Annotated in this window: 55 protein-coding genes and 1 tRNA gene (2 of these 56 running past the window's edge); 29 read left to right on the plus strand and 27 right to left on the minus strand. The window is 69.6% G+C overall.

Annotation, left to right across the window (positions count from 1 at the left end):
* On the plus strand, positions 1–903 hold the end of the coding sequence (locus ACZ404_RS04765; protein WP_468435954.1) for an immune inhibitor A domain-containing protein. 1,452 nt of this gene lie to the left of the window's left edge; the window shows 903 of its 2,355 coding nt (coding positions 1,453–2,355); its start codon lies beyond the left edge, outside the window; its stop codon occupies positions 901–903.
* 121 nt (positions 904–1,024) lie between these two features.
* Positions 1,025–1,357 (plus strand): hypothetical protein, encoded by a 333-nt coding sequence (locus tag ACZ404_RS04770; protein ID WP_468435956.1) that lies wholly within the window; start codon positions 1,025–1,027, stop codon positions 1,355–1,357.
* Between the two features lie 409 nt (positions 1,358–1,766).
* On the opposite strand, the gene ACZ404_RS04775 is transcribed toward ACZ404_RS04770, so the two are convergent.
* The gene (locus ACZ404_RS04775; RefSeq protein ID WP_468435958.1) at positions 1,767–2,360 is read right to left on the minus strand and encodes an isochorismatase family protein; all 594 of its coding nucleotides are present in this window, start codon (positions 2,358–2,360) and stop codon (positions 1,767–1,769) included.
* Positions 2,361–2,457: 97 nt separating this feature from the next.
* Complete coding sequence (locus tag ACZ404_RS04780; protein WP_468435960.1) at positions 2,458–3,804, minus strand: nicotinate phosphoribosyltransferase; 1,347 nt, start codon at positions 3,802–3,804, stop codon at positions 2,458–2,460.
* A 139-nt stretch (positions 3,805–3,943) separates the two neighbouring features.
* On the opposite strand from ACZ404_RS04780, the gene clpS reads away from it, so the two are divergent.
* The 9 genes from clpS to ACZ404_RS04825 all read left to right on the plus strand — a co-directional run bounded on the left by clpS (position 3,944) and on the right by ACZ404_RS04825 (position 11,657).
* Positions 3,944–4,261, plus strand: coding sequence for an ATP-dependent Clp protease adapter ClpS (gene clpS, locus ACZ404_RS04785; protein WP_468435962.1), 318 nt, complete (start codon positions 3,944–3,946; stop codon positions 4,259–4,261).
* 11 nt (positions 4,262–4,272) lie between these two features.
* Positions 4,273–4,884 (plus strand): DUF2017 domain-containing protein, encoded by a 612-nt coding sequence (locus ACZ404_RS04790; RefSeq protein ID WP_468435964.1) that lies wholly within the window; start codon positions 4,273–4,275, stop codon positions 4,882–4,884.
* A gap of 335 nt (positions 4,885–5,219) precedes the next feature.
* Positions 5,220–6,638, plus strand: coding sequence for an amino acid permease (locus ACZ404_RS04795; protein WP_468435966.1), 1,419 nt, complete (start codon positions 5,220–5,222; stop codon positions 6,636–6,638).
* Positions 6,639–6,772: 134 nt separating this feature from the next.
* Complete coding sequence (locus ACZ404_RS04800; RefSeq protein ID WP_468435968.1) at positions 6,773–7,195, plus strand: M67 family metallopeptidase; 423 nt, start codon at positions 6,773–6,775, stop codon at positions 7,193–7,195.
* A gap of 79 nt (positions 7,196–7,274) precedes the next feature.
* The gene (locus tag ACZ404_RS04805; RefSeq protein ID WP_309550412.1) at positions 7,275–7,370 is read left to right on the plus strand and encodes a putative leader peptide; all 96 of its coding nucleotides are present in this window, start codon (positions 7,275–7,277) and stop codon (positions 7,368–7,370) included.
* Positions 7,371–7,457: 87 nt separating this feature from the next.
* Positions 7,458–7,736, plus strand: coding sequence for a MoaD/ThiS family protein (locus tag ACZ404_RS04810; RefSeq protein WP_468435969.1), 279 nt, complete (start codon positions 7,458–7,460; stop codon positions 7,734–7,736).
* 8 nt (positions 7,737–7,744) lie between these two features.
* On the plus strand, positions 7,745–8,695 hold the full coding sequence (locus tag ACZ404_RS04815) for a PLP-dependent cysteine synthase family protein (RefSeq protein ID WP_468435970.1): 951 nt from the start codon (positions 7,745–7,747) through the stop codon (positions 8,693–8,695).
* Positions 8,696–8,986: 291 nt separating this feature from the next.
* The gene (locus ACZ404_RS04820) at positions 8,987–11,062 is read left to right on the plus strand and encodes a putative Ig domain-containing protein (protein ID WP_468435971.1); all 2,076 of its coding nucleotides are present in this window, start codon (positions 8,987–8,989) and stop codon (positions 11,060–11,062) included.
* 139 nt (positions 11,063–11,201) lie between these two features.
* Positions 11,202–11,657 carry a hypothetical protein gene (locus ACZ404_RS04825; RefSeq protein ID WP_468435972.1) on the plus strand — a complete coding sequence of 152 codons (456 nt, stop codon included), beginning with the start codon at positions 11,202–11,204 and terminating at the stop codon, positions 11,655–11,657.
* Between the two features lie 6 nt (positions 11,658–11,663).
* On the opposite strand, the gene ACZ404_RS04830 is transcribed toward ACZ404_RS04825, so the two are convergent.
* The gene (locus ACZ404_RS04830) at positions 11,664–12,128 is read right to left on the minus strand and encodes a type II toxin-antitoxin system PemK/MazF family toxin (RefSeq protein ID WP_468435973.1); all 465 of its coding nucleotides are present in this window, start codon (positions 12,126–12,128) and stop codon (positions 11,664–11,666) included.
* Between the two features lie 227 nt (positions 12,129–12,355).
* On the opposite strand from ACZ404_RS04830, the gene ACZ404_RS04835 reads away from it, so the two are divergent.
* Positions 12,356–13,108: an MBL fold metallo-hydrolase gene (locus tag ACZ404_RS04835; protein WP_468435974.1), complete on the plus strand. Its 753-nt coding sequence runs from the start codon at positions 12,356–12,358 to the stop codon at positions 13,106–13,108.
* Positions 13,109–13,177: 69 nt separating this feature from the next.
* On the opposite strand, the gene ACZ404_RS04840 is transcribed toward ACZ404_RS04835, so the two are convergent.
* Both ACZ404_RS04840 and ACZ404_RS04845 read right to left on the minus strand, forming a co-directional pair.
* Complete coding sequence (locus tag ACZ404_RS04840) at positions 13,178–14,428, minus strand: PTS transporter subunit EIIC (protein ID WP_468435975.1); 1,251 nt, start codon at positions 14,426–14,428, stop codon at positions 13,178–13,180.
* Positions 14,429–14,568: 140 nt separating this feature from the next.
* Positions 14,569–15,885 carry a PTS transporter subunit EIIC gene (locus tag ACZ404_RS04845; protein WP_468435976.1) on the minus strand — a complete coding sequence of 439 codons (1,317 nt, stop codon included), beginning with the start codon at positions 15,883–15,885 and terminating at the stop codon, positions 14,569–14,571.
* Positions 15,886–16,076: 191 nt separating this feature from the next.
* Between ACZ404_RS04845 and ACZ404_RS04850 the strand changes: the two genes are divergently transcribed.
* From ACZ404_RS04850 to ACZ404_RS04860, 3 genes are all read left to right on the plus strand, one after another.
* Complete coding sequence (locus ACZ404_RS04850) at positions 16,077–16,310, plus strand: PTS sugar transporter subunit IIB (RefSeq protein ID WP_468435977.1); 234 nt, start codon at positions 16,077–16,079, stop codon at positions 16,308–16,310.
* A gap of 91 nt (positions 16,311–16,401) precedes the next feature.
* Positions 16,402–17,139, plus strand: a complete 738-nt coding sequence (rph, locus tag ACZ404_RS04855; RefSeq protein WP_468435978.1) for a ribonuclease PH — start codon at positions 16,402–16,404, stop codon at positions 17,137–17,139.
* A gap of 168 nt (positions 17,140–17,307) precedes the next feature.
* A complete protein-coding gene (locus tag ACZ404_RS04860; RefSeq protein WP_468435979.1) occupies positions 17,308–17,706 on the plus strand; it encodes a prefoldin domain-containing protein in 399 nt (132 codons plus the stop codon).
* 108 nt (positions 17,707–17,814) lie between these two features.
* Here the strand turns inward: ACZ404_RS04860 and ACZ404_RS04865 are convergent, their stop codons facing one another.
* The 4 genes from ACZ404_RS04865 to ACZ404_RS04880 form a co-directional block, all read right to left on the minus strand.
* The gene (locus ACZ404_RS04865) at positions 17,815–18,579 is read right to left on the minus strand and encodes a DUF1707 SHOCT-like domain-containing protein (protein ID WP_468435980.1); all 765 of its coding nucleotides are present in this window, start codon (positions 18,577–18,579) and stop codon (positions 17,815–17,817) included.
* Positions 18,580–18,588: 9 nt separating this feature from the next.
* Complete coding sequence (locus ACZ404_RS04870) at positions 18,589–19,557, minus strand: ABC transporter ATP-binding protein (protein WP_468435981.1); 969 nt, start codon at positions 19,555–19,557, stop codon at positions 18,589–18,591.
* A complete protein-coding gene (locus tag ACZ404_RS04875; RefSeq protein ID WP_468435982.1) occupies positions 19,554–20,321 on the minus strand; it encodes an ABC transporter permease in 768 nt (255 codons plus the stop codon). The genes ACZ404_RS04870 and ACZ404_RS04875 overlap by 4 nt, the downstream gene beginning before the upstream one ends.
* Positions 20,322–20,388: 67 nt before the next feature.
* Positions 20,389–21,189 carry an ABC transporter permease gene (locus ACZ404_RS04880; RefSeq protein ID WP_468435983.1) on the minus strand — a complete coding sequence of 267 codons (801 nt, stop codon included), beginning with the start codon at positions 21,187–21,189 and terminating at the stop codon, positions 20,389–20,391.
* A gap of 660 nt (positions 21,190–21,849) precedes the next feature.
* Between ACZ404_RS04880 and ACZ404_RS04885 the strand changes: the two genes are divergently transcribed.
* Positions 21,850–24,570: a transglycosylase domain-containing protein gene (locus tag ACZ404_RS04885; RefSeq protein ID WP_468435985.1), complete on the plus strand. Its 2,721-nt coding sequence runs from the start codon at positions 21,850–21,852 to the stop codon at positions 24,568–24,570.
* 57 nt (positions 24,571–24,627) lie between these two features.
* Here the strand turns inward: ACZ404_RS04885 and ACZ404_RS04890 are convergent, their stop codons facing one another.
* Entirely contained in the window at positions 24,628–24,930 is a 303-nt protein-coding gene (locus tag ACZ404_RS04890) for a GroES family chaperonin (protein ID WP_468437130.1), read from the minus strand.
* 112 nt (positions 24,931–25,042) lie between these two features.
* Positions 25,043–25,372 carry a DUF3618 domain-containing protein gene (locus ACZ404_RS04895; RefSeq protein WP_468435987.1) on the minus strand — a complete coding sequence of 110 codons (330 nt, stop codon included), beginning with the start codon at positions 25,370–25,372 and terminating at the stop codon, positions 25,043–25,045.
* Positions 25,373–25,465: 93 nt separating this feature from the next.
* On the opposite strand from ACZ404_RS04895, the gene bcp reads away from it, so the two are divergent.
* The 4 genes from bcp to ACZ404_RS04915 all read left to right on the plus strand — a co-directional run bounded on the left by bcp (position 25,466) and on the right by ACZ404_RS04915 (position 27,522).
* Positions 25,466–25,933 carry a thioredoxin-dependent thiol peroxidase gene (bcp, locus tag ACZ404_RS04900; RefSeq protein WP_468435989.1) on the plus strand — a complete coding sequence of 156 codons (468 nt, stop codon included), beginning with the start codon at positions 25,466–25,468 and terminating at the stop codon, positions 25,931–25,933.
* A 147-nt stretch (positions 25,934–26,080) separates the two neighbouring features.
* The gene (locus ACZ404_RS04905) at positions 26,081–26,734 is read left to right on the plus strand and encodes an HNH endonuclease signature motif containing protein (protein ID WP_468435991.1); all 654 of its coding nucleotides are present in this window, start codon (positions 26,081–26,083) and stop codon (positions 26,732–26,734) included.
* Entirely contained in the window at positions 26,731–27,384 is a 654-nt protein-coding gene (locus ACZ404_RS04910) for an HNH endonuclease signature motif containing protein (RefSeq protein WP_468435993.1), read from the plus strand. Before ACZ404_RS04905 ends, ACZ404_RS04910 begins: the two co-directional genes overlap by 4 nt.
* A 53-nt stretch (positions 27,385–27,437) precedes the next feature.
* Positions 27,438–27,522: transfer RNA gene (locus tag ACZ404_RS04915), tRNA-Leu, on the plus strand.
* 41 nt (positions 27,523–27,563) lie between these two features.
* On the opposite strand, the gene rdgB is transcribed toward ACZ404_RS04915, so the two are convergent.
* A complete protein-coding gene (rdgB, locus tag ACZ404_RS04920; protein WP_468435995.1) occupies positions 27,564–28,166 on the minus strand; it encodes an RdgB/HAM1 family non-canonical purine NTP pyrophosphatase in 603 nt (200 codons plus the stop codon).
* Positions 28,167–28,208: 42 nt separating this feature from the next.
* Positions 28,209–29,543, minus strand: a complete 1,335-nt coding sequence (locus ACZ404_RS04925; RefSeq protein ID WP_468435997.1) for an SGNH/GDSL hydrolase family protein — start codon at positions 29,541–29,543, stop codon at positions 28,209–28,211.
* A 283-nt stretch (positions 29,544–29,826) separates the two neighbouring features.
* Here ACZ404_RS04925 and ACZ404_RS04930 point away from each other — a divergent pair, with 283 nt between their 5' ends.
* Complete coding sequence (locus ACZ404_RS04930) at positions 29,827–31,089, plus strand: DUF445 domain-containing protein (RefSeq protein ID WP_468435999.1); 1,263 nt, start codon at positions 29,827–29,829, stop codon at positions 31,087–31,089.
* Between the two features lie 51 nt (positions 31,090–31,140).
* Positions 31,141–32,706 carry an MFS transporter gene (locus tag ACZ404_RS04935; protein ID WP_468436001.1) on the plus strand — a complete coding sequence of 522 codons (1,566 nt, stop codon included), beginning with the start codon at positions 31,141–31,143 and terminating at the stop codon, positions 32,704–32,706.
* Positions 32,707–33,411: 705 nt separating this feature from the next.
* On the opposite strand, the gene ACZ404_RS04940 is transcribed toward ACZ404_RS04935, so the two are convergent.
* Positions 33,412–33,714, minus strand: coding sequence for a hypothetical protein (locus ACZ404_RS04940; RefSeq protein WP_468436003.1), 303 nt, complete (start codon positions 33,712–33,714; stop codon positions 33,412–33,414).
* A 158-nt stretch (positions 33,715–33,872) separates the two neighbouring features.
* Here ACZ404_RS04940 and ACZ404_RS04945 point away from each other — a divergent pair, with 158 nt between their 5' ends.
* Together ACZ404_RS04945 and ACZ404_RS04950 are read left to right on the plus strand one after the other, a co-directional pair.
* On the plus strand, positions 33,873–34,298 hold the full coding sequence (locus ACZ404_RS04945; protein ID WP_468437132.1) for an Hsp20/alpha crystallin family protein: 426 nt from the start codon (positions 33,873–33,875) through the stop codon (positions 34,296–34,298).
* 320 nt (positions 34,299–34,618) lie between these two features.
* On the plus strand, positions 34,619–35,110 hold the full coding sequence (locus ACZ404_RS04950) for a DUF2267 domain-containing protein (protein WP_468436005.1): 492 nt from the start codon (positions 34,619–34,621) through the stop codon (positions 35,108–35,110).
* 76 nt (positions 35,111–35,186) lie between these two features.
* On the opposite strand, the gene ACZ404_RS04955 is transcribed toward ACZ404_RS04950, so the two are convergent.
* Positions 35,187–35,729 carry an MOSC domain-containing protein gene (locus ACZ404_RS04955; RefSeq protein WP_468436007.1) on the minus strand — a complete coding sequence of 181 codons (543 nt, stop codon included), beginning with the start codon at positions 35,727–35,729 and terminating at the stop codon, positions 35,187–35,189.
* 251 nt (positions 35,730–35,980) lie between these two features.
* Between ACZ404_RS04955 and ACZ404_RS04960 the strand changes: the two genes are divergently transcribed.
* Entirely contained in the window at positions 35,981–36,598 is a 618-nt protein-coding gene (locus ACZ404_RS04960) for a DUF3291 domain-containing protein (RefSeq protein ID WP_468436009.1), read from the plus strand.
* A 90-nt stretch (positions 36,599–36,688) separates the two neighbouring features.
* On the opposite strand, the gene ACZ404_RS04965 is transcribed toward ACZ404_RS04960, so the two are convergent.
* Both ACZ404_RS04965 and ACZ404_RS04970 read right to left on the minus strand, forming a co-directional pair.
* Positions 36,689–37,336 carry a dihydrofolate reductase family protein gene (locus tag ACZ404_RS04965; protein WP_468436011.1) on the minus strand — a complete coding sequence of 216 codons (648 nt, stop codon included), beginning with the start codon at positions 37,334–37,336 and terminating at the stop codon, positions 36,689–36,691.
* 223 nt (positions 37,337–37,559) lie between these two features.
* On the minus strand, positions 37,560–38,228 hold the full coding sequence (locus ACZ404_RS04970) for a Type 1 glutamine amidotransferase-like domain-containing protein (RefSeq protein WP_468436013.1): 669 nt from the start codon (positions 38,226–38,228) through the stop codon (positions 37,560–37,562).
* Positions 38,229–38,382: 154 nt separating this feature from the next.
* On the opposite strand from ACZ404_RS04970, the gene ACZ404_RS04975 reads away from it, so the two are divergent.
* On the plus strand, positions 38,383–38,568 hold the full coding sequence (locus tag ACZ404_RS04975; RefSeq protein WP_468436015.1) for a hypothetical protein: 186 nt from the start codon (positions 38,383–38,385) through the stop codon (positions 38,566–38,568).
* A 40-nt stretch (positions 38,569–38,608) separates the two neighbouring features.
* Positions 38,609–39,052, plus strand: coding sequence for a hypothetical protein (locus ACZ404_RS04980; protein WP_468436017.1), 444 nt, complete (start codon positions 38,609–38,611; stop codon positions 39,050–39,052).
* Positions 39,053–39,133: 81 nt separating this feature from the next.
* On the opposite strand, the gene ACZ404_RS04985 is transcribed toward ACZ404_RS04980, so the two are convergent.
* The 9 genes from ACZ404_RS04985 to ACZ404_RS05025 form a co-directional block, all read right to left on the minus strand.
* Complete coding sequence (locus ACZ404_RS04985; protein WP_468436019.1) at positions 39,134–39,454, minus strand: DUF6191 domain-containing protein; 321 nt, start codon at positions 39,452–39,454, stop codon at positions 39,134–39,136.
* 299 nt (positions 39,455–39,753) lie between these two features.
* Complete coding sequence (locus ACZ404_RS04990) at positions 39,754–41,106, minus strand: DNA cytosine methyltransferase (protein ID WP_468436021.1); 1,353 nt, start codon at positions 41,104–41,106, stop codon at positions 39,754–39,756.
* 9 nt (positions 41,107–41,115) lie between these two features.
* A complete protein-coding gene (locus ACZ404_RS04995; protein WP_468436023.1) occupies positions 41,116–42,960 on the minus strand; it encodes a DUF6339 family protein in 1,845 nt (614 codons plus the stop codon).
* Positions 42,960–43,856 carry a hypothetical protein gene (locus tag ACZ404_RS05000; RefSeq protein ID WP_468436025.1) on the minus strand — a complete coding sequence of 299 codons (897 nt, stop codon included), beginning with the start codon at positions 43,854–43,856 and terminating at the stop codon, positions 42,960–42,962. Before ACZ404_RS05000 ends, ACZ404_RS04995 begins: the two co-directional genes overlap by 1 nt.
* The gene (locus tag ACZ404_RS05005; RefSeq protein ID WP_468436027.1) at positions 43,853–45,799 is read right to left on the minus strand and encodes a hypothetical protein; all 1,947 of its coding nucleotides are present in this window, start codon (positions 45,797–45,799) and stop codon (positions 43,853–43,855) included. Before ACZ404_RS05005 ends, ACZ404_RS05000 begins: the two co-directional genes overlap by 4 nt.
* Positions 45,796–46,821 carry a PD-(D/E)XK motif protein gene (locus tag ACZ404_RS05010; RefSeq protein ID WP_468436029.1) on the minus strand — a complete coding sequence of 342 codons (1,026 nt, stop codon included), beginning with the start codon at positions 46,819–46,821 and terminating at the stop codon, positions 45,796–45,798. The genes ACZ404_RS05005 and ACZ404_RS05010 overlap by 4 nt, the downstream gene beginning before the upstream one ends.
* Complete coding sequence (locus ACZ404_RS05015; RefSeq protein WP_468436031.1) at positions 46,818–49,373, minus strand: Z1 domain-containing protein; 2,556 nt, start codon at positions 49,371–49,373, stop codon at positions 46,818–46,820. The genes ACZ404_RS05010 and ACZ404_RS05015 overlap by 4 nt, the downstream gene beginning before the upstream one ends.
* A gap of 153 nt (positions 49,374–49,526) precedes the next feature.
* On the minus strand, positions 49,527–49,946 hold the full coding sequence (locus tag ACZ404_RS05020; protein ID WP_468436033.1) for a very short patch repair endonuclease: 420 nt from the start codon (positions 49,944–49,946) through the stop codon (positions 49,527–49,529).
* Between the two features lie 332 nt (positions 49,947–50,278).
* Entirely contained in the window at positions 50,279–51,289 is a 1,011-nt protein-coding gene (locus ACZ404_RS05025; RefSeq protein ID WP_468436035.1) for an SEC-C metal-binding domain-containing protein, read from the minus strand.
* Between the two features lie 365 nt (positions 51,290–51,654).
* Here ACZ404_RS05025 and ACZ404_RS05030 point away from each other — a divergent pair, with 365 nt between their 5' ends.
* Positions 51,655–53,211 (plus strand): IS200/IS605 family accessory protein TnpB-related protein, encoded by a 1,557-nt coding sequence (locus ACZ404_RS05030; RefSeq protein WP_468436037.1) that lies wholly within the window; start codon positions 51,655–51,657, stop codon positions 53,209–53,211.
* 8 nt (positions 53,212–53,219) lie between these two features.
* Here the strand turns inward: ACZ404_RS05030 and ACZ404_RS05035 are convergent, their stop codons facing one another.
* A complete protein-coding gene (locus ACZ404_RS05035) occupies positions 53,220–54,692 on the minus strand; it encodes a glycoside hydrolase (RefSeq protein WP_468436039.1) in 1,473 nt (490 codons plus the stop codon).
* A gap of 279 nt (positions 54,693–54,971) precedes the next feature.
* Here ACZ404_RS05035 and ACZ404_RS05040 point away from each other — a divergent pair, with 279 nt between their 5' ends.
* A protein-coding gene (locus ACZ404_RS05040) for a class E sortase (RefSeq protein WP_468437134.1) crosses the window boundary here: on the plus strand, positions 54,972–55,194 show its beginning. It continues 566 nt past the right edge of the window; 223 of the gene's 789 nt are visible here — the first part of the coding sequence; it begins with the start codon at positions 54,972–54,974; its stop codon lies off the right edge, out of view.

A 55,194-nucleotide genomic window follows, 5' to 3' on the forward strand; every position in this document is an offset into this window, starting at 1 on the left:
GACGGCTGGTACGACATCGAGAAGGACTACGACTACCTCTACACCGAGGTGTCGACCGACGGCGGCGCCAACTGGACCGCCCTCGACGGCACGGTGGACGGCCAGGCCATCCCGCGCGACGGCTCCGGCAAGCCGGCCCTGACCGGCACGGTCGACGGCTACAAGAAGCTGTCGTACTCGCTGGACGCCTACGCGGGCAAGAAGATCGACCTGCGCTTCCGCTACCAGAGCGACGGCGGTGTGGCCCTCAAGGGCTTCGCGGCGGACGAGATCACGCTCACCGCGGACGGTGCGCCGCTGTTCTCCGACAACGCCGAGAGCGCGGACCCCGCGTGGACCGCGAGCGGCTTCTCCCGCATCGGCGCGTCCTTCACCAAGCCCTACAAGCAGTACTACATCGCCGAGAACCGCCAGTACGTGTCGTACGACAAGACCCTCAAGGTCGGCCCGTACAACTTCGGCTTCGCGTCGCGCCCCGACTGGGTGGAGCACTACCCGTACCAGAACGGCCTGCTGATCTGGAAGTGGGACACCTCCCAGGCGGACAACAACACCAACGCCGACAGCCACCCGGGCACCGGTCTGATCCTGCCGGTGGACGCGCACTGGAAGGCGCTGAAGTGGTCCGACGGGACGCTGCTGCGCAACCGCATCCAGGCCTTCGACTCGCCGTTCGGCCTGGACAGCACGGACGCCTTCACGCTGCACAAGGCGGACAAGGCGCTGAAGATCAAGTCGCAGAAGGGCGTGTCGGTCTTCAACGACCACACCAGCTCCTACTACGACCCGGCGAACCCGACCGGTGGCGTCAAGATCACTGACACCAACACCAAGATCAAGATCCTGAAGCAGGGCAAGGGCGGCTCCACGATCGAGCTCGAGGTCGGTCCCGCGGTGAAGTAATCAGCATCACCGCAGGTCACAAGCGCATCGGCGGCAACCCTCTGGCGGGTTGCCGCCGATCGTGTTTAGGTGCGTCATGTGGCTCGCTTATTGACACCGACCGAAACGGGGATGTGACCGCATGGCCGCAGGAGGCTTCTGCAAGCTGCCGAACGGCACGGTGGTGGTGGCACTCAACCTGCCCAGCCCCGCCGACGCCGCCGCCGGCGTGCGCGTACTGGTCCACGCGCACAACCGCGCCCGGGCCCTGACCCGGCTGCGCAACCTGGGCCTGCGCGCGGTCTACCTCCGCGGCAACGCCGCCCCGCCGACCCCGGACGAGATCACGGCCGTCCTGCACCATCCCGACGGCCTGATATGGCGCACGGCGCCGGACAACGGTGTCACGGTCACAGAACTGTGGCACCCCATCCGCGCCCTGCTCCGCACCCCGCCGGTGGTACAGCAGACCTGAGACCCCCGCCCACGGGACGCCCTGCCCGGCCGCGCCCACCGGCCGGCCGGCTCCACGTCGGCCCGGCCCGGCGGACGGGCCGTTGCCCGCCGGGTTCCCGGGCGGGCCGGGTCACCGGGCGGGGGACGGGCTCGGCGGTGTGGTCCGCGCCGGCCTCGACCTGCGGCCGGGTGTGCCGCCCGCTGGGTTCCCGGGCGGGTCGGTCACCGGTCGGGGGACGGGCTCGGCGGTGTGGTCCGCGCCGGCCTCGACCTGCGGCCGGGGTGTGCCGCCCGCTGGGTTCCGGGGCGGGTCGTGCTCCCGGCCGGTGTGCGTTCTTCGCCGGCCCAGTCCTGCGGGCGGGTCGGCGGTGAGTTCTGCGCCGGCTCGGCCGGGGGCGACGGCGGTGCCGAGCCCCCGGAGGGCCCGGCTAGCCGCTGACCACCGGCTTGCCGGTGAGTTCCACGTTGGCCTGGCGCAGTTCCTCCAGGGCGCGCTCGGTGCTCTCCGGGGCCACGCCCGCCGTCAGGTCCAGCAGGACGTGGGTGCGGAAGCCCTCCTTGGCGGCGTCCAGGGCCGTGGCGCGGACGCAGTGGTCCGTGGCTATGCCCACCACGTCGACCTCCTCGATGTCCCGCGCGCGCAGCCAGTCGGCCAGGCGGACGCCGTTCTCGTCGGTGCCCTCGAAGCCGCTGTAGGCCGCCGAGTAGGCACCCTTGTCGAAGACGGCGTCCACCGCGCCGGAGGCGACCGCCGGGGCGAAGTTCGGGTGGAAGCCGACGCCCTCCGTGCCCGCGACGCAGTGCGCGGGCCAGGAGCGGACGTAGTCGGGGTTGTCGGCGAAGTGACCCCCGGGGGCGATGTGGTGGTCCCGGGTGGCGACCACGTGCCGGTAGCCGGAGCCGGCCGCCTGGCCGATCAGCTCGGTGATGGCGGCGGCCACGTCCGCACCGCCGGCCACCGCGAGGCTGCCCCCCTCGCAGAAGTCGTTCTGCACGTCTACGACGATCAAGGCGCGGCGCATGGTGGGTGTCCTTCGACTGTGGGTTAAGTAATAGAGCCTAGAGACTCGACGGCCCGTGCGGGAGGGGGCCGTTCGAGCGTGCGGACAGCGACCTGCATTAGCTACCCGACGGCCCGTGCACGTACTCCGTCGGAAGGACGGGTTCCCCTCGGGAGAGCTGTGTCGCGGACAGGGGCAGGTTCGCGCGGGCCGCGATGTGCCGCTCCCGGGGCACGTCCAGCGGCTCCCGGCCCACCACCTCGCCCGCCCTGACCAGCTCTACCAGCAGCTGCCGCTCGGCCAGCTCGGCCGGCACCGCCCCGGTGCCCACGACCTCGGCCTCCGCCACCCCGTCCCCGTCCAGCCGGCGTGCGGCCCACTTGCGGCCGCCGATCGACGTCTTGCCCCCGCTGGACTTCTTCGCGACCGGCACCAGCGGCGCCGCCGGGTCGGCGGACTCGGCGCGGGCGACGAGCTTGTAGACCATCGAGCAGGTCGGGTGCCCGGAGCCGGTCACCAGCTGGGTGCCGACACCGTAGGCGTCCACGGGCGCGGCGGCGAGGGACGCGATCGCGTACTCGTCCAGGTCGGAGGTGACCACGATCTTCGTGTCGCGGGCCCCCAGCTCGTCGAGCTGCTGTCGCACCCGGTGCGCCACCAGCAGCAGGTCACCCGAGTCGATGCGCACGGCGCCCAGCTCCGGGCCGGCCACCTCCACGGCCGTACGGACGGCCTCGGTGACGTCGTAGGTGTCCACCAGCAGCGTCGTGCCCCGGCCGAGGGCGTCCACCTGGGCGCGGAAGGCGTCCCGCTCCTGGTCGTGCAGCAGGGTGAAGGCGTGCGCGGAGGTGCCGACGGTCGGGATGCCGTAGCGGAAGCCGGCCGCCAGGTCGGAGGTGGTCGCGAAGCCGCCGACGTAGGCGGCCCGGGAGGCGGCCACGGCGGCCAGCTCGTGGGTGCGGCGGGCGCCCATCTCGATCAGCGGCCGGTCACCGGCGGCGGAGGCCATCCGGGAGGCGGCGGCCGCGATCGCCGAGTCGTGGTTGAGGATGGACAGGATCACGGTCTCCAGCAGCACGCACTCGGCGAAGGAGCCCTCGACCCGCACGATCGGCGAGCCCGGGAAGTACACCTCGCCCTCGGGGTAGCCCCAGATGTCCCCGCCGAAGCGGTAGTCGGCGAGCCACTTCAGGGTCCCCTCGTCGACGATCCCGCGCTCGGCCAGGAAGCCGAGGACGGCGTCGTCGAAGCGGAAGTTCGCCACCGCGTCCAGCACGCGTCCGGTGCCCGCCACCACGCCGTAGCGGCGTCCCTCGGGCAGCCGCCTGGTGAAGACCTCGAACACGCTGCGCCGCTCGGCCGTGCCCGCCTTCAGGGCGGCCTGCAGCATCGTCAGCTCGTACTGGTCCGTGAAGAGCGCCGTCGAGGGAACGTCCACCGGCAGCCCAAGGTCCGCCACGTCCACCAAAACCTCCGTCAGCTCGTGACTGCCCGGCCACCCCAGGCCCGGCCGGGGGTCCGGGGGTTGTCCCCCGGTGTGTGCAGCATGACGACGATGGTACCCCCATTTCGTCAGTGTGACGAATAATCAACATCGTGGCAGCATGGGCTGTGTGACGTCACCCGCGCCCGTAGAGATCGAACGCACCGAGACGGCGGAGGAGGTCTTCGCCGTACCCGAGCCCGACGTCCCCTGGGTCACGATCGTCCACAACGACCCGGTCAACCTCATGAGCTATGTGACGTACGTCTTCCAGACGTACTTCGGCTACACCAAGGACAAGGCCACCAAGCTCATGCTCGACGTCCACCACAAGGGCCGGGCCGTCGTCTCCAGCGGCACGCGCGAGGAGATGGAGCGCGACGTGCAGGCGATGCACGGCTACGGACTGTGGGCCACCCTCCAGCAGGACCGGAAGTAGCGATCCCTTTCATGCCCGGAATCTTCGAACCGCTTCCCGGCGGCGGCGCGGCCGTCGCGCTCGACGACGTCGAGATCTCCATCATCCGGTCGCTGGCCGTCCAGTTGCTGGAACTCATCGGCCCCGGCCCCGCCGAGGACGCGCCCGCGGACCCGCTCGCCGAGCTGTTCGCCGACGGGCCGAGCGAGCCGCCCGCCGACCCCGTCCTCAGAAGGCTCTTCCCGGATGCCTACAGCGACCCCGAGCAGCCGCCCGCCTCTCCGGCCGAGGCCGAGGAGCGGCAGGCGCACTCCGCCGAGTTCCGCCGCTACACCGAGAACGACCTCAGGGCCGGCAAGCGGGAGAACGCCCTCTCGGTGATCCGCACCCTCGACGCGCTCGCCCCGGTCGACGAGGGCGGCGCGGTCCTGAAGCTGTCCCCGCAGCAGTCCCGGGGCTGGCTCGGCGCGCTCAACGATCTGCGCCTGGCGATCGGCGCCCGCCTGGAGATCACCGACGAGGACGACACCGACCTGCTCTACCGGCTCCCGGACGACGACGAGCGCAAGCCGATGGTGATGGCCTACCTGTGGCTCGGCGGCCTGCAGGAGACCCTTGTCGCCACACTTATGCCCGGAAAGTGATGGTTTTGTGTTCGCTCAGCGGACGCTCAAATCCGGATAACGATCCCGTCACCGTTGCGGCCTGCTTTGCCGCATCCGGGCGCTCTTTGTCCGCTTTTCCCTGTGGTATGCGTCACAACCCGCCTCTGTGATCAATATTGCGGCCGTGATAAATCTTCACGACCGCCCGGCGAACACCACCCATGTTCGGCCGGGTGCGCCACCGAGCCGGCGACCGCCGGCCAGGCACGGGCGGGTTCCGCGAAACCCGCCCAGCTCCATCAATCCGGGGGGATCGAAACCCGATCCGAGGCCGACGAAAGGCCCGGTTCGGCATGGAGAAAGGCGCACCACACATGACCTCTGAGAAGGTCACCGAAGCCCCCGAGGAGGGGTACGAGCGCGGGCTCGGCAGCCGGCAGGTCCAGATGATCGCCATCGGCGGCGCGATCGGCGTCGGCCTGTTCCTGGGGGCCGGGGCGAACATCGCCAAGGCCGGTCCCAGCCTCATCCTGATGTACGCCCTCGCCGGCGTGATCATCTTCTTCATCATGCGGGCCCTGGGCGAGCTGCTGCTCTACCGCCCGGTCTCCGGCTCGTTCGCCGAGTACTCCCGCGAGTTCCTCGGCCCGTTCTTCGGCTACTTCACCGGCTGGACCTACTGGCTGATGTGGGTCGTGACCGGCATGGCCGAGCTGACGGCCGCCGCGATCTACGTCCACTACTGGTTCCCGCACATCCCGCAGTGGGTGACGGCCCTGGTCTTCCTGGTGGTCCTGTTCGTGGCCAACCTGATCTCGGTGAAGCTGTTCGGCGAGATCGAGTTCTGGTTCTCCATGGTCAAGGTCACCGCCCTGATCGGCATGATCGTGATCGGTCTCGGCGTGCTCACCTTCGGCTTCAGCGCCGCCGGTGACACCGCGCACGTGGCCAACCTGTGGCAGTTCGACGGCTTCTTCCCCAAGGGCATCGGCTCCTCGCTGATGACGCTGCAGGGCGTGATGTTCGCCTACCTCGCCGTCGAGCTGGTCGGCGTCACCGCCGGCGAGTCGGAGGACCCGGAGAAGACCCTCCCGAAGGCCATCAACACGCTGCCCTGGCGCATCGCCCTGTTCTACGTCGGTGCCCTCACCGTCATCCTGTGCGTGGTGAAGTGGACCGAGTTCGCGCCGGGCGTGAGCCCCTTCGTGAAGGCGTTCGCGGTCATCGGCATCCCGGCCGGCGCCGGCATCGTCAACTTCGTGGTGCTCACCGCGGCCCTGTCGTCCTGCAACTCGGGCATGTACTCCACCGGCCGCATGCTGCGCACCCTCGCCGACAACGGTGAGGCCCCGCGGGTCTTCTCGAAGCTGTCGGCCACCAAGACCCCGGCGCTCGGCATCACCGTCTCGGTGCTGTTCATGGGCATCGGCGTGGTCCTGAACTACGTCGTCCCGGAGAAGGCCTTCGGCTACGTCACCTCCGTCGCCACCGCGGCCGGCATCTGGACCTGGCTGATGATCCTGGTCAGCCACGTCCTCTACCGCCGCGCGGTGACCGCGGGCCGGCTGCCGGCCTCCGCCTTCCCGGCGCCGGGCGGCGCGGTGTGCAGCTGGATCGCCATCGTGTTCCTGCTCTTCGTCACCGGCCTGATCGCCTACGACGCCGACTCCCGGGTCTGCCTGTACGTCATGGCCGTCTGGGCCGTCGCCCTCGGCATCGGCTGGCTGGTGCTGAAGTCCCGCAGCCCGGAGATCGCCGACCGGCGCGAGCCGGAGCTGGAGCGGGTGAGCTGACCTTCGCGCGGACGTCCGGCCGACGGGGAGCACTCGTGGCACTCCCCGCCGGCAGCCGCTCAGGACGTCCACCATCCGGGCCGCCCCGTACCACACCTCGGTACGGGGCGGCCCGCCCGCTTATCCTTTGGCCCATGCTGACCATCACCCAGGCCCTCGTCGACCAGATCGTCGCGCACGCGCGCAAGGACCACCCCGACGAGGCGTGCGGCGTCGTCGCGGGCCCGGCGGGCTCGGACCGCCCCGAGCGCTTCATCCCGATGCTGAACGCGGCCATGTCGCCGACCTTCTACGAGTTCGACTCCGGCGACCTCCTCAAGCTCTACCGCGAGATGGACGACCGCGACGAGGAGCCGGTGGTGATCTACCACTCCCACACGGCGACCGAGGCCTTCCCCTCCCGCACCGACATCTCCTACGCCAACGAGCCCGGCGCCCACTACGTCCTCGTCTCCACCGCCGACACCGACGGCCTCGGCGACTTCCAGTTCCGCTCGTACCGCATCGTGGCGGGAGAGGTCACGGAGGAGCAGGTCAGGGTCGTCGAGGCGTACTGATCCCGCGATCCGGTCGGTATTCATCCAGCATGCGAGATCACACTCCGGGACCCGGACCGGGAATCGATACGATGACCCCATGGTTCTGAACGACGTGAGCGAGAAAGCGCCGGGCACGCTGCTCGTGGCGCGGCTGCACGTCGACCTGTGCAGGCTGAACAGCGCCATCTGTTGACGTACCCCGCCGCCGTACGGCCGTGAGCCGCGGGGCGCCCTCGCGCGCGCCCACTTTCCCGACACTTCCCGACAGGAGCCCGCAACCATGGCCATCGAGGTCCGCATCCCCACCATCCTGCGCACGTACACCGACGGTCAGAAGGCGGTGGAGGGCAGCGGGGACACCCTGGCCGAGCTGTTCTCCGACCTCGAGAGCCGGCACGCGGGCATCCAGGCCCGCATCGTGGACAACGGCCAGCTGCGCCGCTTCGTCAACGTGTACCTGAACGACGAGGACGTCCGCTTCGTCGACGGCATCAACACGAAGCTGGCCGACGGCGACACCGTGACGATCCTGCCGGCCGTGGCCGGCGGTATGGCCTGAGACCCGGCATGCGCTACGACTCCCCGCTGGCCGCGGTGGGCAACACCCCCCTGGTGCGCCTGCCGCGGCTCTCGCCGTCCGCCGACGTCCGTATCTGGGCCAAGCTGGAGGACCGCAACCCGACCGGCTCGGTCAAGGACCGCCCGGCGCTGCACATGATCGAGCAGGCGGAGAAGGACGGCCGCCTGACCCCGGGCTGCACGATCCTCGAGCCGACCTCCGGCAACACCGGCATCTCGCTGGCCATGGCGGCCAAGCTCAAGGGCTACCGCATGGTGTGCGTGATGCCGGAGAACACCTCGCAGGAGCGCCGGGACCTGCTCGGCATGTGGGGCGCGGAGATCATCTCCTCGCCGGCCGCGGGCGGCTCCAACACCGCCGTGCGCGTGGCCAAGGAGCTGGCCGCCGAGCACCCCGACTGGGTGATGCTCTACCAGTACGGCAACCCGGACAACGCGGGTGCCCACTACGCGACGACCGGCCCGGAGATCCTCGCCGACCTCCCCTCCGTCACCCACTTCGTCGCGGGCCTCGGCACCACCGGCACCCTCATGGGCGTCGGCCGCTACTTGCGCGAGCACAAGCCGGACGTGAAGATCGTCGCCGCCGAGCCGCGCTACGACGACCTGGTGTACGGCCTGCGCAACCTCGACGAGGGCTTCGTACCGGAGCTGTACGACGCCTCCGTGCTCACCACCCGCTTCTCGGTCGGCTCGGCCGACGCGGTCACCCGCACCCGTGAACTCCTGCAGCAGGAGGGCATCTTCGCGGGCGTCTCCACCGGCGCCGCCCTGCACGCGGCGATCGGCGTGGGCAGGAAGGCCGTCAACGCGGGGGAGAGCGCCGACATCGTGTTCGTCGTGGCCGACGGCGGCTGGAAGTACCTGTCCACCGGCGTCTACACGGCGGCCACCACGGAAGAGGCCATCGAGACCCTCCAGGGCCAGCTCTGGGCGTGAGCCCGATGGGGCCGGCCCCGGGCGTCGGCCCGCCTCAAGCGCGTCCCAGCCCCCTCCTATGAGGGGGCCAACCCATTCCTACGGCAGGGCAAAGAATTCCCTGAGGCACTGCCGGTGACGCCGGGGCCAGAGCTACGTTCCTCCCGCACCCTGACATGTCACGCTCACCCAAGCGGCGTGCCGGGTGTCTGTGAGTGTCATGCTCATGACTGCGCGGTTCCGCCGCCGCTACGCGCGTCACGGGCCTGCCAATCCAGTGCGAATCCCCACTTCAACCGGAGGCAGTTCCCCATGCGTGAGTCACGCCCGAACGGGCGGAGACGGAGCCTGAGAAGACTCCTGTCCGTCGCCTTCCCCGCCCTCGCCCTCAGCGTCGCCGGGTTCGCCGCGGCACCGACGGCCGGGGCCCAGGCGGCCGCCGCTTCCGCGCACCCCGCGACCAAGACCGGCCAGAACTCCAAGGCCCTGACCGACCCCAAGAGGCAGACGTTCCACCCCACCGGCAAGGCCGGGCAGAAGGTCCCCACGACCCATCTGTGCGCCACCGCCGCGCCGGGCCACGCGTCCTGCTTCGCCCAGCGCCGCACCGACATCAAGCAGCGGCTCGCCTCGGCGCTCGCCGCCGCGGCGGCCGCTCCCTCCGGCCTCTCCCCGGCCAACCTGCACAGCGCCTACAACCTGCCCACCACGGGCGGTTCCGGCATGACCGTCGCCATCGTCGACGCCTACAACGACCCCAACGCCGAGTCCGACCTGGCCACCTACCGCTCCACCTACGGCCTGTCCTCGTGCACCAAGGCCAACGGCTGCTTCAAGCAGGTCAGCCAGACCGGCTCCACCACCTCGCTGCCCACCAACGACAGCGGCTGGGCCGGTGAGGAGGCGCTCGACCTCGACATGGTCAGCGCCGTCTGCCCGAACTGCAGCATCATCCTGGTCGAGGCCGACTCCGCCAACGACACCGACCTCGGCACCGCCGAGAACGAGGCCGTCGCCCTCGGCGCCAAGGTCGTCTCCAACAGCTGGGGCGGCTCCGAGTCCTCCGCCCAGACCAGCGAGGACACCCAGTACTTCAAGCACCCCGGCGTCGCCATCACCGTCTCCTCCGGTGACTCCGCCTACGGTGCCGAGTACCCGGCGACCTCCCAGTACGTCACCGCCGTCGGCGGCACCGCGCTGACCCAGTCCTCCAACTCCCGCGGCTGGAGCGAGTCGGTGTGGCACACCAGCTCCACCGAGGGCACCGGTTCCGGCTGCTCGGCCTACGACGCCAAGCCGAGCTGGCAGACCGACACCGGCTGCTCCAAGCGCATGGAGGCCGACGTCTCCGCCGTCGCGGACCCGGCCACCGGCGTCGCGGTCTACGACACCTACGGCGGCTCCGGCTGGGCGGTCTACGGCGGCACCAGCGCCGCCGCCCCGATCGTCGCCGGCGTCTACGCCCTCGCGGGCACCCCGGGCACTGCCGACTACCCGGCGAAGTACCCCTACGCCCACACCGGCAACCTGTACGACGTGACCAGCGGCAGCAACGGCTCCTGCTCCACCTCGTACTTCTGCACCGCCCGCACCGGCTACGACGGCCCGACCGGCTGGGGCACCCCGAACGGCACCGCCGCCTTCACCGCCGGCACCACCAGCGGCAACACCGTGACCGTCACCAACCCCGGCAGCCAGTCCACCGCCACCGGCGGCTCGGCGAGCCTGCAGATCCACGCCACCGACAGCGCCGGCGCGACCCTGACCTACAGCGCCTCCGGCCTGCCCACCGGGCTGTCCATCAACAGCTCCAGCGGCCTGATCTCCGGCACCGCCTCGACCGCGGGCACCTACCAGGTCACCGTCACCGCGAAGGACTCCACCGGCGCCTCCGGTTCGACCTCCTTCACCTGGACGGTCGGCTCCTCCGGCGGCACCTGCACCTCGGCGCAGCTCCTCGCCAACCCGGGCTTCGAGTCCGGCAGCACCGGCTGGACCGCCAGCAGCGGCGTCATCACCACCGACAGCGGTGAGGCGGCGCACAGCGGCTCCTACAAGGCCTGGCTGGACGGCTACGGCTCCGCGCACACCGACACGGTGTCCCAGTCGGTGACCGTCCCGGCCGGCTGCAAGGCCAGCCTGAGCTTCTACCTGCACATCGACACCGCGGAGTCCGGCAGCACCGCGTACGACAAGCTGACCGTCACCGCCGGTTCGACCACCCTGGCGACGTACTCGAACGTCAACGCCGCCTCGGGGTACACGCAGAAGACCTTCGACCTGTCCTCGTTCGCCGGTCAGACGGTCACCCTGAAGTTCAGCGGAGTGGAGGACTCCTCCCTCCAGACCAGCTTCGTCGTGGACGACACCGCCCTGACGACCAGCTGACCCGTACGGCACGGATCCCGCACCCGGACAGCCGTCCGGGTGCGGGATCCGTCCGCCGCGGTGGTACGTCACATCTGCACCAGGCGGCCGGTCGGACGGCCATGGCAGACAAGACGGTCACGGCAGAGAGGCGGACCCCATGCGCCGTACGACACCCCTCGCGATCGCGGCGGCAGCACTGCTCCTGGCCGCTTGCGGCTCCCAGAGCGGCGGCGGCAGCCAGGGCGGCAACGACAAGGTGTCCCCCTCCCCGAGTGCCTCGGGGAGCCGCACCGGATGCGTCGCCCACCTGGAGCTGACGGCCGCCGACGACGGCCGCACCTTCTGCCTGGCCAAGGGCGGCGAGCTGCGGCTCACCCTCGACGGCACCCGGGCCCGCCCCTGGAAGCCGGTCGCCGCGAACGGCAGCGCCCTGACGGCGATCAACTCCGGCTTCGTCATCCAGCCCGGCGACGCCACGGCGGCCTACCGGGCGGCCGCGGCCGGAACCACCGAGCTGACCTCCTCCCGCCCCCTGTGCGCCGAGCCCACCGCACCCGGCCAGGTCTCCTGCAAGGGCATCCAGGACTGGAAGGTCACCGTGAAGGTGAACTGACAGGCCCTAACCGGCGAGGTGGCGCACCTGGTCCCACAGGACCGGGTCCACCACGCCCACCCGGCGCCGGAAGTCCCACACCGGGACCTCGCGCAACTCGTCCGTCTGCAGGAAGCTCGGCCGGCCGTGGGCGTCGCCGACCGAGCCGGGCGGCAGCGGGATCACCCCGGCGCGCTCGTCGTGGTACTTGGTGGTGATCTTCGCGACCGTCGCCCGGTTGCCGCGCACGGCCAGCACCAGACAGGGCCGGTCCTTGACCTCGGCCCGGTCCTCGTAGGGCACGTTCGCCCACCAGATGTCCCCGGGGTGCGGACGCGTGGCCGGGCGCGCGCCGCGCCCGCCGGGCCGTCCCGGGGGCCGCAGCCGGCGCCCGCCGGGCCGGCGGCCGCCCCGGCCCCAGCCGTCGACGAGCGTGGCGACGAGCGCGAGCAGTACCACCGCCGCGAGCGCCAGCCACCAGGACGTGTCCATGGGCACGACGTTACCGGCGCGCGCCGGACATCGCGCGCCCTCCCGCAATCCTTGTGCGCCCCCGGTCCAGCCGAACCGGTGACACCACAGGTGAGTTCGCCCACAACGGCCCCTGGCGGAGGAGCGACCAACCCTTTTGCGCCTTACGCTCGACGAACCGCACGACCACCGTTTCCCGCCCTTTCGACCTCGCTGTCGATCTTCCCGCCAACGGAGGTTTCTGCTTCATGAAGCTCACCGTCGTCGGCTGCTCAGGGTCGTTCCCGTCCGCGGAATCGGCCTGCTCGAGCTACCTCGTCGAGGCCGACGGCTTCCGGCTGCTTCTCGACATGGGCAACGGCGCCCTGGGCGAGCTGCAGCGCCACTGCGGTCTCTACGACCTCGACGCGATCTTCCTCAGCCATCTGCACGCCGACCACTGCATCGACATGCTGGGCTACTTCGTCGCGCGCTACTACCGCCACGACGGCGGCCGCTGCGCGCCGCTCCCGGTCTACGGCCCCGAGGGCACCGAACACCGCCTGACCACGGCCTACGCCGACACCCCCTCCGCCTCCTCCATGAGCGAGGTCTTCGACTTCCACACGGTCAAGCCGTCCACGTTCGAGATCGGCCCCTTCACGGTGCACACGGAGCGGGTCCGCCACCCCGTCGAGGCGTACGCCATCCGCATCGAGCACGGCGGGACGTCCCTCACCTACTCCGGCGACACGGGCGTCACCGAGGTGCTGGACGCGCTGGCCCGGGACACCGACCTGTTCCTGTGCGAGGCGGCGTTCACGCACGGCAAGGAGGACATCCCCGACCTGCACCTCAACGGCCGCGAGGCGGGCGAGACGGCGGCCCGCGCGGGCGCCCGCCGCCTGGTCCTCACCCACATCCCCCCGTGGACCGACCCGCAGGTCAACCTCCGTGACGCCCGCGAGGCCTTCTCCGGCCCGGTGGACCTGGCGGCACCGCGGCAGACGTACGAGATCTGACGCTCCCGAACACCCCGAAGGCCCCGGACCTCCCGGTCCGGGGCCTTCGTCACGCGGTACGCCCGGGCGTCACGCCTTGGTGAGATCCTCGACCTCCTCCTCGGGCTCCCGGCCCGGGGTGGGGAGGTCGAACCTGACGATGGCGAAGCGGAAGACGGCGTAGTAGACGGCGCCGAAGACGAGGCCGATGGGGATGATCAGCCAGGGCTTGGTGGCGAGGTTCCAGTTCAGTACGTAGTCGATCGCGCCCGCCGAGAAGTTGAAGCCGGCGTGGACGCCCAGGGCCCAGGTGACGGCCATCGACACGGCCGTCAGGACGGCGTGGATGACGTACAGCAGCGGGGCGATGAACATGAAGGAGAACTCGATCGGCTCGGTCACGCCGGTGACGAAGGAGGTCAGCGCGAGCGAGATCATCATGCCCATCACGGCCTTGCGGCGCTCGGGACGGGCGCAGTGCGCGATGGCGATCGCGGCGGCCGGCAGACCGAACATCATGATGGGGAAGAAGCCGGACATGAACATTCCGGCGGTCGGGTCGCCGTGCAGGAAGCGGTTGTAGTCGCCGTTGAAGACCTGCCCCGCCGCGTCCTTGAACGAGCCGAGCTGGAACCAGGCCACGGTGTTCACGAACTGGTGCATGCCGATGGGGATGAGCGCGCGGTTGACGAGGCCGAAGAGGGCCGCGCCGAAGGCGCCGAGGCCGGTCATCCACTCGCCGAAGCTGGTGATGCCGTCACCGATGGGCTGCCAGACCAGGCTGAAGAAGACACCGACGAGGGTGCCGACGAAGGCCATCAGGATGGGCACCAGCCGGCGGCCGTTGAAGAAGCCCAGCCAGTCCACCAGCTTCGTGCGATGGAACCGCTGCCACATCAGCGCCGACAGCAGACCCATGATGATGCCGCCGAGGACACCGGGGTTGTTGTACGTCGCCGCGACGATCTTGCCCTTCTCGATGTGCTCCTCGGTCAGCGGGAACGCTTCGAGTACCTTGCTGTAGACGAGGAAGCCGACCAGGGCGGCCAGGGCCGTCGAGCCGTCGGACTTCTTGGCGAAGCCGATCGCCACGCCTATGCAGAACAGCATCGGCAGGCTGCCGGTGATGGCACCGCCCGCGGCGTTGAACACCGCGGCGACCTTGTCCCAGCCCAGGCCGTCCTTACCGAAGATGTCGTCCTGGCCGAGCCGGACCATGATGCCTGCCGCCGGCAAGACGGCGATGGGGAGCTGCAGGCTGCGGCCGACCTTCTGCAGGCCCTGGAACAGACCGGATCCCCGCTTCTTCGCGGGGGCCGCCGTTGCGGTGGCGGTGCTCATACGTCCTCCATCGGGTGGTGGTCTACACCACTCAGTGGTGTAGACCTGTTGTAGCACGATGAAGGCGGCATAAGGAACCCGCGATTCCTGCGACGGAACCGCTACTTTTCGTGTACACGCCGGGCCCCCCGGCCGGGGCGTCAGACCTTGGTCACGTCCTCGACCTCGTCCGCCCGCTCCCGCCCCGGCGTCCGCAGGTCGAACCTCGTGATGGCGAAGCGGAACACGGCGTAGTAGACGGCCGCGAAGCACAGCCCGATCGGGATGATCGCCCACGGTCTGGTCGCCAGGTTCCAGTTGATGACGTAGTCGATCAGCCCCGCCGAGAAGCTGAACCCGTCGTGCACCCCCAGCGCCCAGGTCACCGCCATCGACACTCCCGTCAGCACCGCGTGCACCGCGTACAGCGCCGGCGCGATGAAGAGGAAGGAGTACTCGATCGGCTCGGTGATGCCCGTGACGAACGAGGTGAGCGCCACCGAGAGCATGAGCCCGCCGACCTCCTTGCGGCGCTCGGGCCGGGCGCAGTGGGTCATGGCCAGCGCGGCCGCCGGCAGCGCGAACATCATGATCGGGAAGAAGCCCGAGGTGAACTGACCGGCGTTCGGGTCACCCGCGAGGAACATGTTGATGTCGCCGTGCACCGGCTTGCCGCCCGGCGGGACGTAGGTGCCGAACTGGAACCAGATGGGCACGTTCAGGAACTGGTGCAGGCCCACCACCAGCAGCGCCCGGTTCGCGACCCCGAAGACGCCCGCGCCCCAGGAGCCCGCGTCCCGCAGCCACTTGCTGAAGCTCTCCAGGGCGTCACCGACGGGCGGCCAGATCCACAGGCACAGGGCCGCGAAGGCGATGGCGACGAACGCCATGATGATGGGGACCAGCCTGCGGCCGTTGAAGAAGCCCAGCCAGTCCACCAGTCTGGTGCGGTGGTAGCGGGCCCAGAAGAAGGCCGACAGCAGACCCATGACGATGCCGCCGAAGACCCCGGGGTTCTGGAAGGTGAACGGCGTCACCGCGCCGACCCCCGCGCCCACGCTCACCTGGCAGCCGATGTCCGGAAGCGCCGTGGACCCGCCCGGGCACGCCTGGGGGAACTGGTGCAGGACGCTGTAGTAGACGAGGAAGCCGACCACCGCCGCGAGCGCCGTCGAGCCGTCCGCCTTCTTCGCCATGCCGATCGCCACGCCCACGCAGAACAGCAGCGGAAGACCGAGGGAGCCGTCCAGCAGCGCGCCGCCCGCGCCCTTCATCACCTTCGACACATCGGTCCAGCCCAGGCCCTGGTCGCCGAAGACGTCCGGCTGTCCCAGCCGGTTCAGGATGCCCGCCGCCGGCAGCACCGCGATGGGCAACTGCAGGCTGCGGCCCATCTTCTGCAGCCCCTGGAAGAACCGGTTCCAGCGTTCCCGCGCCGGACCGGCCGTCCCGGCGGCGCCCGCGCTCTGCGCACTCATGGCGTCCTCCCCGCTGCTCGACCGGACGCGGTTTGGCGACCGTCCCCAGGGTGGTGTAGACCAGTCGCGGACGGTTCCGCTGTCGTGACCGCCATCATCGGGCGGACACGGCAGAACCGCTCGCGAAGTTGGGCCAACTGTGGGTTACTGCGACAAAGCGGTTCGGATCAGGGATTTCAGGGAGACAGCACATGGCCAGCAAGGCTGAGAAGATCGTCGCCGGCCTCGGCGGCATCGACAACATCGAGGAGATCGAGGGCTGCATCACCCGGCTGCGCACCGAGGTGGCCGACCCCGCGCTGGTCGACGAGACCGCCCTGAAGGCCGCCGGCGCCCACGGCGTCGTCAAGATGGGCACCGCCATCCAGGTCGTCATCGGCACCGACGCCGACCCGATCGCCGCGGAGATCGAAGACATGATGTGAACCGCCGGGGCGTGCTGCCCGGGTTCACCCTTGAGGGGCTCTTCCCGACGCGGGGGGAGCCCCTCGCGCCGGTGCGGCTAGGCTCGTCGCCATGTCTCGCATCGACGGCCGTACCCCCGAACAGCTCCGCCCGGTCACCATCGAACGCGGCTGGAGCAAGCACGCCGAGGGCTCCGTCCTCGTCTCCTTCGGCGACACCAAGGTCTTCTGCACCGCCTCCGTCACCGAGGGCGTCCCGCGCTGGCGCAAGGGCAGCGGCGAGGGCTGGGTCACCGCGGAGTACGCCATGCTGCCCCGCGCCACCAACACCCGCGGCGACCGCGAGTCCGTCAAGGGCCGGATCGGCGGCCGGACCCACGAGATCTCCCGGCTCATCGGCCGCTCCCTGCGCGCCGTCATCGACTACAAGGCGCTCGGCGAGAACACCATCGTCCTCGACTGCGACGTCCTCCAGGCCGACGGCGGCACCCGCACCGCGGCCATCACCGGCGCCTACGTCGCGCTGGCCGACGCCGTCTCCTGGGCCCAGGGCAAGAAGCTGATCAAGGCCGGCCGGCAGCCGCTGACCGGCACCGTCTCCGCCGTCTCCGTCGGCATCGTCGGCGGCGTCCCGCTCCTCGACCTCTGCTACGAGGAGGACGTGCGCGCCGAGACCGACATGAACGTCGTCTGCACCGGCGACGGCCGCTTCGTCGAGGTCCAGGGCACCGCCGAGGCCGAGCCCTTCGCCCGCGAGGAACTGAACGCGCTGCTCGACCTCGCGGTCGCCGGCTGCACCGAACTGGCCGTACTCCAGCGGGCCGCGCTCGCGAGCGCCCTCGAGAAGTGAAAAAGGCAGACAGTAACGGGCAGAAAGTAACGGGCGGGAAGTAAAGGGCAGACCAAAAAACCCTGGGTGCGAGGGCAACCCCCGCCCCCTCCCCGGCGTCCCTACGGATACGGGCGCACGGCTCAGCACCGCGCGCCCGGCCAGCCGTACCAGGGGAGGGAACCCACCATGGCCAGCCGACGCCGAGCCCGGCTCACCGCCGTCGCCGCCGCCGTAGCGACCGTCGCACTCACCGCCGGTCTCACCACCGGGTGCGACGCCGTCAACAAGGCCATGGACTGCGTGCAGACCGCCGACACCATCGCCGACAGCGTCACCGACCTCCAGCAGGCCGTCGAGAACGCCGCGAACGACCCCACCCAGGCCGACGCCTCCCTCGACGCCATCCAGAAGAACCTGGACAAGATCGGCGACAAGACCGACGACGCCGACGTCAACAAGGCCGTCGACGACCTCAACAAGGCCGTCGCCAACGTCCGCACGTCCCTGAAGAACGGCGACAACACCCCCGACGTCAGCCCCGTCACGGACGCGGCCGGCGAGCTGACGAAGGTGTGCACGTCGTAGCGCCACCGGCGCCCCGAGGGCCACGGGGAACCGCGCGAACGGCCACGGACCACGCTCGGGCCGGATCGCGCGCAACCCCTGCGGCGCTCCCGGAACCGGGGGAGCGGCTCAGCGGTCGCGCCGTCCCCGCTCCTCCCGCCGCGCCCGGCGCAGTTCATGACGCGCCTCCCGGCTCTCCAGCCGCTCCTGGCGCCGCTCCTCCTTCAGACGCCGGCGCTCCGCGCGGGTGGCCTTGCGCTCCACGCCGACCCCGCCCCAGAAGGCGAACCCGCCGATGACCACCCGCGGCGCGCCCGGCTCGGGCGGGCCGTCGTCCCGAGGGTGCTCGAAGCCGCCCATGATGCCGATGCCGCGGACGACGACCTCGACCCCGGGTGGCACGGTCACCTGCAGACCGCCCATGATCGCCACGCAGTTGATCTCCACCTCGCGGGCCGCGAAATTCGCCTCGCGCAGATCGATCTCCCCGCCGCCCAGGAACGCCAAGCAGGTGAACCGCTTCGGCATCGTCCAGCGGCCCTTGCGCTCGAACCCCGACAGGATGGCGACCCCGCCCGTCGAGGACCCCTCGCCCCCGACGATCCGCCCCGCCCAACTCCCGTCCGGCACCGGCTCCTTGGTGAAGGACACCGGAGCGGGAGGCGGTGCCGCGGCCCCGGCCGCCGGCAGGTCCCGCGTGATCGGCGCCAGCTCGCCGTACGTACGCGCCTTGTACGTCGCCTCCAGGCGCTCCTCGAACTCCCCCATGTCCAGGCGCCCCTCCGCCAGGGCGTCCCGCAGGACCTCGGCCACCCGCTCGCGGTCGGCGTCGGAGGCGCGGAGATCCGGGGCTGCGGCGGACGCGCGGACGTCCGGGCGTGCGTCGTCGGTCATGACAGAAGCCTACGAGACCGCCTTCTCCGCGTACATCTTCGCGATGACCGCCTCGATGTCCGGCTCCCGCACCGACAGGTCCACCAGCGGATACTCCGCCGCGACATGGGCCACCAGCGGCGCCGCCGACTGCCCCGCCGGGAACGCCAGCCACTGCCGCGGCCCCTCCACCCGCACCACCCGGCACGACGGCGCCACGATCGGCTCCATCTCGCGCTCCAGGTCCACCACCAGGGTCCGCTCACCCTCCGCGGCCTCGTGCAGCCCGGCGAGCGGGCCGTCGTACATCAGCCGCCCGTGGTCGATCACCATCACGCGCGAGCACAACTGCTCGATGTCCTGCAGGTCGTGGGTCGTCAGCAGCACCGTCGTGCCGCGCTCGCCGTTCAACTCCTTCAAGAAGCCCCGCACCTTGGCCTTCGAGACGACATCCAGCCCGATCGTCGGCTCGTCCAGGTACAGCACCTCCGGGTCGTGCAGCAGCGCCGCCGCGATGTCCCCGCGCATCCGCTGCCCCAGCGACAGCTGGCGCACCGGCACGTCCAACAGGGCGCCCAGCTCCAGCAGTTCCACGCACCGCTCGAGGTTCTCCCGGTAACGGGCGTCCGGAATCCGGTACATGCGGTGCACCAGCCGGTACGAGTCGATCAGCGGCAGGTCCCACCACAGCGTCGTCCGCTGCCCGAACACCACCCCGATCCGGTGCGCCAGCCGCGCCCGCTCCCGCGACGGATCGATCCCCGCCACCCGCAGCCGGCCACCGCTCGGCATCAGGATCCCGGTCAGCATCTTGATCGTCGTCGACTTCCCCGCACCGTTCGGACCGATGTACCCCACCATCTCGCCGCGCGCCACGCGGAACGAGATCGAGTCCACCGCCCGCACCTGCCGCCGCTCCCGCTTCAGCAGCCCCGCCCGCTTGCTGACCTCGAAGACCTTCTCGACCCGGTCCACCTCGATGAACGCGTCCACCGTCAACTCCCTGTACTCCGATACGACCGCAGCCCCGCCCGCCACGCCAGCCCCGCCGCCGCACAGCACACCCCCGCCACCACCGGGGACGCGAACGCCGCCCACTCGGGCAGACCGCCCAGCGGATACGGCCGCCCCAGCACATAGGCCGCCGGCACCCAGTTGACGAACGCCAGCGGCAGCATGAACGTCACCCCGCGCACCAGCTCCTTGCCGAACACCGTCGGCGGATACTGCAGCAGCGTCTGACCGCCGTACGTGAACGCGCTCTGCACCTCGGCCGCGTCCTGCGCCACGAACTGGAAGGCCGCCCCCGCCACGAACACCGCGGAGAAGATCACCCCGCCGCAGACCAGCATCCCCGGCACCATCAGCACCTTCAGCGGCGTCCAGGCGATGTCCGACGCGACCAGCGCGTACCCCAGCACCAGCGCCCCCTGCGTGATCCGGCCCACCCGGCGCAGCGCGAACCGGTCGGCGGCCACCTGCGCCAGCACGGGCGCGGGCCGCACCAGCAGGGTGTCCAGCGTGCCGTCCCGCACCCGCGTGCCCAGCCGGTCCGCCGAGCCGATCACCAGGTCGGCGATCCCGAACGAGGTCGCCGACAGCCCGTACAGGAGCGCGACCTCCGGCAGCGAGTAGCCGCCGAGGACGTCCACCCGCGAGAACATCAGCAGGATCGAAACGAAGTCCAGGCCCGTCACCAGCAGACCGCCGAACACGGTCATCGCGAACGACACCCGGTACGTCAGCGTGGACCGGATCCACATCGCCGAGATCAGCCGATAAGCACGAAACCCCTCGGCCACGGAGCTGCGCCCGCCCGGCGCACCTCCCTCAGCCACCCTGCACCACCACCCGCCGCGCCGCCGCCAACTGCACCAGCCGTCCGGCCGCCAGCAGCACCACCGCCCACGCCGCCTGGAACACGAACGCCGGAAGCGGATCCGCCTTCCCCATCAGCACATCCGCCGGCACCTGCAACTGCGCCGCCCACGGCAGGGCCCGTACGACCTCACCGAGCGCCCCCGGGAACGCGTTCAGCGGCAGCACCATCCCCGAGCAGAAGATCCCGGTGACCATCAGCGCCTGCAGCGCCCCGGTGCCGTCCATCAGCCAGAACCCGGTCAGCGCGACCAGATACCGGATCCCGAAACTGACGACCATCGCGAGCACCACCGCGACCAGGGCCGCCAGCCACGTCCCCGGATCCCTCGGCAGCGCCGTCGGGAACACCAGCGCCCCGAAGGCGAACGGAACCACCCCGCGCCCCAGCAGCTGGAACAGCGCCCGCCCCAGATCGCTCGCCAGCCACCACGCCTGCAGATCCACCGGCCGGTACAGATCGATGGCGACCTCACCCGTACGGATGCGTTCCATGAACTCCGCCTCGAAGCCTCCCCCCTGGATCGCCAGCGTCGCGTACAGCGCCTGCCCCAGCCACACGAAGGTCACCGCCTGCGCCTGGTCGTACCCTCCGAGGTGCGGCTTCTCGTCCCACAGCGCCAGGTACGTGTACACGAGGATCAGCCCGAAGACCGTGTTCGTGAACACCCCTGCCGCAGTGGCCACCCGATACGTCGCGTACCGTCTGAATCCCCCCGCCGCGACGGCCCCGTACAACCGTCCCGCGCCCACGTCAGTCCACCTCCCGGGACCGCTCGACACCGAAGCGCAGGAGCCTAGTGCGAGGCCCGGTCGGCCGGCCACGCATTTTCCGTGCCGGAACCGTGCCGGATTCCGGGAACGGAACGCCAGGTGCGGGAGTCTTCACACGGGGGGCGCAGAAGGCGTACGAGGCGTACGGGAACGTACGACGCGAAACAGGAGTCCGTGCACGACATGAGCGACGAGCCGCAGCCGCAGCAGCCGAACAGGGGCGGGTCACCGAACACACCGCTGCCGGCTGAAGGCCCCGAGGCCCCGGGAGCCCGCCCGGAGGGCCGCACGCGGGAGAGCGAGGACGGCGCTGCGCCGGCCGGGGAGCGGTCGGCGGCCGGCGCCGGTGCGGAGCACGCGGCGCGCGCGCGGCGGGCCGCCCAGGCGAGCCGTGCCGGGCGCACCGAGGGCCGGGGCGTCGTTGCGGAACCGGCGGCCGAGCGGGCCGAGGAGGCGAAGGCGCCCGAGAAGCCTGAGACTCCCGAAAAGCGGCAGAAGCCGGATGAACCGGCAAAGTCGAAGACTCCTGAGGCACCTGAGGCACCTGAGGCAGCTGAGGCCCCTGAGACTCGGGAGGAGGCGTCAGAAAAGTCGGAAAAGCCGGATAAGTCCGGTAAGCCGCAGACCGCGAAACCGTTCGTGCCGTCTCAGCAGACGGGGAAGCGTCCGGCGCCGGCGGCCACGGGCGACGCCTCCCGCAAGCCGGCCGAGCGGCCCGGCGTACGCGCTCCCCAGGACTCCGACGAGCCCCGCGCGGCGGAGAGCACCCAGGTCCTGCGGCGGGTCAAGGCGCCCGACGTCACCGCGGTGAGCCAGTCCCCGGAGAGCACCCAGGTCCTCCGCCGGGTCGGCAAGCCGAGCGGCGCCCCGAAGGCACCGACTGCCGCAACGGCACCCACCGCCGCCACGGCGCCCACCGCCGCCGTCGCACCCACCGCCCGGACCGCCGCGCCCACCGCCCGGACCACCGCCCTCGACGCCGACCCCGCGCCCGCTTCGAACCCCTCGGCCCCAGCCGCCGCAGGCAACGGCAACGGCAATGGCAAGAAGGCCAAGCGCAAGCGCACCGGCTGGCGGCGGATCTTCCCCACCTGGCGCATGGTGCTCGGCACCTTCGTGACCGGCGTCCTCCTGGTCATCGGCCTGTTCTTCCTCGGCTACGCCCTCGTCAAGATCCCGCCCGCCAACGCCCTCGCCACCAAGCAGGGCAACGTCTACCTCTACGCCGACGGCTCCCAGCTCGCCCGCGACGGCAAGATCAACCGCGAGAACGTCACCCTCGCCCAGATCTCCAAGGACGCCCAGCACGCCGTCCTGGCCGCCGAGGACCGCGACTTCTACACCGAGTCCGCCGTCGACCCCAAGGCCATGATCCGCGCCGCCTGGAACACGGCCACCGGCAAGGGCAAGCAGTCCGGCTCCACCATCACCCAGCAGTACGTCAAGAACTATTACCTGGCCCAGGAACAGACCGTCACCCGCAAGGCCAGGGAGTTCTTCATCTCCATCAAGCTGGACCGCAACAAGAGCAAGGACCAGATCCTCGAGGGCTACCTCAACACCAGCTACTTCGGCCGCAACGCCTACGGCATCCAGGCCGCCGCCCAGGCCTACTACGGCCGGGACGCCACCGACCTCGACCCCGCCCGCGCCGCCTACCTCGCCGCACTCGTCAACGCCCCGAGCGAGTACGACGTCGTGGCGCACCCCGAGAACAAGGCGGCCGCCGTCGCCCGCTGGAACTACGTCCTGGACGGCATGGTCAGCAAGGGCTGGCTCAGCCAGTCCGAGCGCAGCGGCATGAAGTTCCCCATGCCCAAGGAACAGACCATCTCCACCGGCCTCTCCGGCCAGCGCGGCTACCTCGTCCTGGCCGTCAAGGACTACCTCACCGAGCACAACATCCTCACCAAGGACCAGCTCGAAGGCGGCGGTTACCGCATCACCACCACCATCCAGAAGGCCAAGCAGAACGCCTTCGTCAAGGCCGTCAACGACCAGCTGATCTCCAAGCTGGACAAGAAGAACCGCAAGGCCGACCGCTACGTCCGGGCGGGCGGAGCCTCCGTCGACCCCAAGACCGGCAAGGTCGTCGCCATGTACGGCGGCATCGACTACGTCAAGCAGTACACCAACGGCGCCACCCGCCGTGACTTCCAGGTCGGTTCCACCTTCAAGCCGTTCGTCTTCGCCTCCGCCGTCCAGAACCACTCCACCACCCAGGACGGCAACACCATCACGCCCAACACCGTCTACGACGGCACCAGCATGCGTCCCGTCCAGGGCTGGCTCGGCGGCTCCTACGCCCCCGCCAACGAGGACCAGAAGTCGTACGGCGACATCACCGTCCGCAAGGCCACCGACCTCTCGGTCAACGCCGTCTACGCGCAGATGGCCGTCGACGTCGGCCCCGGCAAGGTCAAGCAGACCGCCGTCGACCTCGGCCTGCCCGCCACCACCCCGGAGCTCAGCCCGTACCCCTCCATCGCGCTGGGCACCGCCAACGCCAGCGTCCTCGACATGACGGAGGCCTACGCCACCCTGGCGAACCACGGCAAGCACGGCACCTACACGATGGTCGAGAAGATCACCAAGGACAACACCGAGCAGATCCGGCTCCCCGGCCAGTCGACGGAGCAGGCCGTCAGCCGCGAGGCCGCCGACACCACGACCTCCATCCTGCAGAGCGTGGTCGACAGCGGCACCGCCACCGCCGCCCAGGCCGCCGGCCGCCCCGCCGCCGGCAAGACCGGCACCGCCGAGGACGACAAGGCCGCCTGGTTCGCCGGCTACACCCCCGACCTGGCCACCGTCGTCTCCGTCATGGGCCAGGACCCCGTCACGGCCAAGCACATGTCGCTGTACTACGCCCTCGGGCAGCCCCGCATGAACGGCGGCGGCCCGCCGACCCAGATCTGGGCCCAGTACACGCGCGACGCGCTCAAGGGCAAGCCGGCCCACGACTTCGACCTCGAGCTCCAGCAGGGCGCCGACCAGGTCCAGCAGCCCCCGAGCAGCGGACCCTCCGACCAGCCCGGCACCACCGGCCAGGACAACGGCGGGGGCACCCCGGCCGACGGCGGCCAGAACACCGGCGGCACGCCCGGCAACGGCACCCCCTCCACCGGCACCACCACGGGCGGCACCCCCACCACCGGAGGCACCACCGACGGCGGCGGCACGACCTCCGACGGCGGGGCGACCACCGGCGGCGGTACGACCGGCACGACCTCCGACGGCGGAGCGACCACCGGCGGCGGAACCACCGGCACCACCAACGGAGGACCGACCACCGGCGGAGGCACCGACGGCGGCAACACCACCGGCGCCGACAGCGGCGGCGCGGGAGGCCTGCCCTAAGACACACGGAAGGGGCTGGTGACCACGGTCACCAGCCCCTTCTCGCACAGACAGATCTCAGAGATAAAGCCCGGTGGAGTCCTCGGCGCCCTCGAACCGGTCCGCGGCCACCGCGTGCAGATCACGCTCGCGCATGAGCACGTACGCCACGCCCCGCACCTCGACCTCGGCCCGGTCCTCCGGGTCGAACAGGACCCGGTCGCCCGGCTCCACGGTTCGCACGTTCTGCCCGACCGCGACCACCTCGGCCCAGGCCAGCCGCCGCCCCACCGCGGCGGTCGCGGGAATCAGGATCCCGCCCCCCGACCGCCGCTCACCCTCACCGGCCTCCTGCTTGACCAGGACCCGGTCATGCAGCATCCGAATGGGCAGCTTGTCGTGCTGGGGACTGCTCTGCTCGTTTCTGTTGGCGCTCACGCCTGTGAACCTACCTGTCTCCCACCCGCGCGTATGTCTCCGGGTCGCCCTCGGCTCAGCCCTTGCGCCGCCGGGTACCCAGGGCGAGCAGCCCCACGACCCCGACCACCACCAGCGCCACCGGCACGACCCGCTCGATCCGCGGCGCGCCCGTCTCGTCCACGAACTGCGCCCGCACCTCACTCACCACCCGGTTGACCTGCACATATGCCCGCCCGACCGTGTGATCGACATTCGCGACGACCTTGGCCTTGGCATCCCCGACGATCGTCCTGGGGTGCACCCGCACCCCGATCTCGTCGAGTGTCTCGGCCAGCACTTCACGGCGGCGCCTGATGTCCGCCTCGATCTGCGCCGGGGTTCTCGTGTCCGACGTGTCCGCCACCGTACGGCCTCCGAAGTCTCCTGATGCTGTTCCGAACAGTCTGTCAGCTCAACGCCGAGCCGCACCGCAAGGCCCCCCGGTTACGCTGGCCCGATGAGCGAGCGACTCCAGCCGGGGGACGTGGCCCCCGCCTTCACCCTCCCCGACGCCGACGGCAACGAGGTCTCCCTGTCCGACCACCAGGGCCGCAAGGTCATCGTCTACTTCTACCCCGCGGCCCTCACCCCAGGCTGCACCAAGCAGGCCTGCGACTTCACCGACAACCTCGACCTCCTGGCCGGCGCCGGCTACGACGTCATCGGCATCTCCCCGGACGCCCCCGAGAAGCTGGCGAAGTTCCGCGAGAAGGAGTCCCTCAAGGTCACCCTCCTCGCCGACCCCGAGAAGAAGACCACCGAGGCCTACGGCGCCTACGGCGAGAAGAAGAACTACGGCAAGACCTACCTGGGCGTCATCCGCTCCACGATCATCATCGACGAACAGGGCAAGGTGACCCACGCCCTCTACAACGTCCGAGCCACCGGCCACGTAGCCAAACTGATCAAGGACCTGAACCTCTGACGCCCTGCGTCACTCCAGCCGCCGCAACGGCCCGCGCCGGACGACCCCCCGGCACGGGCCGTTTCCCTTTTCCCGGCCGTGACGGTCCGACAACCGGTTCGTTACTCCATGCGAGCTGCGAACACACAGCCGGAAGGGAGGGGAGCGATGGGGGTCGGCGCATACACCAAGGAGCGACTGCAGGAGGCGGCTCATGGCGCGCGGACGTTGTCGGAGGCGCTGCGGAGGCTGGGGGTGGATCCGCAGAGCCCGACGCGACGGTACGTGCTCGGACGGATGAAGAAGCTCGGAGTGGACGTCTCGCACTTCGAGCGGGAAGGGGTGAAGTGGACGAGGGAGGTTCTGGAGCAGGCGGTGGCCGCCTCCACGAACATGTGCGAGGTGCTGCGCCGGCTCGGCCTCGAGGTCGTCGGCGGCCACCACACGCACATCAGCCGCCGGGTCAAGGCGTACGGCATCGACACCTCGCACTTCGAACTGCCGACACAGCGAGGCAAGCCCTGGCGCGCCCGGACACCGCAGGCCCTACTCGTCGAGCAGACGGCCGGCGAAGCCCGGCGCATTCCGAGCGACCGGCTCAAGTGGGCGATGTCGTCCCTGGGCGTGCCGGAGCGATGCGCCCGCTGCGGCACGGAGCCGGTGTGGCGTGGTCGTCCACTCCCGCTGGAGGTCGATCACATCGACGGGAACTGGCGCGACAACCGCATTGAGAACCTTCGCCTGCTCTGCCCCAACTGTCACTCGACCACGGACAACTACCGCGGCCGCGGCAAGAGGCGTACTCAGGGCGTCGCCCGTTGAGCAGCGGCGTACAGTACACGCGTGATCGGTTGGCTGAGGCTGCCGAGCGGTGTGGAACCTTGGATGAGGTCATCGCCTTCTTCGGCACCCGCCCCTACGGCAAGCTGCGCCGATACCTCGTGCGGCGGTTCGCGCATTTCGATATCGACATCTCGCACTTTTCTGCCTCCTGCAGACCCGACCGCCCCAGGCCCGAGGACATACAAGCAGCGGTCGCCGAGTCGATCTCCATCGCAGAGACGCTACGCCGCCTTGGGCGCCCGGATACCGGCACGCAGCGAGCGCTGTTGCGTCAGTGGGTCGCCGAGCAAGGTCTGTCGACGGTGCACTTTCTCGGTCAAGCCCACCGACGAGGCAAGACGCACACGGAGCGGGCCAAGCGTCCTGAGGACGTTTTGGTCAAGCATGACGGCTGCCGCCGGACGAGAACCCATTTCCTGCGGCGTGCGCTCCAGGAGGTAGGTGTACCGGATGAGTGTGCCGAGTGCGGCGTTGGGCCGGAGTGGTTCGGGCGGCCGATGACACTGGAGGTCGACCACATCAACGGAGACTGGAGCGACGACCGGCGCGAGAATCTCCGCTTCCTCTGTCCCAACTGCCACGCCACCACGAGCACCTGGTGCCGAGGGGGCGAACGGCGGAAGGCGTAGACCCGTACACTGTGCGAGGCGAAACGGCAGGTGAAAGCGGTGTCCGTTTCGGGGCGGCCGTGGCGAAATAGGCGATACGCGCGGGTTTTAGGTGCCCGTGGGAGAAATCCCGTGTGGGTTCGAGTCCCACCGGCCGCACAAGAGAGGGGCCGTCCGTCCGGGCGGCCCCTCTTCCGCTCTCAGCCCAGCAGTTCCCGCACCACCGGTACCAGGGCGCGGAACGCCTTGCCCCGGTGGCTGATCGCGTTCTTCTCGTCCGGGGTCAGTTCGGCGCACGTCCGGGTCTCGCCGTCGGGCTGGAGCACGGGGTCGTAGCCGAAGCCGTTGGTGCCGGCCGGCTCCCGCCGCAGTACACCGCGCAGCCGGCCCTCGACCACCCTCTCCGTGCCGTCCGGCAGGGCCAGGGCCGCCGCGCAGAAGAAGTGGGCTCCTCGGTGCGGCTCCGCGATGTCGGACAGCTGGGCCAGGAGCAGGTCCAGGTTGGCCTTGTCGTCGCCGTGGCGGCCGGCCCAGCGGGCGGAGAAGATGCCGGGGGCGCCGTTCAGGACGTCGACGCAGAGGCCGGAGTCGTCGGCGACGGCCGGGAGTCCGGTGGCCCGGGCGAGGGCGTGGGCCTTCAGCAGGGCGTTCTCGGCGAAGGTGACACCGGTCTCCGGCACGTCGGGGACGTCGGGAAACGCGTCGGCGCCGATCAGCTCGTGCGGCAGGCCGGCTTCGGCCAGGATCGCCCTCAGCTCGGTGATCTTTCCGGCGTTACGGGTGGCGAGGATCAAGCGGGTCATGGGGTCAGTATTGCTGGCCCCATGACCCCGCACCGTCGGCCGCTACAGCTCCGCCTGGCCCGCACCCTTCAGCGCCGCCAGGTCGAAGACGTCGCCCATGGTGCGGAAGCCCAGGTCGCTGGGGTGCAGATGGTCCCCGGAGTCGTACTCGGGGCGCAGCCGGCGCGGGTCGTAGGGGTCCCTGAGGGCCCGGTCGAAGTCGACGACCGCGTCGTACACCCGCCCGGCGCGGATCTGCGCGTTGACCTGCTGGCGCACCCGCTCCCGGGCCGGGGTCCAGCCCCGGTGTCCCTCGAAGGGCATGAGGGTCGCGCCGACGACCTTCAGGCCGTGGGCGTGGGCCTGCCGGACCAGGGTGCGCAGGCCCGCGGTGATCCGGTCGGGGTCGGCGAGCCGGGGGTTGCGCAGGATGTCGTTGATGCCGAGGTCGATGACGACGACCTTGGCGTTGGTGCGGGAGAGCACGTCCCGGCCGAAGCGGCCGAGGCCGCTCTGGTTCTCGGCGGGCCGGCCGAAGCCGTCGGCGAGGACCTGGTTGCCGCTGATTCCCTCGTTGACGACGCCGTAGCGGGGCAGCGCGGCACCGCTCGCGACGGCGGAGCGCAGCCGGCCCGCCAGGACGTCGGTCCAGCGGCGGTTGGCGCCGACAGTGGACGTTATGCCGTCGGTGATGGAGTCGCCGAAGACGACGACCGTGCCGTCGGCCTCGTTGCTGAGCACGTCGAGGGCGGTCAGGTAGCGCCAGTAAGGGGTCTGCTGCGTGTACGGCGTGCCGGTGGCGTCCTCGGTGCGGTCGCCCTGGGCGACGTACGACACCTGCTGGGCGTGCGGGTGGTAGGTGACAGGGCCCGACGGGGTGGGGGAGTAGGTGGTGACCAGGACGTCGGAGCCGTGCGGGATGGTCACGCGGACGGCGTCGCTGAGGACCTGGCGGCCGGCCGGGATCACGACGCCGGGGCTGCCGTTGAAGGTCAGGCGTCGCATCGTCTCGGCGTCGGCCGCCGCCGTGCCGTCCCCGGCCGACAGGGCCAGGGTCGCGTGCGCGATGGTCAGCGGGGACTGCCCGTAGAGGTTGGACAGGGTGATGCGGGCACTCGTCCCTCCGGTGCTCGCGTGCACGATGTTGCGCACCGACCGGCCGGCCAGGCCGCCGGTCTCGGTGCCCGGCTCGCCGCCCACGGGCGCCGTGGCCCAGGCGCCGACCCAGGTGCCGGTCGAGGCGGGAGCGGCGGAGGTGTCGTGATGCGGACGGGTGGTGGCGACCGTGCTGCGGGGGCTGCCGTCGCCGGCCGCCACGGTGACGTAGATGGCGGCGGAAAGGGCTACGACCAGTGCGACAACCGCACTGAGTACCGCATAACCATGACGCTTGGTCATGCTTGTGTTGTTCTCCTCAGAGATGGGAGCCCGAGGCTCCGATCCGGTGAACCCATGATGCGTCATGGGTTCGGGAGGGCTGACAGGGACCTGCCGCAAACCCCCGGTGAGACAGACGCCGGGAACTCCTGATCCGTTCCGGGAGTCGGTCAGGAAGGGACAATTGTGTGCGGGATCACCGAACGGGCGGGAGCTGATGGAACGTACCGAGACACCTCGAGGACGTACGGAGACACCCCGGGGACCTATCGAGACACCACGAGGCACGGCGACCTACCGGACCATGACCGCCTTCACCCCCGCCGACGAGGAGCGCCGGCGCGGGGTGGTGCGGATGAAGCTGACGGCGACCGGGCTGCTGCTGTTCGTGGCCGTGGTCTACGTCCTCGCCAAGTGGGCCTCGCAGGAGGGCGCGGGCGTGTGGGCGGACTATGTGGCCGCGGCCTCGGAGGCGGGCATGGTGGGCGCGCTCGCGGACTGGTTCGCCGTCACCGCCCTGTTCCGGCATCCGCTCGGCCTGCCCATTCCGCACACCGCGATCATCCCGACCAAGAAGGACCAGCTGGGCGTCTCGCTGGGCGAGTTCGTCGGCGAGAACTTCCTCTCGCAGGACGTCGTACGGCAGCGGCTGCGCGCCGTCGGCATCGGCAGCCGGCTCGGTGCCTGGCTGGCCGAGCCGGAGCACGCGGACCGGGTGACGGCGGAGCTCGCCACCGCGCTGCGCGGCGCCCTGACCGTGCTGCGGGACTCGGACGTGCAGGCCGTCGTCGGTGAGGCGATCACGCGGCGGGCCGACGCCCAGGAGATCGCGCCCGGCATCGGCAAGATGCTGGAGAAGGTCGTGGCGGACGGAGGGCACCGGCGCGTGGTGGACCTGGTGGTGGCCCGGGCGTACGACTGGCTGGTGCTGCACCGCGCCGATGTGATGGTGGCCGTCGAGGGCGGTGCCCCCGGCTGGACGCCGCGGTTCGTGGACCGCCGGGTCGGCGAGCGTGTCTACAAGGAGCTGCTGCGGTTCGTCACCGAGATGCGCGACATGCCCTCGCACCCCGCGCGCGGCGCCCTCGACCGGTTCCTCACCGACTTCGCCTCCGACCTGCAGTCCGACACCGACACGCGGGCCCGGGTGGAGCGCCTCAAGGGGGAGGTGCTGGGGCGGGGCGAGGTGCAGGACCTCATCGCCTCCGCGTGGACCTCCGTCCGGTCGATGATCGTCGCGGCCGCCGAGGACGAGCGCAGCGAGCTGCGGCTGCGTGTGCGGGCGGCGCTGCTCTCGCTCGGGGCGCGGATGGCGCGCGAGCCGAAGGTGCAGGAGAAGGTCGACAGCTGGGTGGAGGGCGTGGCGGTGCACATCGTCACCACCTACCGCACGGAGATCACCTCCCTGATCACCGACACGGTGGCGGGCTGGGACGCCGAGCACACCACGCGCAAGATCGAGGCGCACATCGGCCGTGACCTGCAGTTCATCCGGATCAACGGCACGGTCGTGGGCTCGCTGGCCGGGCTGCTGATCTACGCCGTCTCGCGAGGGCTGGGGGCCTAAGCGCGCCGGTCAGGGGCACCCGTGTTCTCGTCCTCGACGAGGAGGGAGCCCATGAGCACAGCCGAGACGCCGGCGCCGTCGACCGAGGCCGGCCGGACCATCACCACCAACATCCCCGCCCGGCTGGACCGTCTGCCCTGGTCCCGCTGGCACTGGACGATCGTGATCGGGCTGGGCACGGTCTGGATCCTGGACGGCCTGGAGGTCACGGTCGTCGGGAACATCGCCAGCCGGCTGGCCGAGCCGGGCAGCGGTCTGGCGATCACCTCCGGGCAGATCACCGGCATCGCCGCCGCGCTGTACGTGGCGGGTGCGTGCGTCGGCGCGCTGTTCTGGGGGCGGCTGACCGACCGGTTCGGCCGCAAGAAGCTGTTCATGATCACGCTGGCGGTGTATCTGGCGGCGACCGCGCTGACGGCCGTCTCCTGGGAGGCCTGGTGGTTCTTCCTGTTCCGCTTCCTGACCGGCTTCGGCATCGGCGGTGAGTACGCGGCGATCAACTCCGCCATCGACGAGCTGATCCCGGCCGACTACCGGGGCCGCGTGGACCTCGTCATCAACGGCAGCTTCTGGCTCGGTGCCGTCGGCGGCTCCCTGCTGTCGATCCTCGCCCTCAACACCGACCTGCTGCCCGCGAACCTCGGCTGGCGCCTGACCTTCGCCCTCGGTGCCGTCCTCGCCCTGGTCATCCTTCTCGTACGACGGCACGTCCCGGAGAGTCCGCGCTGGCTGCTGATCCACGGCAGGGACCGGGAGGCGGAAGAGATCGTCGCCGGCATCGAACGGCAGGTGGAGGAGCAGAAGGGGCAGCGGCTTCCCGAGCCGGAGGGCGAGCTGGAGATCCACCAGCGCAAGAGCGTGACGTTCCTGGAGATCGCCCGCACGGTCTTCGGCCAGTACCGCAAGCGTGCCGTCCTCGGCTTCTCCCTGTTCATCGGCCAGGCGTTCCTGTACAACGCCATCACCTTCGGCTTCGGCGCGATCCTGACCAAGTTCTTCGACGTGCCCGCCGACCGCACCGGCTACTACTTCGCCGTCATCGCCATCGGCAACTTCTGCGGCCCGCTGCTGCTCGGCAAGCTCTTCGACACGGTCGGCCGCCGGGTGATGATCTCCTCGACGTACCTGCTGTCGGGTCTGCTGCTGTTCGGCACGGCCTGGTTGTTCGACCGGGGTTCGCTGAGCGCGGGCACGCTGACGGCCTGCTGGTGCGCGGTGCTGTTCTTCGCCTCCGCGGGCGCCTCCAGCGCGTACCTGACGGTGTCGGAGATCTTCCCGATGGAGACCCGGGCGATGTCCATCGCCTTCTTCTACGCCCTCGGCACCGCCGCCGGCGGCATCAGCGGCCCGCTGCTGTTCGCCGACCTCACCAACACCGGCAAGGTCGGCGACACCGTGCTCGCGTTCTCGATCGGCGCGGCGCTGATGTGCGCGGCGGGTCTGGTCGCCGCCTTCCTGGCGGTACGGGCCGAACGCCGCTCCCTGGAGGACATCGCCCGCCCGCTGACGGCCGCCGCGAGCCGGGCGAGGGCGGCGACGAAGAGCGCCCGCACGTCGTCCCGGGCCCCCGGCGCGCACGGCGGCCCCACGGCACCTCCGGCGACGAGCAGGCCGTAGGGCTGGTTCCCGCCCGCCCCGCGCGACGCCGGACAGGCCATGGCCGCGGTTGCTCCGCCTGCTGCCGCGCGGCCCTGTCCCGGCGGCGAAGCAGCAGCAGGCCTTCCCTGCACCGTCGTGACCCCGGCGGCCGCGCTCCGGCCGACGATGCCGGCGAGGTCGTCGCCGGACTTGCCGGCGGGCTCGCCGGTGACCGCGGTCTGCGGGCGGGGGCCGGCGCCCGTCCCGGCGACCGGCGCCGAGGGGTTGAGCCGGGTCTGGGGGCCGCGGTCGCGGGTGAGGGTGAGGGTGCCGAGGCCGAGCCGGTCGTAGCCGCCGCTGTCGGGCCCGTGGTCCCCGCCGCCGCCCTCGGGGGCGGCGGCGGGCGGCGATGCGGACCGTGGCGGGCCCGGAGGCCCGGCGGATTCACCCCGGCGGACCCGGCTGCCCGGCTGTCCGGCTTCGGACCCCGCCCGGCGGGCTCGGAGAGCCGGCCTCGGATCAGCCGCGCGGGCCCGGAGACCCGGCGGATTCAGCCGCGGCGGGCCCGGCTGTCCGGCTTCGGATCCAGCCCGGCTGTTCGGCTTCGGATTTAGCCCGGCGGGTTTGGAGACCCGGCCTCGGATTCAGCCGCGTGGGCCCGGAGGCCCGGCGGATTCAGCCCCGGCGGGCCCGGCTGCCTGGCCTCGGATCCAGCCCGGCAGGCCCGGCTGTCCGGCCTCGGGTTCAGGCCCGGCGGTCGGCGACGGCCCAGGACGCCAGGGCGACGGCACCCGCGACGCCGAACACCGACGGCCAGGCGCCCACCTTCTTCGCCAGCGGATGCGACCCGGCGAACGCGGCGACGTAGGCGGCGGTCAGCGCACCGGCGGCCTTTCCGCCCGCCTGCCGGCGCCACTGCTGGGCTGCCGCGGCCCCGGCGACGGCGAGCACGGCCCCGCCCAGCTGCCGCTTCTTGGTCCAGCGGGCGACGCCGTACCCGCCGACGAGCCCGCTCGCGGCGACCACCGCACTGGGAACCCTGGCCATGACTACCTCCTCGTAAGCCACATTTCTCCGCCCCGAGGCTAATCGCAGCCCAGGCCGCTCGCAGAACCTGAGTCCGGTGTTGTCAACTTTCTCTCTCCGAGCTATATAAGAAGGCGTAGGGCATCGCACCCAGTGCCGAAGAGAAGGAGATGACCGTGATGCTCATGCGCACCGACCCGTTCCGCGAATTCGACCGACTCGCGCAGCAGGTCCTCGGCACCACCGCTCGCCCCTCCGCGATGCCGATGGACGCCTACCGCTCCGGGGACGACTTCCTGGTCCACTTCGACCTGCCCGGCATCGACCCGGAGACGATCGAGCTGGACGTCGAACGCAACGTCCTCAACGTCCGCGCCGAGCGCCGCAGCCCCGCCCCCGAGGGCGCCGAGCTGCTGGTCGCCGAGCGGCCCGCGGGCACCTTCACCCGCCAGCTCTTCCTCGGCGAGACGCTGGACACCGAACGCATCGACGCCTCGTACGAGGCCGGCGTCCTGACGCTGCGCATCCCGGTGGCCGAACAGGCCAAGCCCCGCCGCATCCAGATCACCGGCGGAGACGGCGGCCGCAAGCAGATCAGCGGCTGACACCGGCCGTGACCCGCAGCCGGTCCTGGGCCGAGTACCGCCGGTGATCGGCGGCTGACCCTCGGCCGGCTGCTGCGACCGTGCCGCCCCCCAAGGCGCGTCCCGAGGCCCGCCGGCCCCGGGACGCGGCGGCATGCGGTTGCGCCACGACACCGACAACGCCCACAACGCCCACAACGCCCACGACGCGCGCCCCGAAGCCCGGCCACCATCCCGGCGGCACCAGCCCCCACATTGGCCGAACTCCGCCTCATACGCGCCGCATCAGGGGGTAGCCGGGCTTCCGGCATCCAGAAGTGTCAGGAGGAGGAGCCACCACGATGACGACCGCGACGACCCCGCAGCCGAGAACCACCATCCCCGCCCCGGCCACACCCGCACGCCCCCGCATCCACGAGACGCCGCGGGATCCCGACTGGCTGGAGCTGACGGAGGCGGTGCGCGAGGCGGGCCAGTACCCGACGCGGGCGGAGGCGGAACGTGTCACCCGCATCGTCCTGTCGGCGCTCGGCGGCCACGTCACCGGCGAGGAGCGCGTGGCCCTGGCCCAGAGCCTCCCTCGCGAGGCGGGCAGGGTCATCGCCTCCCAGATTCCCGCGACGCATCCCCTCACCGCCCGCGAGTTCGTCGAGTCGGTCGCCACCCGCATCGAGGGTTCGACCCCCGCGACGGCCCGCTGGGACGTCAGCTCGGTCCTCAGCGTCCTGGCGGCCAAGGTGGGCGACCCCCTGACCACGCGCCTCCTGACCCAACTCCCGCCTGGCTACGCCCTCCTCTTCGGCCGAGCGGACCTGGCAACGACGACGGCCTGACGCTCCGACGGCAACCGGGCGCCGCTGAAGTACCTGCCCTCCGGCGGCGCCCGCCAACTCCTGGATGCGGCGCGGCTCAGATTTTCTCGAGAGCCCGGTGCGGCCCGTCGGGAAGCCGGATGTCGATCCCGTCCCCGGGCCGTACGACGCCTCCCACCTTCACGACCCCCATGATCCCGGCCTTGCGGACGAGACGCCCCTCCTCGTCCCGCCCCACGACCTCCTTCAGCAGCCCGTGCTGGAAGTTGTCGATCTGAAGGCACGGGTTGCGCAGCCCGGTCACCTCGACGACGGCCTGCTCCCCGATCAGCAGCAAGGTCCCCGTGGGCAGCCCGAGCAGATCGATCCCGCTGGTGGTGATGTTCTCCCCCAGCTCCCCGGCCTGCACCCGGAACCCGTTCCCTGCGACCTCCTCGAACAGCTCCTCGTGGATGAGGTGTACCTGCCGAAGATTCGGCTGCGTCGGGTCCTGAGCCACCCGGGACCGATGCTTGACGGTCACCCCGGCATGCACGTCCCCCTCCACCCCGAGCCCGGCCACCAGGTTGATGCTCTCCCGATTGGGCTTGGTGAAGGAGTACTCCTCATGACGACTGACCGCCCGAACAACGCCGCTCACGGCAACCCCCGTTCCGTTCACTGTCAAGATCCACGCAGACCCTAACCTGCGGACCCGACCTCAGGGCACACCCCCGTAGGGCCCGCGGCACAGCCTGCCCCGCCCGTCACCGCGCCGGCCACCGCAATGACCGGTGCAAGAGGCCACGTGGGCAGGGAAAACGCAACTTCGACAGGGCCTTCGGAGGCAGCTACCTTCACCTGGTCTTCGGCGATCGCCGCGGTCGCACACCCCCGACCAGGGAGAGACGCATGCCCCAGCTCGCGCTGTACACATTCGGCGTCCTGACGACACCTCTCGCCGATCCCGCACCTCTCACGCGCGAGTTCTACGACACGGGGGAGGCCGTCTACCGGGAGATCAGTCAGCACCCGGGGTACCTCGGGCGTGCTGAAGCGGCAGACGGTGACCGGGGCATGCTCTTCGGGGCGGACTGGGGTGCGTGGGGCGAGTTCGCCGTACCGACCTGGTACGGCAAGGGCCGCACAGCGGAAACCACCGCCCTGGCCGCGACCCTCTCGCTCTGGACCGACCTGCGCTCCGCCTTCGACGCCGTCCACACCGGTCGGCACCGGGCGGCGCTGAACAGGCGCTACGACTGGTTCGAGAGGACGGAGCACCCGAATCACGTGATCTGGTGGGTCTCCGACGGCGTGATACCCACCTGGCAGGACGGGGTCTCCAGGCTGGAACACCTCCACGACCACGGCTCAGCGCCGCACGCCTTCACCTTCCGCCACGCGTTCACCCCGGAGGGAACTCCCACCAGGACCGGGTTCGCAGCCGAACGCCCCGATCGGGCCGACCAGCAAGCTCGCGCCGACCGTATGACACACGAACGCGCCATCGGGGAAAACGGAAGATCCTGAATGGAGCGGACTTCTGGTCAGCAGCTCTCGGTGTCGTCGCCCGACCCTTTCAGCCGGCACCGCGGTGCGGAAACCGCGCGCCTGGTGCGTTCATTTGCGCCAGAAGAGGTGGTGCGTCACCCCGCTCGGGCTGGGCACGACCTCCATGTGGAACCGGTCCAGCAGCTCTTCGGGCGAGTCCCAGAGGCGTAGCCCGGACCCCAGCTTCACCGGTGAGACGACCACATGCATGGTGTCGACGAGGTCGGCGTCGAGGAACTCCCGGACGGTGGTCACGCCGCCACCGAGCCGGACGTCCTTGCCCTGCGCGGCCTCCCGCGCCTGCGCGAGAACGGCGGCGGGCTCGCCGGCCACGAAATGGAACGTGGTGTCGGAGAGCGTGAACGACGGACGCTCGTGATGGGTCAGGACGAACACCGGCGTGTGGAAGGGCGGCTCGTCACCCCACCAGCCGCGCCACTCGTGGTCGCGCCACGGGCCGCGCTGGGGTCCGAACTTGTTGCGGCCCATGATCTCGGCGCCGATGTTGTGACTGAAATCCCGGGTGAAGTAGTCGTCGAGGCCCCGGCTTCCCCCGGGCTCGGTGCGGTTGGGCCAGCTCGCCGTGGCGCCGGCCCAGGAGAAGAGCCTTCCCGGATCGATGTTGTGGCCGAAGGGCCGCTCCAGACTCTGGTCCTCACCGGCGGCGACGCCGTCGCTCGAGATGGTGAAGTTCTGCACGCGCAGCAGCTGATCCATGTGTTCCCTCACAGGTCCTGTCGCCTCCTCGCACGGCGAGGCGATGCGTCCTACAGGAGAATGTCGAACGGGCTCCGGCTGGATCGACACCGACGCCCAAGTTCTTCCGACGCGTGCCCCGGCCGACCAGCAGCCGACTGAGCGGGTGCGCCGCCGCCCCTGAACGGCACAGCGAAAAGGAAGCCGACCGCGCGACCTGCCCCATGCCGCACCGCGCGTCGCGTCACGGATGAAAACGCCACCGGCCTTCGGAGACGAGATCCAGCTTGTCGTCACTGACCTGGATCGCCGTGTCGTCGTCGATGAAGTAGATCGGGAAGTCCGCCCGCTCGACGATGCGGTCGGCCCAGGCGTCGTCCCGCTCCGGGAAGTCCGGCGAGTACAGGTGCGGCTTCAGATACCAGTCGAAGAGACCGAACGGCGGCTCCACCGTCCTCGCCCCCAGCACGTGCAGGTCGGCAGCGTCTCCGATGACGTCGGCGGAGTGTTCGGTGAGGTTCTTGCTGAAGATCATCGATCCGGCGCTCGTCCCCACATAGACCCGGCTCTCCAGCGCTTGCAAGAAGTCACCGGCCAGGCCGTTGCCGGTAATGCTGCGTGCGAGGTGGTACTGATTACCGCCCTCGACATAGACGACGTCGGCATGCAGCAGCCGGTCGAGCACCACCTGTCGAGGCAGGCCGTTCAGTTCCAGGACGTCGAACTCCCGCCAGCCGAGGCTGTGCACCCGGTTGAGGTGCGAGACGAACCACCCGTGGTCTCCAGGCTGGGCGACGGACGCCGTGGGGACGTACACGATGTTCGCCGACTCGAACGGCTTCGCCAGCAGGTCCCGCAGCGCGTCCCGCAGCGTCTCGTTGCGCAGACCGCTCGCCGTCAACAGGAGCTTCACCGAACGAGCCAATCATGGCCGCGGGGCGGGCGCAATGCATCCTCGTCAGCGACAAGCACCTCACCACACCGCCGCCCAACTCGTCGGCCACGGTGGCTCGCTGTGCCGGTCGACCCGGTGGCGGGACATCCCGGGCACGAACAAGGAGCCCAAGGTGTCCGCCGCCTTCGTCTCCGACTCCGGCCCCGTGATCCGGGGCGTGACACCGGAAGACGACCACGCGCACTACCTGCGCACCGGTGCCGCACCGGTGCACGCGACCGATACCGCGCTCGCCGCCACACCGGCTGCAGCGGCAGCCCTAGCGCTCACACCTTCGCGCATACGGGATTTGTGGTAGGCCCTCCGCAGGTGCTCGGCTGCTCCTCTAGGGTGACACGATGGCGTTTGAGCTGCGGGAACGATGGGGCGCACAGCCGTTGTGGGCGCGATGGGTCCTGGCGGCGTACTTGATCGGTTTCACTGAGGGCACGGGTTCGCACATCGCAGATCTGGTTCGCGGCGGCATCCGCGCCTATGCGTCGTTCCCTCAGATCCCTCTGCAGGTGTTCTTCGTCAGCTTGGTGATCCTCGACCCCTTGGCCGCCGTTCTGGTGGGGCTCGTGCGTCGGGAAGGAATCTGGCTGGCCAGTGCCGTGATGGTGTTGGACGTCAGCGCGAACTGGTGGGGCAACCGGCACTGGTTGCAGGACGACCCTGCGCAGCTGATCCGGCTCTTGCCCATCACTGTCTTCGGCGGGCTCGTCGTTGCGTTCGCGGTCCCTTTGCACCGCACGATTTCCGGGACGGCGGGCAGCCGTCACGCGGCCCTGCCCTCACTCTGACGGTTCACGATGCTCAACCGCTGCTGCGATCTCGGGACCATCACCCGCAGGCTGAGCGCGTTCGGCGGAGGAGGGCTCCCCCTACCGACCAGATCGAGGAATGCGGACGACCGCCGTTCCGCCCTCCAGGTCCACTATGGTCCGGTTCGGCGGTGCTCCGTCCTCCTCGTCGTCCCTCAGAATGAGCGCTGACTGGCGCTCCTTCAGTTCGCTCTGCTTGCCGGGCGAGAAGCTCGCATGAAGCTGCTCGAAGCCGGTCGCCGAGATCTGCCCCTGCCTGACGCTGTTCCGCCAGGGCAGCAGCCCGGCTCGCCCTGCGCGCAGAAGCAGCTGATCAGCGAAGGCCAGGGCGGTCAGCACAATGACCAGCCCAGGCAGGGTCATGAAGACGGCGAATCCCATGCCCTCAGTATCCAGGGCGAGACACACACTGGTACGCCATCTTCGAGAACACGTACGACCGCTCCGCTCCCCGCGACCGCGTTGCACCGGGTGTTGTCAGTCCTTGTCGACCCGGAAGTGCGCGAGGCACCACAAGACCTTCGATCTTGTCCGGGCTGCCGCCCCGCGTAGGGCGTTGGGGCAGAGGGCTTGAGATGCGGCCATCGTTGATCGACGGAGGGTCGGGCTCTTCCCCGCAATACGGTATCCACCGGTATCCGGGCCTGTGACGCGTCGGCGCCGCCGCCGAACTTCACCGGTCAGCCACGAAGGTAGGCGTATATTGACGCGGCAATGGCCTTCCCGAGTGGAATCGGCACCGCGTTGCCGATCTGGGTGGCGATCTCGGTCTTGGATCCGCACCAGCGAAAGCTCAGTGGGAACCCTTGGATTCGGGCAGCCTCGTAGTGCGTGATGGGGCGAGGATCGACCGGATGCAGGTAGCGGCCTTTTTCCGGCTTGAAGAACTCGGTGCGAATGGTGACGGAGGGCTGGCCGTAGCGCAGCCGCCCCATGACGTCTCCGGTGCCTGTGTTGTGGTTGTCCCAGCTGTCTGTGGACAGGTAATCGACACGTGTCCTTACTCCTGGCGGGTTGGGCGTGTCGAAGACATGGACCTCGCCGAACTCGTCCAGCGTGTACCACTTGCCCCGGAGGTCCTTTCTGTTTCCGCCCGGCGGGATGGCGCGGTAGCGCGCCCTGGAAATCGGCTCCGGGTTGCGTCCGAAGTGCAGATCGGGGGTGGTGAAGATGCCCTGCAACACGGCGTTCACCTCGGGGATGAACTCCTTCCCGTCGGGAAGCTCAGTGCCCTTCGGCTCATGCTTCGCCGTTTCCGCGAAGATGTCGTCCACAACGTTCCAGTAGGCTGGCCCAGCATCCAACCCTTGAAGTGGCTGAGCAGTATCCGCGACCGAGCGCCTCGGCCGACGGAAGTGAGTCCTGGCGGGATAGGCGAATGCGCGGCCGTTGTCGATGTCACGTCGAACGCCGATGACAATGGCGCGACGACGTGCTTGAGCTGCGCCGTAGTCAGCGGCGTTGAGCAGGTAGCGTTTGATCTTGTCGTCGTCGGTGTCGGAGGGCTCGTGCCCCGCCGGATCCACCAGTCGATACTCGTCGAGCTTCCCGCCCTCTTTCACCTCGTTGAGCAGATTGCGGAACTCGTCCGATTTGAGGAAGCGGTCGACATTTTCGATCACGAACACCTTTGGGCGGATGTCTGCAACGATCCTGACGTACTCCTCCCAAAGGCGGTTGCGCTCACTGCCCTTCTTGTTGCGGTTCAAGGCCGAGAAGCCCTGGCACGGCGGACCTCCGACGACGACGTCCGCGTGGAGGGCCTCGGGTGTCGGCTGCCAGGCTTCGATGTCGCCCACGTGCACACGAGCAGCGGGAACGCGCTCCTCGGTCCGAAGCATTCCGAAGTTCACGGCATAGGTGGCAGCCGCGGCGACGTTGTGTTCAACGGCCGCGATGCTGTGGAACACGGGCCCGTCCCCGTCCCTCCCCACGGGGCGGAACTCGTGAAATCCCTGCGTAAAGCCGCCACAGCCACTGAACAGGTCGACAACTGTGATCGGATCGGGAGCAACGGGACGGGGCGCAACCATGGGCTGATCTTAGCCTCGAAGAGCGGCGGCGACGGCCAGCCCCAAGGCGGTCGCGAGGGGCGGGGGCATGGCGTGCCCCACCTGACGATACCTGGAGGTCTTTCCGCCGAAGAACTTCCAGTCGGGAGGGAAGGATTGGATCAACGCGGCTTGATCGACTGTGAGCTTGGGTTCCCCGTCGAACGGGAAGTCGGGGCCGGGTGGGTCGTCGCCGAGGCTGTTGCCGTTGACACCCAGTGCGGCCCACGCCTTCTTGCTGCCTGTGGGGCCCAGGTCGGCGCCGCCTCGCCGATCGGATCCTCCCACGAGCGCCGGCGCGATGCGATCTGCCTTCCGGACCCAGTTCGCGGCTCCCGGCCAGCCCCCGGCGGACATTGTGGGTCCGAGGACCTTGCCCACCGTTGGTGCCGGTGCACCGTTCGGTTCGGGCCAGGCGAATCGGGTGAAGTAGGGCTCCTGCAGAGCCACCAGAAAGCCGCTGTTGCGATTCTGCGGAACGCTGAAGTCGGCGGCATTGAGAATCTTCCAACTCGAGCGTAGGCCGACCTGACGTAGTTCTTCCTCGATCCAGGCGCGGTCCGCAGCGAATTCCTCTGCCTCGACGAGATCGGGGACGTTCTCGAGGAGGACTGCTTTCGGTTTGATCTCACACGCCAGGGAGATCGCTGCACGCAGCACCCGGCGTTCCTCGGTGTCCTCCGCGCGACCGGCCGTGGCCAGGGACTTCACACGTGGCAACCCACCGCTGACGAGATCGACTCCAACGATGTCAGGACGCATTCCGGGACGGAATTGCAGGACATCCATGCACACGATGTCCCATTCAGGCCGGTTGAGGTCAATCGTGAAGCATGCGTCGGCCTTGCTGTCCAAGAGTACGACCGGGTCGAAGCCGGCGCGTTCGAGCCCGAGTGCCTGCGCACCTGCGCCGGCGCACAGCTCCACGGAACGGAACCGCCCGGTGTCGACTCGGGTCACCCCGGAGGGAGGTGCAGGTGGCTGTTCTCCATGCACCGGGGCGGCCGAATGTGAGCCTGCGGGTGTTCCGCTCGGCACTGCGCCTTGTGGGCGTTCTGCGGTAGGACCCGTGTGTGCCGCGGAGCCGAGACGCTGCGCGTCCACGGACTCCTGAGCGACTGCACGCAGCTCGTCCTCCAGCGCATCGGCCTGGATACCGTCGAACATGACGAATGGAGCAAGTCGGAGCAGCCGCTTGAGGAAGTCGCGAAGGGTTTCGCGTTCGTTCAGGCCCGTGAGGTCCAGATCCTTCCACACGCGCAGGATGGCGCGGACGAGATGCGGGCTTCCGCCGAGCGCAGCGCGTCGGGCGTAGATCTGATCGAACGCGGCCTCACCGAGGATGTCGAGCGCAGCGTACGGCTCCGGATCGTCGGGCGAACGCACGAGTTGAGCGCGCCACCAAAGTCGACCGAACACGTGCCGGGTGAGGTCGGTACCCAGCACACGGTCCTTGGGCGGCTGGGGGTAGCGCCAGAACGCAACGTCCGGGAGAAGGACCAGTGCGAGGAATGCCCAGACGTCCCGGGACGCGGCTTCCGCCGGCACCATACCCGTCTCGGAGTGCAGCAGAGCCGCCAACTGCAGATCGAACTCGGCGTTGCGTGTCCGGTCGGAGTCCTCTGGGAACCCTGCCTGCTTGGCCAGGTCCAGCACGGCGTCCCGCAACTCCTGGAGCTGTTTGGGGGAGACACGGTCACCACCGGTGGCAACGTACACCGCCGAGTCGTGGGCGACGGCGACGCGGCGGGACAGTTCGCCGACAGCGAGTTGCCTGTACTCGTCGAAGAGCGGTCTCGCCTGCTCGGCGAGGAGGCGAGGATAGAGGAAGCTCATCACGACACCCCGAAGATTCTTACGGCCGCTTGCAGATCCGAGGCGAACAAGGCGGGCGATTGCCGTCGGCGCAGTCGTACGTCAGTGATCGACTGCCCTGGGAAGAGCTGGTCGAAAAGACTGAGCAGGGTGGCGCCCAGAGAACCGTCCGGGAAGGCGGCGTCCTCGGAGAAGTCGTCCTGAGTCAGGGCGTGCTCGACCATCGTCCGCGCGACGTCCGCATAGACGGCGGAGAGCACGATTCGATCAACGGGACGGGGCTTCGCGGCATTCTGGAACGCCGTGGCAGTGACCGAGTTCTGTTCGTTGACGAGTAGGAGAAGCGCTCCCATCGTTGCGTGCTCCAAGCCGCCACTGATCTGCAGATGCCAAGCCGCGTCGTCCGGAAACGACGTCCGGGCGAAGTCGATCACGGCCATGGGGAACTGGGGAGCGTCGCCCTGGAGGCGTAGTTCCGCTCGATCGCTCCAGAGCACTGAGCCTGCTCGCCGCGGTGTCGAAGGACGGGCGTCGCTCCTTCGCTCGCCCAATACCAGAGCGGTTCCCAGCAACAGCAGACCACCGAGATCGGCCCCGCGCAGAAGGACCTCGAACTCGGCCGTGACAGTTCCCGCACCGGCCAGACGTACCTGCTGGGCCGGGCCGCTGAGGTTGGAGCCGGTGGCGGTCCACATGGTGGAGACGAGGAGGGATGCATCGTCCGAGAGACCGGACTGCCGGCGAGCCCGCTCGACGTCGACACGGACGGTTCTGCGCAGGCGCAGATCCATTTGGTAGTCCCAGTCGGGCAACGCCTCGGGAAGGGCCACCTCGCCGTCTTCGACCACGAGGCGCCAAGGCTCGGCAGTGACAACGTCTTCCGACGGGACGCGATAGGGAAGGACATGGCGGGTCACGTGGCCTTCACCGCCTCGACCTTGATGCCGATCTCAGTCATGGTGTCCGGTGCGGGGCGCACGACGGCACGCCAGATGCCTTCGCCGCCCTGGAGTACGTGCGGGTCGAAGGTGTACAGGCGGCCCGTGTCGTCTTCCCAACCAACCAGTTCGGGCATGCCGGCGCCGATGGGCGGATCGGTCTCTCGCCCACCGGCCCCGGAGAGCGTGACCGCGAGATCGCTCCGTACACGCTGCGGTCCCGGTACCGGAAGCCGAAACTCCTGAATCAGCACCGTGTCGCTTCCGCGATCGTCGTAGTAGGGGTCGCCGATGTACTGGACACGGGGGCGACGCACGACGGAGCCCGGACTGCTCGGCTCCGGTCCAGCGCTGAACGATTGCCCGTCCGTCTCGGGATCGCGCAGTTCAGGCGTCCGTACGGGACGACCGGCCGCGCGACCGCTCGTCTCGCCGGCGTCCGGCTTGGCGCTGCCAGTGACGGTGCTGCCCGGCTTCGAGTAGGCCGTGGCTCCGCCGATGCCCCATGCACCACCGACCAGGCCGGAGAACCTGGAGCTGGCTGCGCCGAGCGCAACGTTGCTCGCTCCGGGGCGTGTCACGCCGCTGAGGGACAACAGGCTTTCCAGTGCCTCGTTGATACGCCGGAACGTCGTTTGCACGAAGGTGCTCTCAGGTCTTTCGAGAGAGTGTGCGTTCCAGGCGTCGTGCGTGGGCGGCTCGGCTTTGGCGTAGACGTCGTCCATCGCCTCGTCGGCCCTGAAGACACCGGCATAGCCCTGGTTGGTGCTGGGAGGCTTCGGTCCCGGGTGATAGGTGACGACGAGCTCCGCGGGACGCATCAGACAGACGTGATGAATCAGGTCGTCGATGTCCAGCATGAGGGAGGCGCGTGTGGGTTCGAGCGCCGGCATGATGCGCTTCACCAAGCCCAAGCGGCCCAAATGGCGCTTCGGTTTGAAGCACTCGAGGTCGCTGCCGTCCGGCCCCTCCATCTTTTCGTACGCTGCGACGAACATGTTGAGTGGGCGCGTGGTGCGCGGATCGGGCACCGGGTGTTGGACACCGTCGCATGTGATGAAGAAGCGCATGGCAGGGGGCCTGCCGGCAGTGGAGATCATCTTCGGCCAGAGGTGCCAAGCGATGGTGTCGCCCAGGTAGCCGGCTGCGTCAGGCGCTTCGAGCTCGTCGAGGTGGGGATCGATGACGACCACGGTCGTCCCGGTCTCCTGGTCCCCGAACGGTTTCAGGCCGAGGCGCTGGGCGACGGAGTCCGCTTCCGGACCGACAAGCGGCTCGACAACGCTGCCCGACGTGTCACCCCACCAGTGCCGGCCCGTGTACCGACGCCGGCCCTGGTCTTCGAGTGCCACATGGCTCTTCCACAGCGTGCACCCGATGAGCCGCGTCTCGTACTCTCCCTCCGCCGTGCGGCACCGGGAGTGGACGAGCACCGTTCCCGGCTTGGACAGCAGATAGAAGATGCCCTTGCCGAAGCCGTAGGTGCCGCCACCCAGGGCTGTGTCGCGGGGCTCGCCGATGTTACGGATGAACGAGACGAAGTCACGGTCCGGACCCACTGCATCGTCGGCACGGGTCGGCCCTCCAAGTCCACGGGTCCCGCGATCGGACACGGCCAGTACACGGATCGAGCCTCGCTTGAGCGTGTCTCGAAGCGGGAAGTGCTCGCTGCTGGGAGCACCGGTCAGCAGCAGATCACGCCATGCACCGGCATGCGCCGGGCCCACGGTCCAGATGTCGATGCGGTAATCGACCGGAACGCCGGACCGGGGAAGTCGGGCATCCCAGCTGTTCTGAGCGGACTCGCGCACCAGAATGGTGAGCAGGTCGAGTTCCGGTCGCCCCAACTGGTTGCGGATGCCTTCGGCGGCACTCGCACCTTCCGGAGGATAGGGCTGGGAGAACCACTGTGGATGGGTCACACGGACTCCCGGATCAAGTGTTCCAAGACCTGAGAGACCTCGTCCGTCGCCATCGGGAGCGGGGTGTCCTGGGGCAGGTCGATCGTGTACTCGACGTCCAGAACAGAAATCGGCACGCCTGCTTCGAGAAGTGTCTGCGTCGTCAGTCGCGGGAAGCCGGACGTCACCCGGTACCACCTCTCCTCGCCTGTCACGAAGCGAATTCCTCGGTACTTCTCCGCGTCGGCAGGGCGGTAGCCGGCTGCGGCGAGCAGTTCCAACAAGGCGCTCTCGTCGTCGCACGTACGAAGTGCTCGCTCCAGCAGGTCCAGGAATCCGATCGCGGTGTCGCTTGCACCAGGCGGTAGCAAGCGGAACCAGGCCAGGCAGAGCGTTCCTCCCGGCGGCGCATCGAGCTGGTCGAGCCCGTGAATCCGGGGCTTCGGGCCTCCCGCCGCAGCACTCGTCTTGACCTCGACCGCCGCCTTGCCCGCCGCGAAGTCATGACGGTGTCCTTCGGGTCCCAGCCAGAGCCGATGAGCGCTCGAGTCGAGCTCGAGGAGTCTGTTCAACACCAGCAGTTCGCCGAACAGGCCCGCGAGCTGTTCGGGTCCGAGCGGAGCGCTGGTGGACTGAAAGAGGGCCTTCCAGCGGTCAAGGACCCCGTACAGGGCCTTGACCGAATTCTCGGGATGGGCCTCCACGGCGATCAGGACATCCACGCACAGCTCGGTGAACAGGTCGTTGAGGTCTGTCCGCAGGCAGGAGAGATCGGCATACGTCTGGTAGGTCTCTTCGTCCTCCAGCGGACGCTTGCGCAACTTGAGCACGGGGCCGTCGAGGCCGCTTCGGACCTTCCGGTGCGTGTGCACCGGCAGCAGGATGTGTCGATGTCCTTCGAGGTCGACGCCGGCGGCCGGCGAGCCCTGCGCCGTCGTCACAGGAAGCTGTGACACTCGCAGGCGCCGTTCACCGGTGGTCTGCTCGGCCTCGAGGGCGGCCCAATGCTCCTCGACCAGCTTTCGGAAGGCATCGTGGTTCATGCGTCTTCGCCTTCGACGAGCAGGCTGTAGTCCTCGTCCTCGATGCGCAGTCCGGAGAGATCGGCCGATATGTACTTCTCCACCGTGCTGTCCCCGTGCGGAGGCTCGGGGAACACCAGGCCGACACCGATCACGTGCTCTTCGGCGTTCAAAGGGGCACGAGCCGTCTTCGTGGGACTCGGTGTCGAAACCTTGTCGATCGGATAGAGCACCAACAGCCCAGTGTCCGGAAGGAGCTCACGGCGCTTGTCCATGATGCCCTTCTCGGTCAGCTTCGCCGTGTCGCCGTCCAGGTCCACTGCCGCGTCGCGGCGGCTCATCAGGGTCTTGATGTCGGCGAAATAGGGGTCGGTGTTGCTCAAGGCAAGACGGGCACGGGTGTTGAGTCCCACGCTGACACCCGGAGCGAAACTGAACGGCTCACCGGTGGGGTTCCCCACGATGGCCACGTTCCATCGACGCAGGGCACCGGCCGTCGCGACGCGCTTTCGGATGTAGCCGATGATCAGCTCGGCGTCGTTCTCGGGCGACTTCTCGTGGAACTTGTACGAGGCCAGGAAATCGGTCACCAGGTCATACGGCACGTCACGGAAGACGAAGCGTCCCTCCGAGGCCCGCTCCTCTGTGCGGACGGCATCCGAGCGAGAGGCGTCCACCAAGGTCCGCGCCGCGGTGATGTTTCCCCGGAGCCAGTCCGCGTCGGTGCGGAAGTAGTGCGTTTGGACGCGCTTTCCGCCGTAGGAGGAGGCCGCGGTGACGGCGTCCCGCATCTTCGCCGCGGCCGTGACACGCAGCGCCGGGTGCGTGCGCAGCCGTACGGCGAAGGTGAGCGGAGTCTCGGCCTCGGTCATGTAGATGTCGATGTCCCGGCGCATCTCCGTCTCGACGGTGGCCAGGTGCCGGAACCACTCGGCCAGCTCGTCGGTCATCCAGATCCGGGGCAGATCCGCGTAGCCGTTCCTGAAGCCGAACCAGCGCCCCATCTGGAGCAGCGTGTCGTAGGCGGAGACGGCGCGCACGAAGTAGCTGACCGACAGCCCTTCGAGGGTGAGTCCGCGGGAAAGGGTGTTGCCCCCGACGGCTATCGCCACCACGGGACCGTTCTCGTAGTCGAGACGATCCTCGCTGCTGGAGTTGTCCATGATGATTCGGCAGCTTTGAAGGACTCCCGGCAGCTCGCGTGTCAGGTCCTCGAAGGCGACCTTCTTCTCGCCGAACTCGTCGGCAGGGACGCGTGCCGTCTCCTCCTCCCAAAGCTCACGCAGTCGGGAGAGGAAGGCTGCGTCGGCCAGGGACTGGGCCGCACGGTTCAACAGATGTTGCAGCGGTCGTTTGAAGCTGTTGTGCACGGCCGTGTTGACGCTGGTGTGTATCAGCATGGTGCTGTGCGGGTTGCCCCTACGACGCACGCGACGAGCTGCCGTCACCAGCCAGAAGTACTCGACGGCTCTCCGGAGAGTGTCGGTGATGACGGGCTCGAAGCCCTCGACGTCGGCCCTCGTCTCCGGGCGGACGCACGCCACGTCGTCGTCGGGGACCGAGCGGATCATGTCGTAACCGTCGTCGACCTGCTCCGGGTCTTCCCCGTCGAGTGCGTAGCGGCCGAACAGGACCTCCGTGCCGAAGTGTCCCTCGGGCTTCGGGAGGTTCACGACGAAGTCGCGCGGATAGAGGTCCTCCGCGCTCGGGTCGATGAGCAGATTGGCGAACGGTGAGGCCGTGTAGCCGACGTAGGCGGACCGCGGCAGGCTGCTCATGATGCTGAGGATCAGCGGATTGATGGACTTCGTCGCGACCGTCGCCTGGTCCGCTTCGTCGTCGATGATCAATGCCGGGCAGTCCTGCAGGTAATCCGCTGCCTTCGCCAGCCATTGGGCGAGCTTGCGCAGCACTGTCGCGTTCTTCTTGACCACACAGAGCACGTGCGTCTTGTTGCTCTTGCCGAAGTAGGAAGCAGGGTTCTGCAGCGGTGTGAAGTCCTTGTCGAGGCCGGTCAGTTGGGACCACAGGGAGGGATTGGGCTCCACGAGCTGCTGCACCAGACGGGCCTGGGTCTGGCGGCGGAGGCCGTTGTGGATGCCGGCCAGGACGATGAAGAGCTTGTAGCCGCGGTCGGCCGCCTTGGCCATGACGGAGGTGAAGTTGGTGGTCTTGCCGGACTGCACATAGCCCACGACCAGGCCTCGCGTGGAGAACGACTTCTCCTTCGGATGGTTCAGCAGCGAGACCACTCGTGTCGAGGAATCGTCCAGATTGCGGATGGCCGGCTCATCGGACCAACCGTCCTTGCGCAGCAGGTCGACGATCACGGGCCAACACTTGTCCTTGTCCTGCGGGCCCGTGTACCAGGTGTCCCGGTTGCCGAGGACGACGGCGTGAGGCTCCTCGAGCTCCTTGATGCGTATCGTCTGGTGTTCGTGGCGCTCCCGGATCTCCTGGACGATCTCCGGGGCGACACCCAGCACCTCCAGCCGCTTGACCGCCTCGGACGGAGGGAAGGCGTCCAGTAGCGCCTTGAACGTTTCATACATGCCGTCGAACTCGTCGGTCATAGGACCCGACCGCCCCCCGCTCCCACTCGTCGAGCTGCCCGCATTGGATTCCGCCGGATGATCCCCTGCCTGACATCAGGGGAGTGGCCCAACGCCGCCTTCACAAGGCCTGCACATTATTCAGCCAGATGATTGCTACTGCCAAGTACTGTTTCAGGATCGATGCTCGCCCGACGGGCCCTCCGCTTCTTCGACGGCCGGCCGGCCGGTCTTCACAAAAGTCGCGATTCGGCGCGCCACGTCCTCGGCGGATTCGTGCTCCCAGAAGCGCAGCACCGTCCAACCGGCGGAGGTCAGGTGCTCTGTCGTTTCGATGTCCCGCGCCATGTTCTTGCCGAGCTTGGTTCGCCACCACTCGGCGTTGGCCTTCGGATGCGTGGCGTGTTCCGGGCAGCCGTGCCAGAAGCAGCCGTCCAGGAAGATCGCGACCTTGGCTCTGGTGAAGACGATGTCGATCGTCCGTCGCGGCATCCCGGGGACCGGCATGTTCACGCGGTAGCGGAGACCGTCCGCGTGCAGAAGTCGACGAACCGCAACTTCGGGGGCTGTGTCGCGCGATCCCTGGCGGCTCATGCGAGCGGAGACTGCGGCGGAAGAAGGCACGGCGTGTGACACGGCAGCATTCTGCCGGCGGAACCGGTGCGGCGTGCGCCTTGCCGGGGAAGAGGAGCGAACCGAAGGGCCGCCCGCTTCCAGGCATCGTCGCGCTTCCGCGGCCCGCCTCAAGGGCGCTTCCGCTCCGCAGCGCTGTGCTCCCGCGTCGGCCGGAGCCGATGGCCCTGCGGGCCACCCCTGACCCGGGCCGCTCCAGCACAGGGGAGAAGCGTGGAGGCGGCCTGGGCAGGGCGGGGCCCGGGGCGGGATAGGGCTCGGTTGGGACGGAGGGCGGACGGTATGGAACGCACCTACGCGCCGTGGCACTCCCCATACACCCGGCCCGATCCGCACCAGCACTCCGCCCCCCGCTGCGGCGGCCACGCCACCGCCCGTCCCCGGGCCGCCAGTGTCGTCGCGTACTGGGGGAGGAGGGTCGGGTCTGAGGGAGAGGCGCCCTCGGAGGCCGCGAAGGCCTCGTAGGAGGGGACCGTGCCCGTGACGATGCCGAGGTTGGGGGTGCCGGAGGAGGCGAGTTCCCGGAGGGAGGACTCTATGGTCGCCAGGTGGGCCTCGTGGGAGGGGTACTCCGAGGCGAGGTCGGCGTAGGCGGCCAGCAACTCCGCCAGCTCGCCCGCCGGCCAGTGCAGGATCGCCACCGGGAACGGGCGGGAGAGGGCCTCGCGGTAGGTGCCGAGTTCTGCCTGGAGGCGTTGGATCTCCGCCTCCAGTTCGGCCGGGTTCTCCGAGCCGAGGGACCAGACGCGCTTGGGGTCGTGGAGCTCGTCCAGGGGGATCGGGGCCGTGTGGAGGGTGTCCGCCACGATGTCCCAGTCGTCGTGGGGCAGGCCCCGCATGCGGCGGACGCGGTGGCGGCCGAAGAGGACGGGACGGGTGGCGTACGGCGGTTCCGGGACGTCCGAAAGGAGCAGTTCCACCGCCTCCGTGAAGGTCGCCTCCGCCGCCTCCAGCTCGTCGTGGGACTCGAGCGACTCGGCGACGACGACCCAGGGGGCCGGGTCGCGCGGGGCGGCGGTGCGGATGCCGTCGATGATGGCCCGCGCCTCGGCCTCGTGGTCGTACTCCCAGAGGTTGGAGGCCTTCAGGGCCCGCACCAGGTGGGGGTTCTCCAACCCGTCCGACGAGGACAGCAGGCGGTCGTAGAGCTTCGTCGCGGCGGAGCGGTCGCCGGAGAGTTCCAGGTGGGCCGCGGCGCGCAGGAGCAGGGCCTCGGCGTCCTCGGGGTACAGGCCGGCGGTTCGCTCCAGGCGTGCCGCTTCGGCGGTGTGGTCGACGTTCTCGGCAGGCGTGTCGGGGCGCATGGGGGACACCGTACTGCCGACCGGTGACACAGGAGGAGTACGTGCTGGTCATCGGTGTCCCCCGGTTCGGTCACGGCGCTGTCGCGCCGGCCGGTGCGTGGGGTTGGGAGCTGCTGCCGCTGGGTTGAGTACGAGCGTGGGTAGGTGAGCGGGAGTGAGTTCTGGCGGCCTGCTCGGGGTCTTTCCCTGCTGGGGAATGGAGGTTCGTATATCGAATGCGTGACTTGTTGAGGGTGCGATCGTTGAGTGGAGTGATCGGTCTTCGGCGGCGTAGTGGGGGGTGCGGGGTGGGCGGTTTGCGTGAGGTGGCGGCGTCGTTCGTGGTGCCCGGCCCTGCGGGGGTGGCCATCCGGGACAGGCTGAGGGTGTCGCAGCAGGACGCGGCGGTGCTGCGTGAGGTCGGGCTCTTCCTCGGGTCGCTGGCCGCGGGGGATCTCGTCGTACGGTCCCGGCAGGGCCTCGATCATGATGCCGGGTCGTGGGCGCAGCGGAAGCGGGGGCTGTCGGGGTGTTCATCGGCGCGGTGGGCGGGCAGCATCACCAAGGCCACGCATGATCAGTGGGCGCTCGCCCGGCGCGGCCAGCTGGCGGAGCTGGCCTGGCTGCGCGGGCAGATCGCGTCCCTCGAGGCGAGGCTGGCCCGCCCGCTGGGCGCCAAGGCCAGCAAGCGCGAGGGACTGCCGCGCGGGTATGGGTCGCGGGCCGAGTGGCATGCCAAGTCCCGCCGCCTGCACACCCTGAAGGATCGGCTGGCAGCGGTGGAGGCGGACTGGAGGGCAGGCCGGGTCCGTGTGGTGCGGGGCGGTAAACGCCTGGCACATCTGCGTCACCATCTGGATGAGGCCGGGCTGGATGAGAACGGGTGGCGCCGGCGATGGCGGGCGGCGCGGATGTTCCTGTCCGCCGACGGGGAGTCCGGCAAACGCTGCGGCAACGAAACCATCCGTATCACCGACACCGGACGGCTCTCGATCAAACTCCCGGCCGCCCTGGCCCACCTGGCCAACGCCCCCCACGGCCGGTATCTCCTGGACGCGCGCGTGGCGTTCGCACACCGGGGCGGGGAGTGGCTGGACCGGATCACGAACGATCGGGCGGTGGCCTACCGCATCCACCACGACCCAGCCCGGGACCGCTGGTACGTGACCGCATCCTGGCAGCGCACCCCCGTCCCCGTCCTGCCGTTGGAAGCGGCCCTTGTCCACGGTGTGGTCGCTGTGGACATGAACGACGATCATCTCGCCGCCTGGCACCTGGATGTGCACGGCAACCCGGTCGGCGAACCCAGACGCTTCTTCTACGACCTGTCCGCTACCGCGCAGCACCGGGACGCGCAGATCCGGCACGCCCTGACCCGCCTGCTGCACCACGCGCGCCGCTCCGGGGTCGGCGCGATCGCGATCGAGGACCTCGACTTCACAAGCGGCACCAGCCGGGAGAAGCACGGCCGGAACAAGCGTTTCCGCCATCTGATCTCCCGTTTTCCCACCGCGAGGCTGAAGGCGCGGCTGGTGTCGATGGCCACCGAGCAGGACCTGGCGATCGTCGCGGTGGACCCGGCCTATACCTCACGGTGGGGTGCCCAGCACTGGCAGCAGTCACTGACCACCCCCACCCGCCAAGTGTCCCGGCATGATGCGGCGAGCATCGCGATCGGGCGACGCGCCCTCGGGCATCCGATCAGGCGACGGACGGCACCGCCCCTTAACGACCAGAGCGATCGTTACGGGCATCGGACCGCCCAGGCCCGACCGGACGCCCGACGGCGTGAGGAACCCCGCCCCCGCATTCCCGGACCACGCACCAGATGTGTGCCGCCCGGCAGCGGAGCGAAAGCGGGCGACCAGCATGCCCAACACCGTTCGGGGCACGCGACTGAGCAGCAGTCCTGGCAACAGGACTCACTCCCGCTCAGTCATTAGGAACGGTGTCAGACCGTCACCCCGTCGATCTGCAGCGTCTGCACCGACTGCGCCGCGAACGGCACCGCCAGGGTCTTCCCGCTCAGGTGCGTGTCCGAGTACGCCTTGTACTTGTCGCCGCCCGTCGTCACGGTGTTCCAGCGCGGGACCAGGCCGCCCGAGCCGCCCGTCACGGTGGTGAAGCGGGAGAGGTCGAAGGTCAGGGTCTGGGCGGAGGTGGAGGTGTTCGCCGCGACGACGACCAGGCGATTCGCCGTCCTGTCCAGGGCGGCCGCGGCGTAGCTGACGCCGGTGTCGAGGATCGTCATACCGGGGCGGATGTGGCGGCTGAACTGCGCCATCACGTAGTACTTCGTCTGGATCTCGCCCGGCTGGAGGGTGTTCTGGTCGTAGGCGATCATCGCCCAGCCGGAGCTGGGGTCCATCACCTGCCAGTAGACCCAGGCGGTGGGGTGCAGCCAGCGGAAGTCGTAGAGGAGGTTGCTCGCCAGGGTCAGGCCGGTGGCGTCCTTGTCGCCCGTCTCGGAGTTCCACAGGGCCTTGTGGGCGGTGGTGACGACGTCCGTGTAGAGGAGGTCCCGGCGACCGCCGGCGCCCTGGTAGCCGTGGACGTTGACCCGGTCGACGTAGCCCTTGGTGGTGGCGGAGAAGGAGTTCCAGGTGGTGCGGGCCAGGTCGTAACTGGTCTCGTCCGAGGCGGAGATCTTCGTCCCCGTCAGACCTCGCTTGTCCAGCTCGCTGCGGAGGTGGGGCAGGACGGCCGACTGGACGCTCGCGTCGATGTGGCAGCCCTCCTGGGTGCCGGTCGCCGTCCACCAGGACGAGGAGGGCTCGTTGAAGGCCTCGACCGTGGAGAAGTTCACGCCCCAGTTCTGCTTGGCGTACAGGGCGACCGCGGCCAGGTGCGAGGCGTGCTGGCGGTAGTTCCAGGACTGGAGGTTGTTGCCGCCGTCGGAGGCTCCGGAGGGGTTGTGGTTGAGGCACATCCACCACATGGGGGAGTTGGCGAACAGCTCGGAGATCGCGCCTCGCGCGGTCGCCTTCTGCAGCATCGCGCGCTGGGCCGCGTCCGCCGTCCACTTCCAGGCCGAGGAGGTGGGGTCCTCGTTGTTCCAGTCCTGCCAGTAGCCCTCGATCTGCTTGAACGCCGGGATGTTGGGCGAGACCGCCATCTTCTCGCCGTTCACGCTGTTCCAGCTGGACGCGCCCAGGTTGTAGCGGGCGATGTTCAGGCCGAGGCCGGGCAGGGTCGTGCCGTTGTACGTCGTCGACCTGGTGGTGAAGAAGATGTCGGCGAAGTCGTCGCGGGCGCCGAAGACGTTGGCCCACCAGGCCAGGGAGGTGCCCCAGCCCTCCCACGTGCCGTAGGTGGTGGAGGGGTTGACGGTGACGGTCGCGTCGGCGCGGGCGGTGCCCGTGGCCAGGGCGCTGCCGAGGAGGCCGCCTCCCGCGGCGGCCAGCAGCGTTCTGCGTCGGATCATGGCTGTGTTCTCTGCCTCTCCGTGCGGCTCGCACGCCGGCCTTCCGTGGCCGGCGTCGACTGGTCCCCCGCGTGTGCGGCTCGGGGACGTGTCGCGCGTGGCGTCCCCCGGCGCGCCAAGAGGAAGCATCGGGTGTGGCTGCTGAGGTTGTCGATAGTTGCGACAGCCCTTCCTCAAACCGCTTGAGGAAGTCGGGAGCGGGATGAGTGGCCCAGGGCTCTGGAGAGTTGGCGGGGGCCGCCCTATCGTGCGGGCGGCTCTCGGGAGGCGGGTGTGCGGATGCGGGTCGTGCGGCACCGGGATCGGCGCAGACGGGCGCGGTGGCGGCGGGGGCTGTGGGGCGGGGGTGAGGCGCTCGTCACCGTCGGGGTCGTGCTGCTGCTGCTCGTCGTGCATCAGTTGTGGTGGACCAACCGGGAGGCGCGCCGCGGGGCCGAGCGGAAGGTGGAGGCGCTGGAGCGGGAGTGGGGGAGCGGGAGCGGCGGGGCGAACTCGGGGGACA

This window comes from Streptomyces sp. NPDC030798 (genome assembly GCF_055572275.1).

Excerpts from the sequence above, each read along its gene's own strand:
- ACZ404_RS04770 (WP_468435956.1), top strand. The coding sequence starts at position 1,025 with ATGGCCGCAGGAGGCTTCTGCAAGCTGCCGAACGGCACGGTGGTGGTG.
- ACZ404_RS04775 (WP_468435958.1), bottom strand. The coding sequence starts at position 2,360 with ATGCGCCGCGCCTTGATCGTCGTAGACGTGCAGAACGACTTCTGCGAG.
- clpS (WP_468435962.1), top strand. The coding sequence starts at position 3,944 with ATGGGCTGTGTGACGTCACCCGCGCCCGTAGAGATCGAACGCACCGAG.
- ACZ404_RS04790 (WP_468435964.1), top strand. The coding sequence starts at position 4,273 with ATGCCCGGAATCTTCGAACCGCTTCCCGGCGGCGGCGCGGCCGTCGCG.
- ACZ404_RS04795 (WP_468435966.1), top strand. The coding sequence starts at position 5,220 with ATGACCTCTGAGAAGGTCACCGAAGCCCCCGAGGAGGGGTACGAGCGC.
- ACZ404_RS04800 (WP_468435968.1), top strand. The coding sequence starts at position 6,773 with ATGCTGACCATCACCCAGGCCCTCGTCGACCAGATCGTCGCGCACGCG.
- ACZ404_RS04805 (WP_309550412.1), top strand. The coding sequence starts at position 7,275 with ATGGTTCTGAACGACGTGAGCGAGAAAGCGCCGGGCACGCTGCTCGTG.
- ACZ404_RS04810 (WP_468435969.1), top strand. The coding sequence starts at position 7,458 with ATGGCCATCGAGGTCCGCATCCCCACCATCCTGCGCACGTACACCGAC.
- ACZ404_RS04815 (WP_468435970.1), top strand. The coding sequence starts at position 7,745 with ATGCGCTACGACTCCCCGCTGGCCGCGGTGGGCAACACCCCCCTGGTG.
- ACZ404_RS04820 (WP_468435971.1), top strand. The coding sequence starts at position 8,987 with ATGCGTGAGTCACGCCCGAACGGGCGGAGACGGAGCCTGAGAAGACTC.
- ACZ404_RS04825 (WP_468435972.1), top strand. The coding sequence starts at position 11,202 with ATGCGCCGTACGACACCCCTCGCGATCGCGGCGGCAGCACTGCTCCTG.
- ACZ404_RS04830 (WP_468435973.1), bottom strand. The coding sequence starts at position 12,128 with ATGGACACGTCCTGGTGGCTGGCGCTCGCGGCGGTGGTACTGCTCGCG.
- ACZ404_RS04835 (WP_468435974.1), top strand. The coding sequence starts at position 12,356 with ATGAAGCTCACCGTCGTCGGCTGCTCAGGGTCGTTCCCGTCCGCGGAA.
- ACZ404_RS04840 (WP_468435975.1), bottom strand. The coding sequence starts at position 14,428 with ATGAGCACCGCCACCGCAACGGCGGCCCCCGCGAAGAAGCGGGGATCC.
- ACZ404_RS04845 (WP_468435976.1), bottom strand. The coding sequence starts at position 15,885 with ATGAGTGCGCAGAGCGCGGGCGCCGCCGGGACGGCCGGTCCGGCGCGG.
- ACZ404_RS04850 (WP_468435977.1), top strand. The coding sequence starts at position 16,077 with ATGGCCAGCAAGGCTGAGAAGATCGTCGCCGGCCTCGGCGGCATCGAC.
- rph (WP_468435978.1), top strand. The coding sequence starts at position 16,402 with ATGTCTCGCATCGACGGCCGTACCCCCGAACAGCTCCGCCCGGTCACC.
- ACZ404_RS04860 (WP_468435979.1), top strand. The coding sequence starts at position 17,308 with ATGGCCAGCCGACGCCGAGCCCGGCTCACCGCCGTCGCCGCCGCCGTA.
- ACZ404_RS04865 (WP_468435980.1), bottom strand. The coding sequence starts at position 18,579 with ATGACCGACGACGCACGCCCGGACGTCCGCGCGTCCGCCGCAGCCCCG.
- ACZ404_RS04875 (WP_468435982.1), bottom strand. The coding sequence starts at position 20,321 with ATGTGGATCCGGTCCACGCTGACGTACCGGGTGTCGTTCGCGATGACC.
- ACZ404_RS04890 (WP_468437130.1), bottom strand. The coding sequence starts at position 24,930 with ATGCTGCATGACCGGGTCCTGGTCAAGCAGGAGGCCGGTGAGGGTGAG.
- bcp (WP_468435989.1), top strand. The coding sequence starts at position 25,466 with ATGAGCGAGCGACTCCAGCCGGGGGACGTGGCCCCCGCCTTCACCCTC.
- ACZ404_RS04905 (WP_468435991.1), top strand. The coding sequence starts at position 26,081 with ATGGGGGTCGGCGCATACACCAAGGAGCGACTGCAGGAGGCGGCTCAT.
- rdgB (WP_468435995.1), bottom strand. The coding sequence starts at position 28,166 with ATGACCCGCTTGATCCTCGCCACCCGTAACGCCGGAAAGATCACCGAG.
- ACZ404_RS04925 (WP_468435997.1), bottom strand. The coding sequence starts at position 29,543 with ATGACCAAGCGTCATGGTTATGCGGTACTCAGTGCGGTTGTCGCACTG.
- ACZ404_RS04930 (WP_468435999.1), top strand. The coding sequence starts at position 29,827 with ATGACCGCCTTCACCCCCGCCGACGAGGAGCGCCGGCGCGGGGTGGTG.
- ACZ404_RS04935 (WP_468436001.1), top strand. The coding sequence starts at position 31,141 with ATGAGCACAGCCGAGACGCCGGCGCCGTCGACCGAGGCCGGCCGGACC.
- ACZ404_RS04940 (WP_468436003.1), bottom strand. The coding sequence starts at position 33,714 with ATGGCCAGGGTTCCCAGTGCGGTGGTCGCCGCGAGCGGGCTCGTCGGC.
- ACZ404_RS04945 (WP_468437132.1), top strand. The coding sequence starts at position 33,873 with ATGCTCATGCGCACCGACCCGTTCCGCGAATTCGACCGACTCGCGCAG.
- ACZ404_RS04950 (WP_468436005.1), top strand. The coding sequence starts at position 34,619 with ATGACGACCGCGACGACCCCGCAGCCGAGAACCACCATCCCCGCCCCG.
- ACZ404_RS04960 (WP_468436009.1), top strand. The coding sequence starts at position 35,981 with ATGCCCCAGCTCGCGCTGTACACATTCGGCGTCCTGACGACACCTCTC.
- ACZ404_RS04965 (WP_468436011.1), bottom strand. The coding sequence starts at position 37,336 with ATGGATCAGCTGCTGCGCGTGCAGAACTTCACCATCTCGAGCGACGGC.
- ACZ404_RS04980 (WP_468436017.1), top strand. The coding sequence starts at position 38,609 with ATGGCGTTTGAGCTGCGGGAACGATGGGGCGCACAGCCGTTGTGGGCG.
- ACZ404_RS04985 (WP_468436019.1), bottom strand. The coding sequence starts at position 39,454 with ATGGGATTCGCCGTCTTCATGACCCTGCCTGGGCTGGTCATTGTGCTG.
- ACZ404_RS04990 (WP_468436021.1), bottom strand. The coding sequence starts at position 41,106 with ATGGTTGCGCCCCGTCCCGTTGCTCCCGATCCGATCACAGTTGTCGAC.
- ACZ404_RS04995 (WP_468436023.1), bottom strand. The coding sequence starts at position 42,960 with ATGAGCTTCCTCTATCCTCGCCTCCTCGCCGAGCAGGCGAGACCGCTC.
- ACZ404_RS05010 (WP_468436029.1), bottom strand. The coding sequence starts at position 46,821 with ATGAACCACGATGCCTTCCGAAAGCTGGTCGAGGAGCATTGGGCCGCC.
- ACZ404_RS05015 (WP_468436031.1), bottom strand. The coding sequence starts at position 49,373 with ATGACCGACGAGTTCGACGGCATGTATGAAACGTTCAAGGCGCTACTG.
- ACZ404_RS05020 (WP_468436033.1), bottom strand. The coding sequence starts at position 49,946 with ATGAGCCGCCAGGGATCGCGCGACACAGCCCCCGAAGTTGCGGTTCGT.
- ACZ404_RS05025 (WP_468436035.1), bottom strand. The coding sequence starts at position 51,289 with ATGCGCCCCGACACGCCTGCCGAGAACGTCGACCACACCGCCGAAGCG.
- ACZ404_RS05035 (WP_468436039.1), bottom strand. The coding sequence starts at position 54,692 with ATGATCCGACGCAGAACGCTGCTGGCCGCCGCGGGAGGCGGCCTCCTC.